This is a genomic window from Nocardiopsis potens DSM 45234 (genome assembly GCF_000341105.1).
GTDB classification, from domain to species: domain Bacteria; phylum Actinomycetota; class Actinomycetes; order Streptosporangiales; family Streptosporangiaceae; genus Nocardiopsis_A; species Nocardiopsis_A potens.
Map to the genome: position 1 here is coordinate 1 of NZ_ANBB01000049.1, position 57,178 is coordinate 57,178.

Sequence of the window (57,178 nt, forward strand, 5' to 3'; positions counted from 1 at the left end):
GGGCGCCCCCGCCTGCGCCCGGTCCCCGCCGCGAATCGGGCATACAGGGATAAGGCTCCCTGGTGGGTCCGGGCGAGCGGCCCGCCCCCTTCACCGGCGCCGCCCCGCCCGACTCCCACCCTCGCTGCCCGTCTTGACCTTCGCTTCGCGGGGCGCCGCACCCGACCGACCAGCCGGTCCCCCTCCCGCCTTCGCCGCACGCTTGAACCCCCGCTCCGCGAGGCGCCGCGCTCGGGCGACCACGTTCGCCCCGGCCCTTCCTTGGCCGTCGCTGCCTGCTTTGACCTTCGCTCTGCGGGGTGCCGCGCCGAACCGACCGGCCGGTCCCCCTCCCGCCTTCGCCGCCCGTCTTGACCTTTGCTCTGCGGGGCGCTGCGCCTGACCGGCCGGCATGCCCTTTCTCCGTCGTCGCTGCCGGTTTGAGCCTTCGCCCCGTGGGGTGCCGTGCTCAGGGGGCGGGTGGGGAGGAACGGGAGCCGATGGGGTGGGACACGGGTGGTTCGGGTGGTTTCGGGGGCGGGGTGCAGCGGATCACGTAGCGTGGCGGGTGCCTGACGGCCGTTCGGGGTGGCCGGGCTGCCCTAGATTGTTGGACATGATCGATGTCCGGCGATTGCAGCTGCTCCAGGCGCTCGCGCAGCACCACACCGTCGCGGGGACCGCGGAGGCCCTGAACGTCACCCCCTCTGCCGTCTCGCAGCAGCTGGCGGCGCTCTCCAAAGAGACCGGGGTGGCCCTGGTCGAGCGGCGCGGGCGGCGCTTCCTGCTGACCGGTGCGGGCCGGGTGCTGCTCAAGCACGCCGACGTCATCTTCGCCGAGATGGAGAGCGCCGAGGCGGACCTGGCCGCCTACACCGAGGGCAGCGTCGGGGTGGCCCGGGTCGGCTCGTTCGCCACCGGCATCTCCGACCTGCTCGGCCCGGCCGTGGCGGCGCTGAGCCGCAGCCACCCCGGGTGGAGCTTCGAGATCGTCCAGGCCGAACCGGAGGAGAGCACCGAGCTGCTGCGCACCGGCGCGCTGGACATGGCGGTCACCATGTCCTCGGTGCACCTGCCGCCCAGCGGCTCCACCGAGTTCCGGATGGACCCGATCATGGTCGAGCCGTTCGACGCGGTGCTGCCCTACCACCACCCGCTGGCCTCCTCCACCGACCTGGAGCTCGCCGCCGACCTGTCCGACGTGGACTGGATCATGTCCGCGCCCGGCACCGCCTGGTACGACTGCGTGGCGGCCGCCTGCAACCAGGTCGGCTTCCAGCCGCGCATCGCGCACACCGTGGACGACTTCAGCGCGGTCATCGCGCTGGTCCAGTCCGGGCTGGGGGTGGCGCTGATCCCGCGGATGGGCTGGACCGGGCTGTCCGCGCCGCACATCGTGGTGCGCACCGTGCGCAACACCGCCCGCCGGCACATCGTCTCCCTCACCCGGGCCGGTGCCACCCCGGAGCCGCTGCTCAGCGCGGTCCGGGAGGCGGCGAGCAAGGTCCCGGTGCCTTCGGTGGGGCCGATGCTCTCCTCCGGGGGCGAGCCGGTCCGCTGACGGTGTTCCGCTGACGAGGCCCCGCTGACGGCGCTTCGCCGGAGGGTGATCCGCCGGAGGGGGATCCGTCGGGGAGTGCTCGGCGGGCGGGGCAGGGCACCCGCGGTGCTTCCGGCTCCGGGATCGGCGGTCCGGCCGCGGCGCCGGGTCAGCGCGGAGGAGGGGCGGCGTCCGCTTCGGCCCCGGACGCTTCGGCGGGAAGCGGTGCGGCGTCGTCCAGGACCTCGGCCGCGGCCGCGTGCAGCGCGCGGGCGACCAGCCGGGTGGGCTGCCAGGCCCAGGCGCCGGCCCGCCCCACCAGGTAGATCCTGCGGTGCCCGCCCAGCTCGCCCAGCGGCGAGTGGACCACCCCGCGCCGGGTGGCGGCCGCCAGCTTCGGCATCACCCCCACCGCGAGCCCCGCGGCGACCATCCGCTCCACCACCTCCAGGTTGTCCACCCGGTGGCCGATCTCCGGGGCGAACCCCGCCGCCGCGCACATCCGCCCGACCAGCTCGTCGTCGTCCCCGCCGCGGGAGTTGGCGATCCAGCGCGTCCCGGACAGCCTGCGCAGCCGGCTCCGGGTGAGCGGGCGGCTGTCGGCGTGCGGGTCGGCGGAGGGCTGGGAGAGCAGCAGCGGCTCGGTGCCGATCAGGTGCAGCCGGAGCGAGTCCGGGAAGCGGCGCGGGACCAGGCTGTACTCGTAGACCAGGGCCAGGTCGGCCCCGCCGTCCTGGAGCAGCGCGAGCGCCTCGTCCGGCTCGTTCTCGATGATCCGGACGTCGACCCCGGGGTGCTCGGCGCCGAGCCGGGACAGCGCCGGGAGCACCACCGGGGAGAGCAGGCTGACGAAGGTGGCCAGGTCCACCCGGCCCACCGGCTCGCCGTGCCCGGAGAGCTCGGCGCGGGCGGCCTCGACCCGGCCCAGGATGTCCACCGCGTACTCGGCCAGCCGGTGCCCGGCGGGGGTGAGCCGGACCCGCCGGCCGTCGGGCACCAGCAGTGGCACCCCGACCTCCTTCTCCAGGACCGCGAAGTGCTTGGAGACCGCCGAGGTGCCCATGCCCGCCACCTCGGCGACGGCGGCCATGGTGCCCAGCCGCTCCAGTTCCACCAGGAGTCGCAGGCGCGTCAGATCCATGTAGTGAAAGTACACGGTCCGTCCGCCTATGGTCTGTGGACAGAAACAAACGGGATAGGTCCAATGGTCGGGTGTTCACCTCCTTCCTCTCCCGCGCGCGGGTCCAGGGCCCGCGTGTGCCGGCCCCCCTGCTGGTCCTGGTCGGCATGTTCTCCCTGCACACCGGCAGTGCCTTCACCGTGCACCTGTTCGACGAGGTCGGCGCGCAGGGCGCCACCTGGCTGCGGCTGACGTTCGCGGCGCTGATCCTGATGGTGATGTCGGGGCCGTCGCTGTGGACCGCGGTGCGCCGCGCGAGCCGCCGCGAGCTGGGGTCGGTGGTGATCCTGGGCACAGTGAGCGCGGGGATGATGGCCTTCTTCTCCGAGGCGACGGCCCGGATCCCGCTGGGCACCGCGACCGCGCTGGAGTTCCTCGGCCCGCTGGTCGTCGCGGTGGTGGCGATGCGCCGCCGGAGCGAGACGGTGTGGATCGCCGCGGCGGTGCTCGGGGTGCTGCTGCTGACCCGGCCGTGGAGCGGCGCGGCCGACCCGGTCGGCATCGGCTTCGGGCTGGCCGGCGCGGTCACCGTCGCGCTCTACATCATCCTCACCCAGAAGGTCGGCTCGGCCTTCCGCCCGGTGCACGGCCTGGCGCTGTCCATGCTGGTCGCCTCGGTGGCGGTGGCCCCGATGGGCGTACCGCAGGCGCTGGCCGACCCGCCGGACCCGTGGGTCCTGGCCTCCCTGGTCGGCATCGCGCTGATCTACCCGATCCTGCCGTTCCTGCTGGAGATGGTGGCGCTGCAGCGGATGAGCCGGTCCGCGTTCAGCGTCTTCGCCAGCCTGGAGCCGGCGGTCAGCCTGGTCATGGGCATGCTGCTGATCGCCCAGGTGCCGACCCTGGTGCAGGTGGCGGGGATGATGCTGGTGGTGGCCGCGGGAGCGGGCGCCGCGCGCAGCGACCACACCCCGGGGCCGCCGGAGCGGCGGGACCGGGACCGGCCGGGCCGCCCCCGGCGGCGCCTCCGCACGGCGGTGCGCCGACGCAGCCTGGAACCGGCCTGACCGGGGGCGCGGCGGGGCGCGGGCTCAGCGCTCCCGCCGGCTCCCGCCGTACTTCTTGTGCACCGCCTGCTTGCTGATCCCCAGCACCATCGCGATCTCCGACCAGGTGGCGCCCTGGGCGCGGGCCCGCCGCACGTGCAGCGAGAGCAGCCGCTCGACCTCCTCGCGCAGCGCGACGGTGGCCATCAGCGCATTGATCGGAGACTCGTCGTTGACCGATTCGGCCAGTCGGGCGACCCTGTCCTGCTCCATGCTCCTTACGCTACGCGCAGCCGGGCCCCGGCGGGAACCGCGGCCGCGCGGCGGCTCCCGTCCGCTCGGGTCCGTAAGATCCACTAGGGTCGGGATCGACCATGAGCGAGAATTCTGATCTAGAGCTCCTGCGCCGCTTCGAACCGGTGCTCAAGTACACCTCGGGGGAGCTCTTCTTCCCGACCGACGTACGGCGCTATGTCGAGTCCTGCAGCCTGTGGGTCGAAGAGGACGGCAAAGAGCGCGAGGTCGTCCCGGCCGGCGAGCTGACCCTCGAACGGCTGGCGCGGGCCGAGCGGGAATGGCCGGGCCGCTACTCCCACCTCAGGTTCGTGCAGGAGGCGTCGCTGCGCGCCGAGGCGCGTCGGTTCCGCCGCACCGCGCGGCCGGTGATCCCCAAGCACGGTCGGCTCGCCGCGGTCGGCCTCCTCGGCCGGCTGCTCGACGTCCTGGTCAAGTTCTCGCTGCTCATCCGGGGCGCGGTCCCGGGCGGCGTGGCCGCGGCGGCCGCCACCCGGTACCGGGACCGGGTCGACGACGGAGGCGCCAGCTACTACGGCAGGGTGGTCCGCGAAGGCGGCTACACCATCCTGCAGTACTGGTTCTTCTACGCGATGAACGACTGGCGCTCCATCTACGGCGGCGTCAACGACCACGAGGCCGACTGGGAGAAGGTCACGGTCTTCGTGGTGGAGGAGGACGACGGGTCGGTCCGGCCGGTCTGGCTGGGCGCCTCCTCGCACGAGTACCGCGGGGACGACCTGCGCCGCTCCTGGGACGACCCGTCGCTGCACCTGCAGGGCGAGCACCCGGTCGTCTTCCCCGGCGCCGGCTCCCACTCCCACCAGCTGCTCCCCGGCGACTACCTGATCCAGGTCGACCCGGCCATGCTGCGCGGGGTGATGCGGATCTGGCGCACGGTGACCCGGTGGCTCTTCCCCCGCGGCGATTCGACCCGGCACGGCATCGGGGTCCCGTTCGTCGACTACGCGCGCGGCGACGGCATCGCGGTGGGCCCCGGCGGCGACCGCGAGTGGACCCCGCAGATCATCGACGACACCACCCCGTGGGTGCATGGATTCCGCGGCCTGTGGGGGCGCGACACCCGGGACTTCTTCGACGGCGAGCGAGCCCCGAGCGGCCCCCGCTACGAGCGCGACGGCACCGTCCGCCGCTCCTGGGCCGACCCGCTGGAATGGGTCGGCCTGCAGAAGGTCTCCCCGGACGACGGCGCGGCCCGCGCCCGGCTCCAGGCGCACACCGCCGACCTGGAGGAGCGCATCCGCGCCGCCGACGCCGAGATCGCGGAGGGCCGGGAGCGGCTGCGCCGGCTCTCCGCCGCCCGGATGGTGCTGCAGCGCAGCACCTACTCGCGGCAGCGCGCCGACGAGCACGGCCGCGCCATCTCCTCCGCCGAGCGGGAGCTGGCCGAGACCTACCGCGAGCGCGCCCTGATGGCGGACGAGCTGGAGGCGCACCGCGAGGCCCTCGCCTCCGACCGCCCCCTCGTCCCGGGCCCCACCGACCACCTGCGCGCCCCGCACCTGCCGTTCACCACCGGCAAGCAGCGCACCTCGCGCTTCCTCAGCGTGTGGGCCACCCTCAGCACACCGCTGCTGATCATCGCGCTGGGCGCGACGCTGCTGCTGCTCAAGGGCACCTACACCTTCCCGGCGATGCTCGGCGTGGTGCTGGTCTTCGCCGCGTTCGACGCCCTCGCCCGGCGCAGGTTCATCTCCTTCATCACCGGCCTGGCGGTCGTCATCGTCGCGGCGGCCGTCATCGTCGGCATCTACCTGGCGTTCGCCGCCAACTGGCGGATCGCGATCCTGGTCCCCACCGGCCTGATCGTGGTCGTCCTCCTGGTGGTCAACATCCGCGACCTGATCCGCAAGTGACCCCGGTGCGCCGCCGGTCCGGCACCGGCGGCGCACACCTGGCCGGCCCACTGCCGCCGGGGCGGCCGGGCCCGCTCCGTCGGCCCCGGAGGCCGCGGCGCCGCTGAGCGGCCCGCCCCCGCGCTCCGCCGCCGGACCCCGGTGCCCTGCGGGCGCCCGCCCCGGCGGCGGGCCGGCCCCCCGGGCGCCGCCCGGAAGGGCTCCGGCCGCAGCCGGCCGGCTGCGGACCCCGGCCCGGGCCCGTAGGCTCCCCGCCCCGCACCCGCCCCGGGACGTTCCGGCGCCGCGCCCCTGCGGCCCCCGCACCGACCCGTACTCCGGCCCAGCACACACGGCCGAATCGGACAACTCCCCGCGGCGACCGGTTCCGGTCACTCCCCGTGTGTCGAGGGTGACGTGTCGTTGTCGAGTGGAAGGGGTTTCCGTCCCCGGAGGGGAGGTCGCCGCGGACGGAACCGGGGTATCACCACCAGTCGACGCCCCGAAGGGACGTGCCAGGCGGGTCCCGCGGCGCGTCCCGCCGGGAAGCGGCAGCACCGGCGCTCCGCGGCCGGACCGCCGACCGGCAGGGCGCGCCAAGGATCGAGGCCGCCCTCCGGCGCCCCGGCCGGAGCACTCCCAAGCGAGGAGCCGATGATCGAATCCGACCGCCCGCGCTCCGGGTCCCGTCCCGCAGCCGCGCACTCCGCAGCCGCGCACTCCCCGTCCCGGCAGCCGGGCACCCTCCACCGGCCCTTCCAGGAGGAGGCGCCCGACCGGGTCGCCCCTCCCGCACCGGCGCCGAGGCCGGCCCCGGCGCCCACCTTCGGGGTGGAGGAGGAGTTCTTCGTCGTCGACCCGGAGACCCGCCGGGCCGCCCCGCTCGCCCCGGCCGTCCTGGAGTCGGCCGCCCTGTCCCGGCACGACGGGGCGGAGACCGGGAGCGCGCTGTGCGCCGAGATGACCCGCTTCCAGGTCGAGGCGGCCAGCCCGGTCTGCAGGACCGGGGACGAACTGGACCGCTGCCTCGCCCGCGCCCGCACCGCGCTCGCCGAGGCCGCCGCCGAGCACGGGCTGGCGATCACCGCAACCGGGACCGCGGTCCTCGGCGACGTCGGCTGCGCCCCGCTCACCAGCGGCGCGCGGTACCGGAGGATCGCCGAGGAGTTCGGCGCGCTCCGCGACGCGCACGCGGTCTGCGGCTGCCACGTGCACATCGGGGTGCCCACCGTCGCCGCGGCCCTGGAGGCGGGGAACCTGCTCCGCCGCCGGCTGCCCGCGCTGCTCGCGCTCACCGCCAACTCGCCGTTCCTGCGCGGCAGGGACACCGGCCACGCCAGCTGGCGCGCGGTCACCTGGTCCCGGCTGCCCTCCGCCGGGCCGCCGCCCCGGTTCGCCCGGACCGGTGACTACGACCGGGCCGTCGCCGAGCTGGCGGAGGCCGGCGCGATCCTGGACCGGCGAATGGTCTACTGGGACGTCCGCCCCTCGCCGCACCTGCCCACGGTGGAGATCCGCCCGTGCGACGTCGCGGCCACCGCCGAGGAGGCGGTGCTCACCGCCCTGGTGATCCGCGGCCTGGTCGCGGCGGGCGCGGACGGCACCGGGGACGGCCCGGAACCGGACGACCGGCTGCTCCGCCTGGCCATGTGGCGCGCCGCCCGGGACGGGCTGGAGGGCGCCCTGCTGGACCCGGCCACCGGCGCCGCGCTCCCGGCCCGCGCCGAGGTCGAGGCCATGCTCGCCGCGGCCGAACCGGGGCTGGCGTCCGCCGGCGACCGGGCCCGGGTCGCCGCGCTGTACCGCAGGGTCGCCGCGGTCGGCTCGGGCGCCCACCGCCAGCGGGTCGCCTACACCCGCCGCGGCCGCATGTCCGACGTGGTCGACCTGCTCATCCGGCAGACCCGCCACGGCCTGGACGCGGCGGAGGGCTGACCCGGCCCGGGGCGCCGCCCCGGCCGTACGCGCAGCCGCCCGGGGCCGGGCCCCGGCGAGGGGCCCGCTCCGGCGGCCGGGGCCGGCGGACCGGGAGGAGAGGGGGAGTGAAGGGAATACGTCCATGCCTCCGACGGTAGGGAGCGGACCGGACGGCCGACAGGGCGATCTCCGGCCCTGTGGACGGCGCCCCTGTGGACAACGCGCCCTGTGGACGGCCGCCGTCTGTGGAGGGCGGCCGGGACCGCCCGGTCCTCTGCAGCGGCCGGCGGCGCACGGGGCCCACGGCCCGGTCGGTGTCCGGGCGGCCGCTCTGCGGCTCGTGGTCCGGCATTCCTGGGGCCCTCCGGCTCGGGTGCCGGAGAGCGGTTGCGCCAGGTCGGCATCGTTCCGTGCCCGGAGGCCTCCACGGGCGACCGGTTCACCGTCTTCTTCGAGGCCCCGTTCCGGGGCGCGCTGGAGCCGGACGGCGCGGAAGGCGCGCGGGCGGCGCGCCGCGCCTCCGGCTCCGTGCCCACCGGTCCGGGACCGCTCGACCCCGTCCGCATCCGTCCGCATCCGCCTGCGAAGATCTCCTCCACCGGAACGAGCGGGCCGCGGCCGGTCCGCCGGTGCCCGCGGAGGAGCCGCGGCCGGCGGACCGGTGCCGCGCCGCCCGCTTCCGCGCCGCGCGGCGGGTCAGGCCAGGCCGGAGGCGCGGATGGTGATGTTCAGCCGGCCGGCGGCCATGCCCAGGCCGGGCGGGGCGGTGCCGGGCAGGGTGCGCGGGACCCCGTGGTAGGCCCTCCGTGAGGGGCCGCCGAAGACGAACAGGTCACCGCTGCCCAGCACGACGTCGGTGTAGGGGCGGGTGCGGGTCTCTGTGTTGCCGAACCGGAAGACGCAGGAGTCCCCGAGGCTGAGCGAGACGACCGGAACGTCCGCCTCCTCCTCGCGGTCCTGGTGCATGCCCATCTTCGCCTCGGCGCCGTAGAAGTTGACCAGGGCGACGTCGAACGGCGCCGCGTCCGCGGGCGGCGGGGCGCCGTAGGCGGCGGCGACCCCCTTCCGGGCCAGCTCGCCGAGGATCCCGGGGAAGGGCGGGACCGGCCGGCCGTCCGGCAGCTCGGTGCCGTAGCGGTAAGGCTCCCAGAAGAGCCCCAGGGCGGTCATCCGGACGCTCATCAGCCCGCCGCGCGGCATCCGGTGCCGGACCATGCCGCCCGGGCCGCTCGCCCAGGCCCTGCACCGCTCGACCAGGTCGCGCTGGTCGTCGAGCGGGAGCCAGCCGGGCAGGTGCACCGCGCCCGGGGCGACCTCCACCGGGTCCGCGCCGAACAGCGGCTCCCCCATGGGCGGCCCGCTCATCGGCGCCCCGCAGGCCGGCGGCTGTTCCGGGGCACGGACGGCCGGGAGCGGCGGCCCGGCCCCCGGCGCCTGCGCGGGCGGCCGCCCGCCGGACCGGCGCCGGGGCGTTCCGCGGACCTGCGGCGCGGTGCCGGGGGTTCGGACCGGGCGGGCGGCGCCCCTGCACGGGGGTCACCGCCCCGGATGCGGGCCCCGAACGGTCGGGTGCTCATGCCCCGATTCGATCATGCGGGAGCCGCCGAAGGCGAGCGGGATCGACCCCCGCCGGGAGGGGGCCGCGGGACCGGACTCCGGCTCCGCTCGCCGGGAACGGCGCGGGGCCCGCGCGGAAGCCGCTCGGGCCTGGTGCGCGGTGTCCGCTTCGGCCGTGACGGCGTGCCGCCCTGGATGCGGCGGAGTGCGGGGCCGGGTGGGGAGCCGGTGCCGCCCCGAGGGCCCGGAAGGGGCCCGGTGCCGGACCCGCGGGTCCAGCGCGGCGGTGGAGGCGGGGCGCCGGCGTCCGGCTAGGGTCGGCGCGGGGGAAGGGGAGGTGCCCGATGCCGCGGAACAGCCGCCTCGACCTGCTGGCCGAGAGGCTGGCGGAGCAGCGGGAAGAGGGGACGGAGGCCGAGTCCGCCCCGGAGTTCCTGATGGCCCGCCGGCGGGAGCGGCGCCCGTCCGGGGCGGAGGGCGCGGTGGAGGCCTCGATCTACGTCCGCGGCGCGCCCGCGCCGCCGCCCGCGGACCCCGCCGACCCGGCCGAGGTCCGCCGCCGGTTGGAGGCGGAACCGGAGGCGGTGGCCTGGATCCGGATGGACCGGCCCTCCACCGGCCGGCTGATGGCCGCGGCCCGGGAGTTCGGCCTGCACGAGCTCGCCGTGGAGGACGCGATCGTCGCCCACCAGCGGCCCAAACTGGACCGGTACGGCGACACCCGGTTCGCCGTGCTGCGCGCGGCCGGCCCCGGCGGCGGCGCCGACGAGGTGCGCTTCAGCGAGGTGCACGTGTTCACCGGGCCCCGGTTCGCCATCACCGTGCGGCACGGCGACGCCCCCGACCTGGAGGCGGTCCGCCGCCGGCTGGAGGGCGACCCGCAGCTGCTCGCGCTGGGCCCGCAGGCGGTGCTGTACGCGGTCGCCGACCGGGTGATCGACGACTACGCCCCGGCCGTGGCCCGGCTGGGCGAGGCCGCCGACGAGGTCGAGTCCCGGGTCTTCGCCGGGGACCCCGAGGCCTCCCCGCGGGTGCACCGGCTGCTCCGCGAGGTCATCCTCTTCCAGCGGGCCGCCGACCCGCTGCTCGACGTGCTCCGCCGGGGCCTGGAGCAGGACGCCGGGGACGAGGAGCTCCGGCACCACCTGCGCGACGCCGCCGACCACGCCGAGGCCGTCGCCGAGCGCGTCGACGGCCACCGCCAGCTGCTGCAGAACGTGCTCCAGGTCAACGCGACCCTCCTCTCACTGGAGCAGAACGAGAAGATGCGCCGCCTCACCGAGTCCGACGCCCGCCAGGCCGACAACGCCAAGAAGATCTCCGCCTGGGCCGCGATCCTCTTCGCCCCCTCGCTGATCGGCTCGGTCTACGGGATGAACTTCCGGCACATGCCGGAGCTGGGCTGGGCGCTGGGCTACCCGATGTCGCTGCTGCTGATGCTCGGCATCGGAGTCGGCCTGTACGCGCTGTTCAAGGTCCGCCGGTGGATGTGAGGGCCGGGGGCGGGGGTGCGGCGGCGGGGCCGCCGGCCGCCCCGGGTCAGCCGATCGGCTGCGGCATGGCGGCCACCCGGTAGCCGAGCCGGATGGCGTCGCCGGTCGCGGGGTCGCCCAGCTCGACCCGCCAGCCCTCGGCGAACTGGTCGACGCCCTCGGCCATCGGGATGGTGCCGGAGATCAGCACGGTGCCGGGCAGCAGCTCGCCGCGCTCGCGCAGCACCTCGACCCAGTAGTCGGGGGTGAGCAGGTCGGCGAGGGTGCCGTCCTGGATCAGGGTCTCCTCGCCGCCGTGGGCGACCCAGGCGCGCAGGGTCAGCCCATCGATGCGCGGGCGCACGTCCTCCAGCCGCCAGGCGCGGCGGGCCAGCACGTCCGGGCCGGCGTTCTTGCTCCACGCCACCCCGTGCACCTCCAGCTCGCGGTCGGTGTGGTCGCAGGCGGCGGTCAGCAGCAGGTCGCCGCCGTCGTCGACGACCAGCGCCCACTCGGCCTCGCCGGAGGTCCGCCCGTGCTGGGCGTCCACCCGGTCGGTCTGCCGGGCGAGGTAGGGGGAGACGGGGTAGAGCGCGGGGACGGCCGAGGGGGCGGGCACGCCGAGCTCGGCCAGCTCGGCGACGTGCGCGGCGACGTCCTCCTGGCTGCGCCCGGCGTATCCGGCGTTGAGCAGCCGCTCGACGGTGGCGATGCGGGTCGAGCCGTCGGGGAGCTCGAAGGAGAGTGCGGTCACGGGGTGCCTCCACGGGGTGTCGAAAGTGGTCCCGGTCTCATGCGAGACTTGCGTACACGACCTGTATACAATAAGTATGCCGAAAGGTCGATGCGGCCCATTCGGACGTCGAGTAAGGACGGTTGGCATGCAAGAATCCGCTCCGGCGGGGAAGTCCCCCTCCGCAGACCGCGGCGGTGCGCGCCGCGCGTTCGTCGCCAGCCTCGCCGGGACCTCGCTGGAGTGGTACGACTTCGCGATCTACTCGGTCGCGGCGGCCCTGGTCTTCGGCCACCTCTTCTTCCCCGCCGAAGACCCCTTCACCGGGACCCTCCTGGCCTTCTCCACCTACGCCGTCGGCTACGTCTCCCGCCCCCTCGGCGGCTTCCTGTTCGGCCGGCTCGGCGACCTGATCGGGCGGAAGAAGGTCCTGATCGCCACGCTGATCATGATCGGCGCCGCCACCGTGCTGATCGGCCTGCTCCCCTCCTACGGGACGATCGGCGTCGCCGCGCCGATCGCGCTGGTGCTGCTCCGCTTCGCCCAGGGCGTCGCGGTCGGCGGCGAGTGGGGCGGCGCCGTCCTGCTGTCCAGCGAGTTCGGCGACCCCAAGCGGCGCGGCTTCTACGCCTCGGCCGCGCAGATCGGCCCGCCGGTGGGCAACCTGCTGGCCAACGGCGTGCTGGGCGGGCTGGGCGCGCTGCTCACCGACGACCAGTTCCTCGACTGGGGCTGGCGGGTGGCGTTCCTGCTCTCCGGCGTGCTGGTCCTGTTCGGCCTGTGGATCCGGGCCAAACTGGAGGAGACCCCGGTCTTCCAGGCGATCGAGGCCGAGCAGAAGCGGCCCGAGGCGCCGATCCGCGAGGTCTTCACCGAGCACCGCCGGGCCCTGGTCGCCGCGGTGCTCAGCCGCGTCGCCCCGGACGTGCTCTACGCGATGTTCACCGTGTTCGTGCTGACCTACGCCACCCTCGAACTCGGCATGGACCGCGGCTCGGTGCTGGCCGCCGTGCTCATCGGCTCCTCCTGCCAGGTCCTCCTGATCCCGCTGGCCGGTGCGATCTCCGACCGGGTGGACCGGCGCCTGCTCTACGGGCTGGCCGCGGCCGCCGCCGCGGTGTGGCCGTTCGTGTTCTTCCCGATGATCGGCGGCGGGAACTGGTGGGCGCTGGCCGCCGGGGTGGTGGTCGGCCTGGCCGTCCACTCCTTCATGTACGGGCCGCAGGGCGCCTTCGTCTCCGAGCAGTTCCCGCCCCGGGTGCGCTACATCGGCTCCTCGCTGGCCTACACCTTCGGCGGGCTGATCGGCGGCTCGATCGCGCCGCTGCTGTTCACCGCCCTGCTCGGCACCTACCACTCCTGGACGCCGCTGGCCTGCTACATCGCCGTCGCCGGCCTGCTCAGCATGCTGGGCCTGTGGCTGGGCCGCGGAGCCGGCCACGCCGAGGCCGAAGAGGAGGAGCTCGCCCCCGCCGAGGCGCGGGACGCCTCCTGACCACCCCGAACGCCCGACGACCCCGCGAGGAGAACATGCGCATCGCACTGGCCCAGATCAGCACCGGCCCCGACCCCGAGGCCAACCTGGAGCTCATCCGCGCCCGGACGGCGGAGGCGGCCCGGGCCGGGGCCCGCCTGGCGGTCTTCCCCGAGGCCGCGATGGCCTGCTTCGGCACGCCCCTGGCCGAAGCGGCCGAACCGCTGGACGGGCCGTGGGCGGCCGAGGTCCGGCGGATCGCCGAGGCGGAGGGGGTGGCCGTCGTCGCCGGCATGTTCACCCCGGGGGAGGGCGGCAGGGTGGCCAACACCCTGCTGGCCGCCGGGCCGGGCGTGCACGCCGGCTACGACAAGATCCACCTCTACGACGCGTTCGGCTACACCGAGTCCAGTGCGGTCGCCGCCGGGTCGCGCCCGGTGGCGATCGACCTGGACGGCGTCCGCATCGGCCTGGCCACCTGCTACGACGTGCGCTTCCCCGAACTGTTCCGGGCCTATGCCGACCTCGGCGCGCACGCGGTGCTGCTCGCCGCCTCCTGGGGCGCCGGGCCGGGCAAGCTCGAGCAGTGGCGGCTGCTCACCCGGGCGCGGGCGCTGGACGCCACCCTCTGGGTGGCCGCGGTGGACCAGGCCGACCCGGAGGCCGCGGGCGTGCGGGTCCCCGACCCGGCCGCCCCGACCGGCATCGGGCACAGCGCGCTGATCGGCCCGGACGGGACGGTGCGCGAGGAGCTCGGCGCCGGCCCCGGCCTGCTCGTCGCCGACATCGACCCCGACGAGGTGCGCCGGGTCCGCGACGCGCTGCCGGTACTGGCCAACCGCCGCCCCGACGCCCTGGCCCCGCCGACCGCCGGATAGCGCGCGGCCGGGGCCCGGCCCGTCCGGCGCTCGCCCGCGCCTCCTCCGCCCCGAGAGGGGAGCGGGGGAGGGCCGGGCCGTGCTCGGACCGGAGGGGCGGGGAGCCGGAGGAGGCGGTCCCGGCCGCCGCCCGCTCCGAGCGGACGGGAAAGGGGGCGGCGTTCTGCGATCCGCGCCTCCCGCCCGGCGGCCGGGTCGAACCGGGAGCGGGCCCGCCCTCCCGGGGCGGGCGCTCCTCCGTCTCCGCCCTTCCGCCAGGCGGTGCCCGAGCGGGGCGGGAGCCCGGCCGGCGGCGCCCCGGGCCCGGCCGGTCAGCCGGCGAGCAGGACGCCGCGGGTGCTGCCCAGGTGGGCGTCGATGGCGGCGTGCGCGGCCGCGACGTCCCCGGCGGCCAGGGCGTCCAGGATCGCCCGGTGCTCGGCGATCACCTCCTGGCGACGGCCCGGGGCGCTGTACAGCGCGACCATCCCGGCCCTGATCTGCCGGCTGCGCAGCCCGTCGTAGTGCCGTTCGAGCAGGGAGTTGCCCACCGCCCGCACCACCGCGGAGTGGAACCGGTGGTCCACGTCGATGAACTCGCGGGACCGGTCGGCGTCCATCAGGTCGCCCTGCTCCTCCAGTAGCCGCTCCAGCTCCCGCACCGGGACCGCGTCGTGCTCCACCACGTACTGCGCGGCGTAGCGCTCCACGATGCCGCGCAGCTCCATCAGCTCGCCGATCTCCCGGGCGGTCAGCCGGGCGATGTGCGCGCCGCGCTTGGGCACCAGGCTGATCAGGTCCTCGGCGGCCAGCAGGAGCAGCGCCTCCCGGATGGGCGTGCGGGACACCCCGATCGTGTCCGCGATCTCCTGCTCGGAGAGGAACCGCCCCTGCATCTCGGGGTCGGTGAGCACGGTCTCCTTGAGGTACTCGTAGGCTTTCTCGCGGCCGGAGGCCAAGGCCCGCTCCCCCTCGTCATCTTGTATACGGATCGTATACAGAGCGTACCATCGGCCGCACCGCCCCGCGGCCCTCCCCACGGCGAGGATCTCGACGCCGGGGCCTTATCGGAGCGCGGTGGTTTCCAGTGTCCGCTGCAACACCGCACACCAGAGGAGCAGGAGGGGGACCGGGTGGTCGGTCGGGTGCGGCGCATCGCGGAGTGCAGGTCAAGGCGGGCGGCGAAGGCGGAAGGGGGACCGGCCGGTCGGTCGGGTGCGGCGCATCGCGGAGCGAAGGTCCAAGCAGGCGGCGACGGCAGCGGTAGGGACGGGGCGCGAGTGTCACCCGGGTGCGGCGTCTCGCGGGGTCGGGGTTCAGGTGGGCAGCGACGGCGGCAGTGGGCACCGGCTGGTCGGTCGGGTGCGGGAGAGCGGGTCAGGGCGGTCGAGGTGGGCCGGGGTGGCGGGTTCGCCGTTCCCGCGTTGCCTCGGGCGCCGGGGCCGGCTGCCGGGAAACCACCGCACCTCCCTGACCTGGGTGAATACGCAGGGTGATGGAAGGGTAGGGCGCCCTGCGCACCGCGAGAGCACCCCGGTGATTCCCGGGCGCGCATCCCGGCCCGGATCGGCCCCCGGGAGGCCTGAATCGCCCTGATCGGGCTGGTGGTGGAGGGTTCGAGCCGCCCGGAAGACCGTAAAGCAGGGGGCCGGAACCCGGGAAGGGGCGGCGCGGGGGCGAGATGTCGCTTTTGCTCTGCCGGGAGGGCCCGCCCTGGCCACTCTGGGTGATCGGCGAGGGGGCGGCGGGGGCTTCGGGGCCTACTACTCGCTGGTAGATGTAATCGGGGTGCCGCCGTGGTGCGCAGGGCGCTCCCACTTCTGCTCGTTCCCCGCCGCGAATCGGGCATATGGGGATAAGGCCCCCTGGTGGGTCGGGGCAGGCGGGCCCGCTCCCTGCGCCGGGGCGCCGCCCCTCCCGCCGGGACCACGCGCCGCCCTTGGCCGGTGAACGCGGCGCTCACCCCCTCCCGCCCTCGCCGCCCGCTTGAACCCCCGCTTCGCGAGGCGCCGCGCTCGGGCGACCGCCTTGGCCCCGTCCCTGCCTGTGCCGTCGCCGCCCGCTTGAGCCGTCCCCCCGTGGGGTGCCGCGCTGGACCGACCGGCCGGTTGCCCCCTTCCCGCCTTCGCCGCCCGCTTGAACCCCTGCTCCGCGAGGCGCCGCGCTCGGGCGACCGCCTTGGCCCCGTCCCTGCCTGTGCCGTCGCCGCCCGCTTGAGCCGTCCCCCCGTGGGGTGCCGCGCTGGACCGACCGGCCGGTTGCCCCCTTCCCGCCTTCGCCGCCCGCTTGAACCCCTGCTCCGCGAGGCGCCGCGCTCGGGCGACCGCCTTGGCCCCGTCCCTGCCTGTGCCGTCGCCGCCCGCTTGGACCCCTGCTCTGCGGGGCGGCGCGCTCGACTGAGATGCCCGGCGTTCGGGGAAGGGGCGCTCTCACCCCCGGGCCGCCTGCTCCCGGTCGGCCCACTCCGGCAGCGGGCGCCCCTCGATCGCGGCGGCCATCAGGTCGGGGAAGCGGTCCGGGGAGCACGCGAAAGCGGGGATCCCCAGCGCGGCCAGGGCCGCGGCGTTGGCCCGGTCGTAGCGGGGCGCCCCCTCGTCGGAGAGCGCGAGCACCGCGACCACCTGCACCCCGGAGGACTTCAGCGCGCCCGCGCGCCGGACCATGTCCTCCGCGGACCCGCCCTCGCGCAGGTCGCTGACGAGCACCAGCACCGTCTCGGCGGGCCGCCGGACGAGGCCAGCGCAGTAGGCCAGCGCCCGGTTGACGTCGGTGCCCCCGTCCAGCGAGGTGCCGAAGAGCACGTCCACCGGGTCGGAGAGCAGGCCGGTCAGATCGGCCACCGAGGTGTCGAAGGCGACGAAGGAGGTGCGCAGCGCACGCACCGACGCGAGGACCGCGCCGAACACCCCGGCATAGACCAGCGAGGCGGCCATCGACGCACTCTGGTCGACGGCCAGCACCACGTCGCGCCGGACCCCGCCGGCCCGCCGGGCCCGCCCGACCAGGGTCTCCGGGACCACCGTGCCCCGGTCCGGAAGCCGGTGCCGCAGGTTGCGGCGGATGGTCGCGGGCCAGTCCACGTCGGCGGCACGGCGCGGGCGCTCCGCGCGCGCGGAGCGGTCCAGCGCGCCGTGCACCGCGGCGCGGGTCCGCTGCGCCAGCCGCTCCTCCAGCTCGGCGGCGACCCGGCGGACCACGGTGCGCGCCGACTCCCGGGCCCGGTCCGGCAGCGCCTCGCGCAGCGAGAGCAGCGCCGCGGCCAGGTGCACGTCGGCGCGGACCGCCTCGACCAGGTCCGGCTCCAGCAGCATCCGCCGAAGCCCCAGCCGGTCCAGCGCGTCGGCCTGTATCACCTGCACGACCCCGGGCGGGAAGAGCTCCCGGATGTCGCCGAGCCAGCGCGCCACCCCCGGCGCCGACTCGCCCAGCGACCCCGGCCCGTCGCGCTCCTCCCCGGCGCCGCCGGCACCGCCGTAGAGCAGGCCGAGGGCGGCGTCCATGCGCGCGCCGCCCCCGCCCGGCGCCCCGGGCGGCCCCAGCTCCCCTTCGGCGGCCCCGCCGAGCACCAGCCGCCACCGGCGCAGCCGCTCCCGCTCCCGGTCCGCGTGCACCCCGGATCCGGATCCCGTCTCCTGCTCCACGTCCGCTTCCACCACGTCCCCCCCTCTGCGGCGGAATCCGCTCCGCCACCTTGGATCCGCCACCTCGACCGTTCGAGGCCGCCGCGCGGCCCCGGCGCACCTCCGGGTCGGCGGCCCCGTGCACGCCTGGCCCCTGCGCAGCGGGGACCCCCGGGGGAAGGGCGGCCCGCTGCCGCCTCCGGCGCGCGCTCCGCACGGGTGCGCCGGGAAGCGCGAGCGCGGTACCGGCCCAGGCCCTGCGGGGCGTTCGCCGGGGATCCGCATGCGCCGGTGACGGCCGCCCCCGCGGCACGGCCCGGGGAGGGCGGCCCCGCTGTACCTCCGGTCTTCCAGGTGAGGGGCGGGGACGCGGCCGGCAGGCCTCCCCGGTGCTCCGGGCCGGAAGGGGCCTGCGGATGCGCGGCCGCCGTCCTCGGGCGAGGCCTGCGGTCCCGCAGTGCCGCCGTTCACTCCCGCTCCTTCGCGGTGCGGATGATCAGGGCGGCCGTGGCCGCCGCCGCGGCGGCGCGGGCCGGGTCGGCGGCGGGCTCCGGCTCCCGGCCGGCGCCTCCCGGAGCGCCGCGGGCGCGGGCGCGGCGGCCGATCTCCGCGCGCTCGCCGGCGGTGAACGCGCCGAAGGTGCGCCGCAGCAGCGGAAGCACCGAGGTGAACGCCGCACCGTCCAACCCGGCGAGCCACTCGTCGACCAGCGCGAGCAGCGCCGGGTCGTGCGCCAGCAGCAGCCCGCCGTCGGCCAGGAACCCCTCCAGCCACGCCGTCGCGCGCCGCGGCGGCGCCCCCGGGGAGACGGCCAGCGCCAGGCGGTCCGCCGCCTCGCCGCCGTCCAGGCGGCCGGCGTCGCGCAGCAGCCGGTGGATCCGCCCGGCGACCAGCCCGGGCAGCGCCGGGTCCGGCGCCAGCCGCTCCAGCGCGTCCAGCCAGGACCGCTCGGCGTCCCCGCCGAGCAGCACCGCGGCCCGGTGCACCGCGTCGACGTCGGCGGCCGCGCCCACCGCGGCCTCCTCGCCCAGCCCGGTCAGCGCCGGGCCCAGGCCGGCCCGGATCCGGTCCAGCAGCGCCCCGGCGGCGGCCCGCAGCGCCGCGGAACCGGTGCGGCGCACGTCGCCGTAGCGGGCCGCGCGGGCCAGCGGCGGCACCGCGGCCATCAGCGGCCCGACGCCGCCGCCCCGGGCGGCCCGCGCGGACAGCGCCGCCAGCACCTCCTCCAGCACCCCGTCCAACCCGGCCAGCAGGCACCGCTCGGTGAGCGAGGTCAGCGCCGGCAGGTCCGCGCCGGAGGCCAGCTCCCGGGCGCGCGCCTCGGCGGCCTCCGCGATCCCGTTTCCCCACACCCCCGCCTCGACCAGCGCCACCGACAGCTCCGGATCCCAGGCGAGCCGCCAGCGCTCGCGGAACGTGCCCAGGGCGCGCACCGGGTCGGCCGCCGGCACGCCCCAGTGCACGCCGAGGATCCGCAGCCGGTGCAGCAGCACGCTGCGCGCCCGGCCGCTCTCCTCCCGCAGGTCCAGCTCGATCTCGCGCGGCTCGGCCTCGGCCCTGAGCCGGAGCCGCCGGCGCTGCGCCTCCAGGTCGCGCTGGAGCGGCACCGCCGGTGCCGAGGTCGGCGCGGAGCCGAGCCGCTCGCCCACGGTCAGCGCCCGGTGCACCAGCGCGGCCCGCTCGGCCGAGCCCTCGCACAGCACCGAGGAGACCGCGTCGGCGGCCTCCTCCAGCCCGGGCAGCGGCCGGCCGCGCAGCGCGGCCAGCGCCTCGGCCAGCCGCACCCCCTCGATGACGTGCTCGGACGAGACCTCGGCCCCCTCGGCGCGCAGCCGCCGGGCGGCCTCGACCAGCCATCGCTCGACCGGCCGGTCGGGAGCGGTGAACAGGTGGTGGTACCAGCCGGGCGCACGCACCCCGGCCCGGTAGCCGGACCCGGCGGCCAGCCTCCCGTGGCTCCACGGGATCCAGGTCACCGAGGACTTCACCCGGGGCAGGCCGCGCAGCAGCTCGCGGTCGCCGGACGCCGGGGGAGGGTCGAGCAGGGCGGGCGCGTGCCAGGCCCCGCACACCACGGCGATCCTGCGGTGCCCGGCGCGCAGCGCCGACCGCAGCACCGTGCGCATCCGCGCCTCGCGCCGCGCCTCGTGCAGCGGCGGCGGGCCCGGGGCGAGCCGGGCCCGCGCCTCCGCCATCGCCTCGGCGACCGCGGGGAACGGCGAACCGGCGCCGCCGTCGCCTCCCCGGTGCTCCACCGCGTCCTCCCACCACCGCTCGGGGTCGCCGTGGCCGGCGGCCTCGGCGAGCGCCCCCAGCGGGTCCGCCGGGCGCCCGGACCCGGCGGGCGCGCCCCCGGCGCCCTCCTCCAGGGTGAGCAGGTGCGCGGCGGGCAGGTCGCAGAACCGGACCCGGCAGCCGTGCTCGTGCGCGTACAGCAGCGCCTGCCACTCCGGGGAGAAGACGGCGAACGGCCAGAACGCCGCCCGGCCCGCCCCGCCGCCGGCGCCCGGGGCGTGCGCCAGCAGGGCCACCGGCGGCTCGGCCTCCCCGACCATCCCGGCCAGCACGTCGGCCTCCGGCGGCCCCTCGACCAGCACGGCGTCCGGTCCGATCTCCCGCAGGGCCGCGCGCACGGCGCGGGCCGACCCGGGGCCGTGGTGGCGCACGCCCAGCACGTGCACCCGGTCGGTGTCGATCGCGGTCATCACACTCCTCGTCGAAGGGCCGGGGCCGCCGCGCGGGCCCGGGCGGGGAGGCTCCGGTGGTCCGTCCGGGCGCCGGAAGCACCGGAGGCGCCGGGGGCCCGCGCCGGACCCGGCCGGCGCCCCGCTCCGGGCCCGCGGCCACGGGGCCGGCCCCCGCGGCGGGTGAGGCCGCCCGGACGGGGGCGGCCGCCCCGTTCTCCGGGCCGGACCGGGGCCCGCGGCGCCGCGCGGGGGCCTCGGGGCGTCACCCGGCGGCCTCGCGGCAGGCGGTGTAGAAGTCCCGCCAGCCCGGCCGGGTCCTGGCCACGGTCTCCAGGTACTCGCGCCAGACCACCCCGTCGGCGACCGGGTCCTGCACGACCGCGCCGTGCACCCCGGACGCGACGTCGGACGGGCGCAGCACCCCGTCGCCGAAGTGCGCGGCCATCGCCAGCCCGTGGGTCAGCACCGAGACCGCCTCGGCGGTGCTCAGCGTGCCGCTCGGCGAGGCGACCGCCGCCCTGCCGTCCTCGGTGGCGCCCTGGCGCAGCTCGCGGAAGACGGTCACCACCCGCCGGATCTCCTCCAGCCCGGCCGGGACCTCCGGCAGCCCCAGGGAGCGCCCCAGGTCGGCGACGCGCCGGGTGACGATGTCCACCTCCTCCTCGGCGGTCGCCGGCACCGGCAGCACCACCGTGTTGAACCGGCGGCGCAGCGCGCTGGACGGCTCGTTGACCCCGCGGTCCCGGTCGTTGGCGGTGGCGATGACGGTGAAGCCCGGCCGCGCCTGCACCTCGGTGCCCAGCTCGGGGACGGGCATGGCCTTCTCCGAGAGCACGGTGATCAGCGCGTCCTGCACCTCGGAGGGGAGCCGGGTCAGCTCCTCCACCCGGGCCGGGCGGCCCTCGGCCATCGCGGTCATCACCGGGCTCGGCACCAGCGCCTCCCGGGACGGCCCGTCGGAGAGCAGGCGGGCGTAGTTCCAGCCGTACCGGACGGCCTCCTCGGTGGTGCCCGCGGTGCCCTGCACCAGCAGCGTCGAGTCGCCGGACACGGCGGCGGCCAGGTGCTCCGACAGCCAGGTCTTCGCGGTGCCCGGCACCCCGAGCAGCAGCAGCGCCCGGTCGGTGGCCAGGGTCGCCACCGCCACCTCGACGATCCGGCGCGCCCCGATGTACTTGGGGGTGACGACGGTGCCGTCGCCGAGCGTGCAGCCGAGCAGGTACCGGGAGACGGCCCAGGGGGACAGCCGCCAGCCCGGCGGGCGGGGCCGGCCGTCCTCCGCGGCCAGGGCGGCGAGCTCGCCGGCGAACCGCTGCTCGGCGTGCGGGCGGAGGACGTCGTCGGGGCCGGTCAATCGAACTCCTCGTGCATCTCGTGGCGGGACCGCAGGGTCGAGGTGAGGCCGCGCAGGGCCGCGGCGGCCTCCGGTGGGTCGCCGGGCCGGGGCGCGAACCCCGGCCGGCCGTGCATCTCCGGCGGCAGCCGCAGGCCGGCCGTCCGGCACAGCCCGTCCAGCCGGCCGCCGGGGCGGCTCCGGTCGGCCCGCTCGACGATCCGGGCCGCGCGGGCGGCGAGCGGGCCGGACCAGGGACCCGGCACCCGCTCCAGCACCACCAGGGCGGAACCGGGGTCGGCGGCGCCGCGCCCGCCCAGTCGGCGCAGCGCCCACCCGGCCCGGTCCTCCGGCGCGGCCAGCCGCATCAGCGCCGGCCCGCGGCTGCCGTGCATCGAATGGCCGAGCAGCAGCCGGTCCATGATCGGGCCGAGCAGGGCCGCGGCCCAGCCCGCGTCCCGCTGCACCACCGCCGCGTTGGCGAGCGCTTCCAGCAGGTCCCACTCGCGCAGCCGCCCGGCGGCGCGGACCACTTCGGCCCGGTCGGCGCCCAGGTGGTCGAGCCAGGCGTCCAGCGGGGCGTGCCCGACCAGCGTCCACAGCCACTCGCGGCCGACCTCCTCGGCGCGGACACCGGGCCGGGCCCCCGGGCGCAGGCCCAGCGCCGCGGCGAGACCGGCGTCCCGGGGGTCGGGCGGCCGCACCACCGGGGCCCGCGCGCCCGGGCGGACGTGCCGGCGGGCGAGCGCGGCCAGGGTGCGGCCGTGCCCGGAGCCGGGCAGCCGGGCGAGCAGGGAGAGCGCCAGCGCCCGCACCCCGGCGCCCGGGTCGGCCAGCGCCGCGGCGAGGAACGCCTCGTGCCCGGGGGACAGGTGCGGCTCCAGCGCCGTCAGCATCCGGCGCCGCTCCCCGGCGGAGGCCGCCTCCCACCGGTCCTCCCCGGGCAGCGCGGCCGCGGCGTCCCGCGGCGGGTCCGCGAACGACCAGCGCGGCTCCAGCCGCGCCAGCCAGCGCCCGCGCTCGCCGCAGACCCGCAGCACGTCCGGCGGGTGCAGGGCGTCCCGGTTCCGCGCCGCCGCGTCCAGCAGGGCGGGCAGCACCTGCGGCGGGACCAGCAGCCCCTTCCCGGCCGCGGTCCGCAGCCACTCCCCGGCCTGCTCGTACCGCTCCTCGGCGAGCAGCGCCTCCAACCGGGCCCCGGCCGCGGGCGGCGCCGCCGGCAGTGCCTCGGCGCGGGCCGGCGGCAGCGGCTCCGCCGCGCCCGGCCGCACCCCGGCCCGGTCCCGCACCACCGCCGCGGCGGCGCGGTCCAGCAGCTCCAGTGCGGCCCGCCCCTCGGGCACGGGCGGGCCGGGGACCGCGGCGCGCGCCGTCCCGACCAGCGCCGCGGAGAGCAGCTCCGGCCAGGGGGCGTCGAAGGGGGACGGGTCGGCCACACGGCTCCTCAGGGTCGGGGTCGGTCGGGCGCTCCGCGGCGGGGCGGCCACTCTTCGCCGGTCCGGGCTCACCGGCGGCACGGGGAACGGGCCGCTCGGACCACCGTCGGCGGGGCGGTTCGGGCGGTACGGGACGGCGGACCGGGGGAGGGCGGCCGGCACCCGGCCGACCGGGTGCGGCGCGCCGCTCCGGACCGGACTCCCGGGGACGGCGCTCCCGGACCCGCCCCCCGGAGGGGTTCCGGCACGGGTCGGGAGGGGGCCTTCGCGGTCCTCCGGGGCGGCGCTCCCGGACCCGACCCGGGGGTGTGCTCCGGCGCCGGCCGGGGACGGCCTCCGCACGGTCCTCCGGGGCGGCGGTCCCGAAGCCGTCTCGGGAGGTGCGTTCCGGCGCCGGACGGAGGGCGGCGCCGGTACGGGGCGGTGAGTGCCCGCGCGGGCGGCTCGGTCAAAGGGCTCCTCTCACCAGGGCTGTGCGTGCGGGGCGGGCGGGAGCGGAACGGCGGGTTCAGGGGCCGCCGGGGGCGCGTGCGGTGGCGACCCGGGCCGCCTCGGCCTCCCGGGGCGGTCGCCCGCGTTCCCGGCGGGCTCCGGGGCCGCCGCCCCTTCCCGCGGCGGCACCGGAGCCGGGGTCACCGGTGCGGGGCGGGCGGCGGGGGGTCTTCCGCGTCCACCGCCCTTCCGGCGCCGGCGCCGGAAGGGCGGCAGGGCCGGAGGGGCACCGGGGCGGCCGAGCCGTCCGGGGGCCAGGCGGTCAGCGGGTGCAGGCCCCAGGGGGTCCACTCGCCGGCGACGGTCACCGGGGCGCCGCCGCTGAGCGCGGCGAGCCGCCAGGGCGGAGCGGCGTCCGCCGGCAGCGGCAGGGAGCCGCCCTCGGCGTCGGTCAGCCACCACCGGCCCTGCTCGCGGGGGCGGGCGGGGCGCGCCTCCTCCAGCACGACCGGCCACGCCTCCAGCCACGGGTCCTCGGCCAGCGCCGCGGCCCAGGAGTCCAGCGCGCCGGCGGCGGTGCCCCCCGGCGGCGGCCCGGACGGGCGCTCCGCGCCCGCCGCGACCAGCGACGCCCTGTGCTCGGCCGGGTAGAAGGCCAGCTCGGCGTCGACCGCGGTGCCGGGCCGCACCGGGGCGTCCGGGGCGCCCCCCTCGGGCGCGAAGGAGACCAGGGCGGCGATCCTGCCGGAGCCGCGGCCGCGCAGCCAGAACCGGAGGCCGTCCAGGCGGCCGGTCCGGAAGGCCCGCCCGCCCAGCACCTCCCAGGTGTCGCGGACCGGGGCCGAGCGGTCCGCGGAGACCGGCAGGCCGACCCGGGAGCGGGCGGTGGCGCGCAGCCCCTCGGGGAGCGCGCCGCCCCGCAGCCGGGCCGAGGCCAGCAGCCGGAGCAGGGCCAGCTCGGCCAGGAGCCGGGCGGGCCACTCCGGGCCGCCGGCCGCGACCGCGCCGCCCAGGTCGCGCAGCCGCTCGGCCACCCTCCCGGCCTGGGCGTCGACCAGCCGGGCCGCCATGGCGTCCCAGGGCGCGTACCCGGCGCCGCGGGCCGAGGCCAGGCCGGCGTCGACCCGGTCGCGCAGCCACAGCTCCAGCTCGGCCAGGCCCTCGGCGGCGCGCTCCTCCCGCCGGGCGGCCCGCCGCGCCGCGGCGCCCGGATCGGCCGGGCCGCCCGGCCGGGAGGCCCACCCCGGCGGGGCGCCGGACTCCGGCACGGCGCCGGAGGACCAGAGCAGCAGCAGGGCGAGCACGTGCGGGCAGGGGGAGGGGGCGCGGCGCCGGCAGCCGCACCGGTGCTCGGGGGCGGCGCCCGGGGCGATCCGGGCGGACGCGCGGCGCCGCGGCGGCCCGGCGTGGACGCCCCACAGCAGGACGGCCCCGGAGCCGTCCTCCCGGGAGCCGAGGACCGGCCAGGAGCCGGCGCGCGCGGCCGCTTCGGCGGCCTTGCGGACGGGGGGTTCGGGAGCGAGGGCCCGGACCTCTTCGGTACTCCACCGCTTGCTCACGGCCCTGAATCTACGGGCGGGGTACGACATTCCCATCGGGCCGCCGCGGCCCCGGTGAGCGGCCGGGGTGCGACCCGAGGGACGGAAGTCACCACCGCGTTCCGTTGCATCGGGAGAGGAAGTGGATACGGTGAGTGATCGGATCGCCGATCCGCGGAGAGGAGCGCCGTGGCAGGAGGAGACGGCGAACATCGGGAGCTGCTGCGCCTGCTGGTCGGCCCCTGGGTGGGCAAGGCCATCGCCGCCGCGGCCGAACTCGGCGTGGCCGACGGGCTCGCCGACGGGCCGCGGAGCGCCGCCGAGCTGGCCGAGGAGCTGAACGTGCGGCGCGGCGGCCTGGTCCGGCTGCTCAGGATGCTGGCCTCGGTCGGCCTGGTCGAAGAGGACCAGGGGCGCTACTCGCTCACCCGGACCGGCGCGCTGCTCGCCTCGGACCACCCCGCGTCAATGCGCGACCTGGCGCTGCTCTACGACAGCCCGCTCTACCGGGTGGCCTGGGACGGCCTGGCGCAGCAGGTGCGCACCGGGCGCCAGTCCTTCGAGGCGGCCTGCGGCGAGGACGTGCACTCCTACCTCTCCCGGCGCCCGCAGGAGGCGCGGCGGTTCGTCGCGGGCACGGCGGCCGGCGCCGGGTTCGCCGAGAACCTGGCGGCGGCGCACGACTTCTCCGCGGTGTCCAGGGTGGTCGACGTGGGCGGGGGCGACGGCGCCGTGCTGGAGGCGGTGCTCGCCCGCCACCAGCACGTCATCGGGGTGCTGCTGGACCGGCGCGGCACGCTTGAACCGGCCCGGGAGCGGCTGCTCCACTTCGTCGCGGAGGGCCGCTGCTCGCTGGTGGAGGGCGACTTCCTGGACGGGGTGCCCGAGGGCGAGGTGCACATCCTCAGCCGGGTCCTGCACAACTGGGACGACGCCCGGGCCCGCAGGATCCTGGCGAACTGCCGCGCGGCCATGCCGGCCGGCGGCGGCCGGGTGCTGGTCGCCGAGCGGATCCTGCCCGACGGGAGCCATCCCTGGTTGTCCGTCGCGTTCGACCTGCACATGATGGTGATGACGGGAGGGGCCGAGCGGACGTCCGCGGAGTACGGCGCGCTGCTGCGCTCGGCCGGCCTGCGTCCGGACCGCGCGGCCGAGCTCCCGATGGAGGTCTCTCTGCTGGAGGCGGTGCCGCTGTGAACGAGCGGTGGTGGCGGACGGTGCGGAACGAGTGGCGGAGCGGTCCCCGGGGACCGGTTCCGAAGGGGCAAGGCGGCGGATTTCCGGAAAACGCCCCCGAGGCGGGGTCGAGACGATACGATCATGGACATGGGGGTGATCGAGGCGTTACACGGGGTTTCGAAGAGAGGCCGAGCGGCGTGCACGGAGGACCAATGGAACGCTTCCCATGCGGCGGTCCCACCCTGGTACCGGTCGAGGGCGAGATCGACATCGCCACGGCCGACGCGATGCGCGAGCTGATCCTGCTCGCCGCCGAGCGCGGCCCGCGGGGCTGCGTCGTGGTGGACCTCTCCCGAGTGGGCTTCTTCGACGCCAGCGGCGTCCGCGCGCTCCTCACCGCCTACCGGGTGCTCACCGCGCAGGGGCGGCACATGGTCCTGGCCGAACCCTCGGCCCCGGCCCGCCGCACCCTCGACGCGCTCCGCATCCACGACCTGATCGACGTCTACCCGATCGTGGAGATGGCCCTGGCCCACTTCCCGGGCGGGGTCGACGACCGCAGCCTCCCCGGCGGCGACTGAGCCCGGCGGCCACCGGCGGTCAGTCCAGGGCGAGCTCGTATTCGACCTGCTCGATCGGGTTGCCGTCGCCGTAGTCGTGGCTGCGCCCGGCGCCCGATTCGGCGAAGCCGCACTTGGTGTAGAAGCGGCGGGACCGTGGTGTGCCGCGCAGCGTCCACAGGTGGACCCGCCCGAACCCGTCCTGTCGGATCCGCTGCAGCGAGCCGGCCATCAGGGCGCTCGCCGCGCCGCCGCCCCAGCCGTCCGGGTGGGCGTAGAAGCCGAGGATCTCCGCCGCCCCGGGCCGGGTCGCCGAGGGGGCGAAGGCGGAGTAGGCCAGCGGCCGCCCCTCGGACGCCGCGAGCAGGACGGTCTGCTCGCCTTCGGCGAGCACGCGGTGCCACCTGCCGCGCCGCCGCTCCACCGCCTGGGCGAAGAACTCCGGGGAGAAGAATTCGGCGTAGGCGGCCCGCCACGACTCGGCGTGGATCTCGCCCACGACACCGCCGTCGCCCGGCCCGGCGGGGAACACTTCGAAGTCTCCGATCATCGGGGGAGGATACATCCGGGCGCCCCCGGACGGGAGACGGCCGTTCCCCCCCCCGTCCGGGCCCGCCCGGGAACGGGCGGCGGCCGGTGCTCTTCGCGCCCGGTCCGCCCCGCTGCGGGGTGCCGCTGCGGGGCGGTGGGGTCCGGGGGCGACGGATGCGCAGGTCGCCGGGGCCGGCGGCCGCCCGGGGCGGCGCGGACCGCCGCGCGCCTCGGGCGGGCCGGTGGGGCGGGGCCGCCCCGCCGGTGCCTCCGCAGGGCGGCCGGGCACAGGGCCGGGTCAGGGGGCGCCGACCTGGCCGATGCGGTCGTCTCCGAGGCGGTCCTGCACGTCGCGGAGCAGCCGGTCGAGCAGTCCGGCCAGCCGGTCGCGCTCCTCGGCGGTGAGGCCGCCGAGCAGTTCGTCCTCGCGGTGCAGCAGCCCGCCGACGGTCTCCTCGGTCAGCCGGTGCCCCTCCTCGGTCAGCGAGACCAGGACGGAGCGCGGCCGCCCCTCGCCCGGGCGGCGCTCGACCAGGCCGGCGCGCTCGGCGCGGGCGACCCGCTGGGAGACCGCGCCCGCGGTCACCATCGACCGGCGCCCCAGCTCGGCGGTGGTCAGCGTGTAGGGCGGGCCGCTCCGGCGCAGCACGCTGACCAGGTCGAGGGTGGCCACGTCCACCCCGTCGCGGGCCAGCGTCCGGCGCCGGTCGTCCCCGAACAGCTTGGCGAGCTGCCAGATCGGCGTGATGACGCCGATCGAGCCGACCGGGACTTCGGGGAGCTCCCGCCGCCAGGCCTCGGCGATCTCGCCGACCGGGTCCCCGCCCCCGGCGGCCTCCGGGGCCCGCCCGGCCGCCGGCTCTCCGGCAGCCGATTCCGCGGACGCCGGATCCCCGGCCTTCCGGCCCTGCTCCGCGCCGCCGGCCGCGCCCGGCCGGTCTCCGCCCGCATTTGCCATGGTCCGCTCCACCCCTTATGTTTAGATCTAAATTTACGTCTAAATCAAGCCTGGAGACATCCTATGCCGCGCTCAGTCCTGGTCACCGGCGGTGGCACCGGAATCGGCCGCGCCATCGCGCACCGGTTCGCCGAGCAGGGCGACGACGTCGTGATCACCGGCCGGCGCCCCGAACCCCTGGAGCGCGCCGCGGCCCTGACCGGCGCCCGCGCCCTGACCTGCGACCACACCGACCCCGAGGCGCTCGCCCGGCTGGCCGGCGCGCTGCCCGAGCGGATCGACGTGCTGGTCAACAACGCCGGAGGCAACACCGACCTGGACGGCGGGGCGGGGGAGGACCTGCCCTCCTACGCCGCCGCCTTCCGGGCGAACCTGGACGCCAACCTGCTCACCGCGGTGCTCACCACCCGGGCGCTGGACGGCCTGCTGGCCCCCGGCGGCGCCGTCGTGCACATCGGCTCCATCGCGGCCGCCCAGGCCGCCGGCTCCTACGGCGCCGCCAAGGCCGCGCTGGCCGCCTGGAACCTGGAGGCCGCGGACGCCCTGGGGCCCCGGGACATCACCGCCAACGTCGTCGCCCCCGGCTACACCACCGGGACCGAGTTCTTCCGCGACCGGCTCGCCGAGGACCGCCGCCGATGGCTGGTCGAGGCCACTTCGCTCGGCCGCCCCGGCTCGCCCGAGGACATCGCCGCCGCCGTGGAGTTCCTCGCCTCCCCGGGGGCGCGGCACATCACCGGCCAGGTGCTCAACGTCAACGGGGGCGCCTACAAGACCCGGTGAGCCGGGGCCTCCCCGGAGCCGCCGGGTCCCTCCTCCGCCCCGCCTCCGCCTCAGGCCGGGTCAAGGGGGGCTGCCGGTCCGGAAGCGGCCGGGGCGGCGTGCGGTTCGGGCCGTCAAGGGCTCTTCCCGGCGGGTGGGGGGCGTGTTTCGATCGTGGGCACTCGTACGCACCGGTAACCCGACGTGAGGACGGTGTTCCGATGTCATCGCATGCCAGAGAAGACGGGCCCGGGGGGATCGGCCGGCGGGCCGTGCTCCGCGGCGGCCTGGTCGCCGCCGGGGGAGTGCTGCTGGGCGGGGCCGCCCAGATCGCCGCCGCGCCCCGGGCCGCGGCAGCGGCCGAACCGCCGGTGCACACCCGCGCCGCCTGGGCCGCCCGCCCCCCGAAGAGCCCGGCCCAGGTGCTCGCCCAGGCCCCCGCCTACATCGTCGTCCACCACACCGCGACCGCGAACAGCACCGACCACTCCCTGGAGCACGCCTTCTCCCTCTCCCGCGCCATCCAGAACTTCCACATGGACACCAACGGGTGGGACGACACCGGGCAGCAGCTCACCATCAGCCGCGGCGGCCACATCATGGAGGGCCGCAACTCCTCGCTGCCGGCCGTCCGGGCCGGCGACCACGTGGTCGGCGCGCACGTGGCGAACTACAACGGCGTCGCCGTCGGCATCGAGAACGAGGGCACCTACACCTCGGCGCAGCCGACCGGGGCCCTCTACGACGCGCTGGTGGAGACCTGCGCCTGGCTCTGCTCCGCCTACGCCCGGCCCGTCTCGGCCATCATCGGCCACCGCGACCTCAACGCCACCGCCTGCCCCGGAGACGTGCTCTACGGGATGCTGCCGCAGCTGCGGCGGGACGTCGGCGCGCTGCTGGGCGCCGAGCACCGGCGCCCGCTGCCGGCCTCGGAGCGGCCGCCCTACCCGAGGGTCCCCGAACCCGGCCGGATCCTGGAGTTCCGGCACGGGCCCGCACTGGGGCGGCGCGACCCCAACGCCGGCTGACCCGGCGCCCGCGGAAGTCCTCCCCGTTCGGACTCCCGCACCGGCGGTGCCGGGGCGCGCCCCGGCACCGCCGGTGCGGGCCCTGCGGCCCGGCGGCGCGCTCAGTAGTCCCGCCCGGTCCCGCGGAAGATCATCTCCACGTTGTAGAACCGCGAGCTGCTGTGGTTGATGTAGGCGCGCAGCGCGTCGTAGACGATGTAGGCCAGCTCCGGCTCGGGCATGTACTCCTTGAGGTCGACCACCAGGCAGCCGAACCGGTCGCCGGGCCGGGAGTCGACGACCAGGGCGCCCATCCGCAGGAAGGCGGCGACGTCGTCGGTGTAGCCCGCCTCCTCGGTGATGCGCAGCCGCGCCTCGCTGACCGCGTTCTCCAGCTCCCCGGCGAACTCCTCCGGGTCGCCCTCGCTGAACTTGAGCAGCTCTTCGGCCATCTCCTCGGTGACCACCACCGAGTCGATCCCGTCCAGTATCCCCGGGATGCCGCCGAGCGTCGCGGAGACCTCGGCCAGGGCCTTCTCCACCTGCCCCTCGGTGACGGGCTCGCGGCGGCCGGGATCGGTGTCGAAGGGGGTCTGCCGCCAGGTCCCCCGAGGGGGCGAGCCGGTGCCGAAGGAGCTCAGGGCGCGGCGGTAGTCGGTGGCGGCTTCGATGATCGCGCGGCGGGCCCGGCCGCGCTCACGGCGGAGCATGCGCAGTCCTCTCTATCCGGCGTCGCCGCCCACCCTAGAACGGGCGGCCCCCGCGGGGCAGGGGAATCCGGGATGATCCCGGCGCCGGGGGAGGTGCGGGGTCAGTCCTCCCCGGACCGGACCAGGGCGGCCACCGCGCCGCGGGCGAGCCGGTCGAGGTGGTCCGGGCGGAGCTCGCCGCGGATCACCGCGAGCCGCCAGTACACCGGGCCGAGGATCACGTCCAGGGCGAACTCCGGGTCGGTCCCGGCCGGCAGCTCGCCGCGCTCGACCGCGCTGCGGATGACCACCCGCCCGATCTCGCGCTGGGTCCGGCGCAGCGTGCCCTCCAGGGTCGCCGCGATCTCCGGGCTGCGCGCCGCCTCGGCGAGCAGGTCGGGGACGATCTGCAGGGCGAGCGGGTGGCGCAGGGCGTGCACCGCCGCGCCGATCAGCTCGCGCACGTCGCCGTGGAGCGAACCGGTGTCGGGCACCGGGGTGACCTGCTCGGCCGCGGCCGAGACGACGTCGATCACCATCTCCAGCTTGGACTTCCAGCGCCGGTAGACCGCGGTCTTGCCGACGCCCGCGCGCTTGGCGACCGCCTCGATCGACAGCCGCCCGTAGCCGGCCGACGCGAGTTCGGCGAAGACGGCCGCGCGGATGGCGCGGGTGACGTCCTCCTGCAGCACGGCGGCGCCGGCGGGGGCGCGGCGCGGGGTCTTCTCGGCGTCGGACATGTCCGAGATCCTAGCGTGCGGCGGCGTAGCGACGAAACGGTTGCGTTCCGTCCTGGAGTCGCCTAGTCTCTCCTCGCGGCGATACGGTGCCGTTCCGACGCGGGTCCGCCACCGCTCCGCCCTGAATCCCGCGCACTCCCCGGAAAGCGAGCCGAGCGTGAGCACACCCGAGCCCTCCGCCGCGGCGGCCGCGCCGCCGCGCCCGGAGCCGTCGGCCGCGGAGCTGGCCGCCCGCTACGGGCTGAAGGCCAGCGGCGCGCGCCCGCGCCTGGGGCGCTATCTGGCGGACGTGTGGCGCCACCGCCACTTCATCGACGCCTTCGCCCGCGCCCGGGCCAGCGCCAAGTACAGCAGGGCCAACCTGGGCCGGCTGTGGGAGGTCGGCACCCCGCTGCTCAACGCGGCCGTCTACTACCTCATCTTCGGCCTGCTGCTGCAGACCGACCGCGGCGTCGAGGACTTCGTCCCGTTCCTGGTGACCGGCGTCTTCGTGTTCACCTTCACCCAGGCCACGGTGCTGGCCGGGGTGCGCGCGGTCTCCGGCAACCTCGGCCTGATCCGGGCGCTGCACTTCCCCCGGGCCTCGCTGCCGATCGCGCTGGCCGTGGTGCAGGTCCGCCAGATGGCGGTCACCATGGGCGTGCTGCTGGTGATCGTCATGGCCACCGGCCAGGTCCCGCAGTGGAACTGGCTGCTGGCGCTGCCCGCGCTGCTCCTGCAGTCGCTGTTCAACACCGGGCTGGCGCTGGCCTTCGCCCGCCTCGGCGCCAAGGTCTCCGACCTCGCCCAGCTCATGCCGTTCGTCATGCGCACGTGGATGTACGCCTCCGGGGTGATGTACAGCATCGCGGTGATGGCGGCGCACGCCCCCGCGGCGGTCCGGGTCCTGCTCGACCTCAACCCGGCCGCGCTCTACATCGACCTGATGCGGTTCGCGCTGATCGACAGCTTCACCGCCGCCGACCTCCCGCCGTACGCGTGGGGCACCGCGTCCGCCTGGGCGGCGGCGGTGCTGGTCGCCGGGTTCGTCTACTTCTGGAAGGCCGAGGAGAGCTATGGCCGCGACTGAGGGATCCACCGCCACCGCGTCCCCCGCCGCACCCCGCGAGGCCGGCCCCGGCGAACCGGGCGCCCCCACCGTCATCGTCGACGACCTGCACGTGGTCTACCGGGTGCGGGGCGCGGCCGGCCGGGCCGGGGGCGGCGGCCCCGCGGCGCTGCTGCGCGCGCTGACCCGGCGCAAGGGCGCCGGCGCCCGCGAGGTGCACGCGGTGCGCGGGGTGAGCTTCACCGCGCGCCGCGGCGAGGCGATCGGGCTGATCGGCTCGAACGGCTCGGGCAAGTCCACCCTGCTGCGCGCCATCGCCGGCCTGCTGCCGCCGGAGAGCGGCCGGGTCTACACCGACGGCCAGCCCTCCCTGCTCGGCGTCAACGCCGCGCTGATGAACGACCTGTCCGGGGAGCGCAACGTCGTGCTGGGCTGCCTGGCGATGGGCATGGCCCCGGCCGAGGTGCGCGAGCGCTACGACGGCATCGTCGACTTCTCCGGGATCAACGACAAGGGCGACTTCATCTCGCTGCCGATGCGCACCTACTCCTCCGGGATGGCCGCCCGGCTCCGGTTCGCCATCGCCGCCGCCCGCGACCACGACGTGCTCCTCATCGACGAGGCCCTGGCCACCGGCGACCGCGCGTTCCGCAGGCGCTCGGAGAAGCGGATCAAGGAGCTGCGCGAGAAGGCCGGCACCGTCTTCCTGGTCAGCCACAGCAACAAGTCCATCCGGGACACCTGCGACCGCGCCGTCTGGCTGGAGCGGGGCGAGCTGGTGATGGACGGCCCGGCAGGCGAGGTCGTCGACGCCTACGAGGCCTCCACCGCCGACTGACCGCCGGGGCGCGGCCGCACCGGCGGGGCCGGGGGAACGGCGGCACCCCCCAGGAGGGGAGTGCCGCCGGGAACGGGCCCGGTCAGCCCGAGGCCGGGGCGCCGCCGGCCTCCTCCAGCCAGCCGTGGTCCCGCTTGACCCGGTTCTTCAGCAGCTTGCCCGCGGCGTTGCGGGGCAGGTCGCCCTCGGCGATCCGGATGTGCGCCGGGATCTTGAAGGCGGCCAGCCGGCCGTCGAGGAACGCGCGCAGGTCCTCCTCGGCCAGCGCGGACCCGGGCAGCGCCCGGACCACCGCGCCCACCTCCTCGCCGTAGACCTCGTGCGGCACGCCCACCACCGCCACCTCGGCCACCGCGGGGTGCTCGTGCACCGCCGCCTCCACCTCGGCGCAGTACACGTTCTCCCCGCCGCGGATGATCATGTCCTTGGCCCGGTCCACGATGTAGAGGAAGCCGTCCTCGTCCAGCCGGCCCAGGTCGCCGGTGTGCAGCCAGCCGTCGGTGAACGCCGCCGCGGTCGCCTCCGGGCGGTTCCAGTAGCCGTGCACGATCCCCGGGCCGTTGATCCACACCTCGCCGACCTCGCCGGGCGGCAGCTCCTCGCCGCCGGCGCCGACGATCCTGACGTCCACCACCGCCACCGGCAGGCCCGCGCTGTCCGGGCGCAGCAGGTAGTCGCTGCCGCCGTTGACCGTCGCGGTCGCCGAGGACTCGGTGAGCCCGTAGCCCTGCCCCAGCATCAGGTCGTGCAGCCCGGCCCGGGCCCGCGACACCAGCGCCGGGGGCGCCGGAGCGCCGCCGCTGGCCAGCGTCATCAGGCTGGTCAGGTCGTGCTCGCCGAGCCTCGGCGAGGCGAGCATCTGCGCGATCATCGCCGGCACCGCGGTGATCGCGGCGACCCGCTCCCGCTCGATCAGCCGGAGCGCCTCCTCCGGGTCCCACTTGTACATCAGCACCAGCGCGCCGCCCTTGGCCAGGGTCGGGTGCATCACCGACTGCGCGCCCGTGGTGTGGAACAGCGGGACGGCGCAGAGCACGACGGGGGAGGAGACCGCCTCCAGGAACGCCTGCGCGTCGCCCATGTCCAGGCCCAGCCGCATCAGCGTGCGCATCCGCGCGTAGTCGGCGGAGAGGTGGTTGGAGACCATGTTCCGGTGCGAGCCGACCGCGCCCTTGGGGCGGCCGGTGGTGCCGGAGGTGTAGAAGATGTTGGCCGGGTCGTCGGGGGCCAAATCCGCGTCGGGCAGCCGGACGTCCTCCGCCACCTCGCCGAGCACGTCCCGCCAGGCGCGCGCCCCCTCCGGCAGCGGGTCCGGGGTGCGCACGGCGATCACCGGGATCCCCAGCCGCCGGGGGGCCTCGCCGAGCGCGGCGATCCGCTCCCCGTCGGCCACCAGCAGCGAGGAGCCGCTGTCGGACAGCCCGTACTCCAGCTCCGACGCGGTCCACCAGGCGTTCAGCGGCACCAGGATCGCGCCGAGCGCGGCGGCCGCGTAGTAGGCGATCACCCATTCGGGGTAGTTGCGCAGCGCCAGGGCCACCCGGTCGCCCTTGCCGATCCGGTACTCCGAGGCCATCCGGTGCGCCATGGTGGCGGCGTGCCGGTAGAAGTCGGCGTGGCCGAGGCGCTCGTCGCCGTAGACCAGGGCGGGGGCGTCGCCGTAGGAGGGGCTCCTCTCCAGCGCGGTGCGCAGCGTCGGGTCGGCGTTCCGCCACACCCGGGTGGGCACCCCGTTGATCTCGGCGATCTCCATCTCGTAGGGGCTGCCGCGGTGGAGCAGGCGGTTGGTGACGGCGGTGAGGGAGCGGACGGGGCGGGCGATCGGGGCTTCGTGCATCGGATTCCTTTCCGACTGTCCGCGGGCCCTCCCGTCCGGGGAGGCGCCGGCGGGGGCCGAAGGGGGTGCTGGACGCCGGATGACGGTTCGGGGGGCGGAGGGCCGCGGGGAGAGGTGCCGCCGGGGAGGGCCGCCGGGGTCAGTCGAAGCGGATCAGCGACCTGCCGCCCCGCCCGCCGCGCATCCGCGCGAAGGCGTCGGGCAGGCCGTCCAGGGCGATCTCGTCGGTGACCATCCCGGCGAGGTCGATGCCGCCGTCGCGGACGTGCCCGGCCAGCACCGGGACGTCGCGCTCGGGGTCGCAGGAGCCGTACACGCAGCCGCGCAGCGTGCGGGCGAAGTGGAAGAGCTCCAGGGCGCCGAAGGAGACGGAGTCGTCCTTGGCGCCGACGCCGACGACGGTGGTGGTGCCGCCGCGGCGGGTCATCGCCCACGCGCTGCGGATCGCGGCGGAGGAGCCCACCACCTCGAACGCGTGGTCGGCGCCGCGCCCGCCGGTCAGCGCCCGCACCTCCTTCGCGCTCTTCTCCCCGGCCGGGACGAAGTGCGAGGCGCCCAGTTTCAGGGCGAGCCGCTCTTTGGCGGGCGAGGCGTCCACCGCCACCACCGGGCCGGCCCCGGCCAGCCGGGCGGCCTGCAGCACCGCCAGGCCCACGCCGCCCAGCCCGACCACCGCGACCGACTCCCCGGCCCGCACCCGGGCGGAGTTGGCCACCGCGCCCCAGCCGGTGAGCACCGCGCAGCCGAGAAGCGCGGCGGCGCCCGGGTCCACCCCCTCCGGCAGCGGCACCACGGCGCGCGCCGGGACGACGGTGGCCTCGGCGAACGCGCCGGTGCCCAGGCCGGCGTAGACCGGGGTGCCGTCGGCGAGCTCGGCGTAGGGGGCCAGCGCGGCCTCGCCGGAGCGCTCGCACAGGTAGGGCTCGCCCTGCTCGCAGAACCAGCAGGAGCGGCAGGGCGGCGCCCAGTTGAGCACCACCCGGTCGCCGGGGGAGACGTGCTCGACGCCGGGGCCGACCGCGTCCACGGTGCCGGCGCCCTCGTGGCCGAGGACGGCGGGCAGCGGCTGGGGGAGCGTCCCGTCGGACAGCGACAGGTCGGAGTGGCACACCCCGGCCGCCGAGAGCCGGACCAGCACCTGCCCGGGACCGGGGTCGGGCAGCGAGACCCGCTCGATGCGGGGAGGCGCTCCGACGGCGGTGAAGAGTGCGGCCCGGACGGTTGTGCTCATGGACGGCTCCCGCGCAGTTCTTCGAGGAGGCCGGCGGTGCCCAGCGGCCGCCGCCGGCCCGGGGTGAGCGCGAGCCTAACAAGACCAACCGGTCGGTCACCAGAGGCGGCAGGGAAAACGCGGACGGGCGGCGGCCCGCGCAGGGCCGCCGCCCGCCTCGATCGGAGCGGTGAGCGGAGAGGAGCTCAGGAGGAGGTCAGCCGGTGGTCAGGGTGAGGCCCCACTGGCTGAGGATCGGGTTGATCGGCTGGTAGAAGGTGGTGCCGCCGGTGGAGCAGTTGCCGCTGCCGCCGGAGGTCACGCCCTGGGCCTGGCTGCCGCTGATCCAGGAGCCGCCGGAGTCGCCGGGCTCGGCGCAGACGTTGGTGCGGGTCAGGCCGTTCACCGTGCCCTGCGGGTAGCGCACCGTCTGGTTCTTCGCCTGGATGGTGCCGCAGTGCCAGCCGGTGGTGGAGCCGGAGCGGCAGATGGAGGCGCCCACGGAGGCCTCCTGGCTGCCGGTGACCAGCACCCGCCCGCCGCTGTAGTTGTTCACGTACGGGCTGGGGTTCCAGCCGGAGTTCACCCGCACCCAGCCCATGTCGCGGCCGGGGAAGATGGAGCCGGCCACGGTGCCGCTCTCGCCGGCGCCGCCGGTGACCCGGGTGCCCTGGGAGCCGCAGTGCCCGGCGGTCGCGAAGCCGCCCTGCACCGAGAACCCGATCGAGCAGCGGCTGCCGCCCGGGTAGTAGGCGTTGCCGCCGACGATGTCGCCGAAGGTCTCGGGCTGCTCGGCGCCCTCGTCGATGCGGACCGGCACGCCGTCGACGCCGGCCTCGTCCAGCAGCGTCTCGGCGGCCGCGGTCTCGCCGTCGAGCACCGTCACCACCACCTCGTTGGCGGCGGGGTCGACGTACCAGCCGGTGACCCCCTCGATCGCGGAGCCCAGCGAGGACTCCTCGGCGTTGAGGTCGGACACGGCCGAGTCCAGCTCGTCCTCGGAGGCCTCGACGACGCGGGTCTCGGCACCGGTGGCCTCGACGGCCTCGGCCGCCGCGGCGTCGGTGACCGAGACGGTCAGGACCTGGGACTCGGCGTCGAAGACGGCGCCGGCGAAGGAGCCGCCCGCGGCCTCGCGGGCCTCGGCCTCGGTGCCGCGCGCCTCGGCCTCGGCGTCGAGCAGGTCGGCCGCCTGCGAGGCGGACATGTCCAGGCCGGAGGCGAGCGCCTCGGCGGGGGAGGTGTCGGCGGCCTCGTCTGCGGAGGCCGCGGCGGGGGACGCGGCGATCATGCCCAGTGCCAGGGCCGATGCGCCGAGGAAGGAGATGTAGGGGGATTTCCGCACTGCCTTGCTCCTAGCGGGTGGAAGAAGCGAACGGTCGAGCGGTCGGGGCGCCGTCCGGTGCGACGGACGGCGGGCGCCGTCCGAAGGCCCGCTCTTGTGGGTCGGGCCTCCGGGTCACCGACGTTCGGTGAACGCTTGGCGACTATAGGGCGGCGCTGCGCGCCGCAACACGGCCCTTACGCAGCGTGCACACCCCGGGCGGGCGGCGCGGAAGCCGGGCCTGTACCGCGATTCCCCGGCAAGAGGTGCAAAGTGTCCGGATCCGGCCAACCGTCCGATACGGAGCGCATTCGCGCGCGCACCCGTCCGGGCCTGCCCGGACCGGCCGCGCCGGGGCGCCGCGGGACCCGCCGGCGGACGCCTCCCCGGACGGCGCGGCCCGGCCGGGTCGATAGGGTCGGGAGCCGTGAGCACGAAGCAGACGCGGCTGCCGCGGGAGGTTCGCGAGCAGCAGATGATCGACGCCGCGATCCGGGTCTTCTCCCGAAGCGGGTACCACTCTGCCGGCGTCGAGGAGATCGCCGAGGCGGCCGGGATCTCCAAGCCGATGGTCTACATCTACTTCGGCTCCAAGGAGGGCGTCTTCACCGCCTGCATCCACCGCGAGGCCGACCGGCTGCTGGAGGCGGTGCGCGCCGCCGTCGAACCGGACGCCGCCCCCGAGCAGCGGCTGTGGGCCGGGCTCCAGGCCTTCTTCCAGTTCGTCGCGGACAACAGGGAGAGCTGGATCGTCCTCTACCAGCAGGCCCGCACCGAGGGGCAGCCCTTCTCCACCGAGGTCTTCCAGGTCCGCTGCCGGGTGATGGAGGAGATCACCGCGCTGGTCGTCTCCTCGACCCGCTCCGCGGAGGGCGGCCTGGTCTCCGAGACCGACGCCGAGATCCTCGCGCACATCGCCGCGGGCGCCGCCGACTCCCTCACCGACTGGCTCCTCGCCCACCCCGAGGAGACCCCGGAGACCCTCACCCGCCGCGTCATCGGCCTGGCCGTCACCGCCGCCCGCCGCCACGCCGAGCCCGCCGGAACCTGACGGCGCCGGCGGGGCCGCCCGCCCCGGCAGGCCCGGCCCCCGCTCGGGGTCAGCGCCTGGTCAGGGCGAACCACATGCGCATCCGCTGCTCCGGGTCGGACAGGTCGATGCCCAGGTCGCGCTCGATCCGGCCGATCCGGTAGCGCACGCTGTTGCGGTGCGCGCCGAGGTCGGCGGCGGTCCGGTCCCAGTTGCCGTTCCGCGCCAGCCAGGCGTGCAGCGTCGCGCGGAGCACCGCCGCATCGGGGGTGTCGGCGGCCAGGGCGCCCAGCACCCGCTCGGCCGCGTCCCGCGCCGCGGCCTCGGGGAACAGTGCGTCGAACGGGTCGGCCCGCTCCCGGGCGAGCAGCGGGCGGTCCGCGGCGCGCGCCCGGACCAGCAGCGCCTCCGCCTCCCGGGCGGCCGCCGCCAGCTCCTCCGGCGGGGCGGCGCGGCTCAGCGCACCGAGCCAGCCGCGCTTGTGCAGCGCGTCCAGCAGGTCGGCGCGGTCCTCCTCGCCGCCGGCCCCGCCGACGACCGCGCGCAGCCGGTCCCGGCCCGCTTCGACCACCTCGCTGCCCAGCAGCGCGGCGGCCTCCGCGGCGGCGGCCGGCCGCCGGCCGGACCGGGCCGCGTAGAGCACCCGGAACCCGCCGTCCGCGCCCTCCCCGACCGCCCCCCGGTCGGCGTCGGCGGAGTCCGCCCCCGGCGGCGGGGCCAGCAGCGCGGCCAGCTCCGCGCCCGGCGCCGGGCCGCCGTCCAGCAGCAGCCGGCAGAGCAGCGGACCGGCCGCGGACCGGCCGTCGCCGTCCCGGGAGAGCAGCCCGAGCAGCGCCACGGCGGTGCCCAGCACCGCGCGGTCGGTGGCGGTCAGCGCGTCGGGCCGGCCGACGACCAGCACCTCGCGGCTCCGCCCGCCGACCGCGTGCAGGAACACCTCGTCCGAGCCCAGCCGGGACTTGGCGCTGCGCGGGCCGCGCGGCTCGCGCAGCCGGGCCGCCAGCTCGGAGACCTCGCCGCGGAGCGGCGGGTGCGCCCCGGAGCGCGCCGCCTCGCCGGAGCCGCCGAGCAGCACCGACCAGCAGTCCAGCGCCCCGGAGAGGGTGCCGAGCACCCGCTCGGCCGGGGCGGGCGCGGTCACCGAGCGGACCAGGGCGCGGTGCGCCTCGCTCAGCCGGCGCATCGCCTCCACGTGCCGGGCCTCCAGCAGCTCGCCGACGGCGCGGCCGACCGCGACGAACGGCGTCTCCCGGGCGACCTCCACCAGCGCCAGCCCGTGCTCGCCGCACCGCTGCACCAGGGCGGCCGGGACCTCGTCGAAGACCGGGGTCACCCCGAACCCGAGGGCGCCGGCCCCCGCGTCGACCAGCACCCGGACGAAGCGCTCCAGCTCCTCGGGGGAGGTGGACATGTTCACCCCGGCGGTCAGCACCAGCTCGCCGCCGTCCAGGTAGGGGGCGGGGTCGCGCAGCTCGCTCACCGCCGCCCAGCGGATCCGCGGATCGGGGCCGGGCGGCAGCACGATCGGCCGCAGCCCCAGGTCGCGCCGGTCGAGCAGGCTCTGCAGCTCTGCAGCGGAATGCTCCGGCGGTCGTCCTCGCGCACGGGCGGCCCTCCTCTCCCTCGGCTCGCGGCCCCCGCCCCGGCCGGGAACCCGCCCGGCCCCATGATCCTCCAGGCAGGGGGCGCGGTCGACCTGCTCCGCGCGGTACCGGCCCCGGGCCGCCGGGGCCCGGCGCTCTGCCGCCGCGCTGTTTCCGCCGGGTTTCGGCGGGGCGCGCCCGGGTGCCCCGGCGGTGCGAAAAGTACGGAGAACGCGCCCCGACTGTACTGAACATCCAGTTACAGGACGGCTTATGCCGTCTTAACGTGCAGAGATCGGGTGACCTGCGCCTCTGGGGCGGGTCATCCGGGCCACCCTCGGTCCCCCGCCCCCGCGAGCAAGGAGCACCCATGACGATCGACGTCGCGGTGGTCGCGCTGTACCTGTGCGGCATGGTCGGACTCGGCTGGTGGGGCATGCGCCGCACCCGGAACCGCTCCGACTACCTGGTCGCCGGGCGCCGGCTCGGCGTGGTGATGTACTCCGGCACGATGGCCGCCGTCGTCCTGGGCGGCGCCTCCACCATCGGGGGCATCGGCCTCGGCTACACCTACGGCCTCTCCGGCGCCTGGATGGTCGGCGCGATCGGCATCGGGATCATCCTGCTGCACGCCTTCTTCGCCCGCCGCATCTCCCGGCTGAAGGTCTACACCGTCGCCGAGATGCTGGACCTGCGCTACGGCGGCAACTCCCGCGCGGTGTCCGGGCTGGTCATGTGGGGCTACACCTTCATGCTCACGGTCCCCTCCACGCTGGCCTTCTCCACCGTGTTCAGCGGCCTGTTCGACATGCCGCGCACCGCGGCGATCATCCTCGGCGGCGCGATCGTGGTCGGCTACTCCGCCCTCGGCGGCATGTGGTCGGTGACCATGACCGACATGGCGCAGTTCGTGATCAAGACGATCGGCCTGCTGCTCATCCTCACCCCGGTCGCCGTCTGGCACGCCGGCGGGTTCTCCGGCATGCACGAGGCGCTCGGCGACGCCCACTTCGAGCCGTTCGCCATCGGCGGCGGCACCATCGCCACCTACTTCCTCATCTACGCCCTGGGCATCCTCATCGGGCAGGACATCTGGCAGCGCGTGTTCACCGGGCGCAACGACCGCACCGTCACCGGCGGCGGCCTCGGCGCCGGCGTCTACTGCCTGGTCTACGCGGTGGCCGGCGCGCTGATCGGCACCGCCGCCGCGGTGCTCTTCCCGGACCTGGCCAACCCCGACGACGCGTTCACCCTGATGGTCTCCGACACCCTGCCCGTCGGCCTGGCCGGCCTGGTGCTCGCCGCCGCGCTGTCCGCGGTGATGTCCACCGCCAGCGGCGCCCTGATCGCCTGCTCCGCGGTGACCTCCACCGACCTGTGGCCGCAGCTGCGCCGGCTGTGGGCCCGCGACGGCGCCGAGGCCGGCCACGAGGGCGGGCCCGCCGACGAGGTCGCCTCCAACCGGATCTTCACCCTCGTCCTGGGCGTCGCCTCGATCGGGGTGTCGCTGCTGGTCGACGACGTGGTCGCGGGCCTCACCGTGGCCTACAACATCCTGGTCGGCGGCCTGCTGGTGGCCATCCTCGGCGGGCTGGTGTGGAAGCGCGGCAACCGCACCGGCGCGCTCGCCTCGATGCTGGCCGGCTCGGTCACCGTCATCGCCACCATGGTCGCCAAGGGCATGACCGCCAACGAGCCCATCTACTACGGCCTGGGCGTGGCGCTGGTCGTCTACGTCGCGGTCAGCCTCGCCACCAGGCCCACCGACCCCGCGGTGCTCGCCGCCTGGCAGCGCCGGGTCCGCGGCGAGGAGACGGCGCCCGAGCCCGAGGACGGCGCCGCCCCCGTGCCCGCCGCCGACTGACCCCTTCCCCCCACCCCCGTCCGGGCCGCAGGCCCGGACCGCCCGCACGCCCCGCCCCGGCCCCCGGGGCCGGGCCCCGACAGAAAGGCGATGACAGCGATGTCCGCACCGATCGGCCCCACCGACTCCAGCCGCGTCCCCCGGTTCGCCGGCCCGGCCACCTTCGCCCGGCTGCCCAGGCTGGACCAGGTCGACCACGCCGGGATCGCGGTCGTCGGCGTGCCGTTCGACACCGGCGTCTCCTACCGGCCCGGCGCCCGCTTCGGCCCCTCCTCCATCCGCGAGGCCAGCCGCCTGCTCCGCCCCTACAACCCCGGCCTGGACGTGTCCCCCTTCGCCGAGGTGCAGGTGGCCGACGGCGGCGACATCGCGGTCAACCCCTTCTCCATCGGCGACGCGGTGGAGACCGTCCAGGAGGCCGCCACCGGGTTCGCCCGGGCCGGCACCCGGCTGGTCACCCTCGGCGGCGACCACACCATCGCGCTGCCGCTGCTGCGCGCGCTGCACGCCCAGCACGGCCCGATCGCGATGCTCCACTTCGACGCGCACCTGGACACCTGGGACACCTACTTCGGCGAGCCCTACACCCACGGCACCCCGTTCCGCCGCGCCGTGGAGGAGGGCATCCTGGACACCGAGGCGATCAGCCACGTCGGCACCCGCGGCCCGCTCTACGGAAAGAAGGACCTGGAGGACGACCGCCGCTTCGGCTTCGGCATCGTCACCTCCGCCGACGTGATGCGCAAGGGCGTCGACGAGATCACCGACGCGCTCCGCCAGCGGATCGGGAACCGGCCGCTGTACGTCTCGGTGGACATCGACGTCCTCGACCCGGCGCACGCCCCCGGCACCGGCACCCCGGAGGCCGGCGGCCTGACCAGCCGCGAACTGCTGGAGATCCTGCGCGGGCTGTCCGGCTGCAACCTGGTCGGCGCCGACGTGGTGGAGGTCGCCCCGGCCTACGACCACGCCCAGATCACCGCCACCGCCGCCTCGCACGTCGCCTACGACCTGGTCAGCGTCCTGGCGCTGAACAAGGGCGCCTGACCCGGGCGACGAGCACGCGACCGCGCGGCCCCGCGCCGCGCGGTCCCGGCCGCCCGGCACCGGCGCGGCCGCCCCGGCCACACCTCCACCCGAAAGGCGGACGACCACCGTGACCCGACCCCGCAACGGCGGCGACCTGGCCGTCGAGACGCTCATCGCGCTCGGCGCCCGGACCGCCTTCGGCATCCCCGGGCAGCACGCCCTCGGCCTGTTCGACGCCCTGCAGGCCCGGCCCGAGGTGCGGTTCGTCTCCAGCCGGGTGGAGAACAACGCCGCGTTCGCCGCCGACGGCCACGCCCGGCTGACCGGGCAGGTCACCCCGCTGCTGGTCTCCACCGGCCCGGGCGCCCTGCTCACCCTGGCCTCGCTGCAGGAGTCCGCCGCGGCCTCCGCCCCCGTGCTCTGCATCAGCAGCCAGATCCCCACCGAGGGGCTGGGCGGCGCCCGCAAGGGCTTCCTGCACGAGCTGCCCGACCAGCCCGGGGTCGCCCGCGGCGTGGTGAAATCGGTGCACACCGTGCGCCGCGCCGGGCAGATCCCCTCGGCGATCGAGGCGGCCTGGCGCAGCGCCGCGGCCGCCCCCGCAGGCCCGGTCTGGGTGGAGATCCCCCAGGACGTGCTGCTGGCCCCCACCGACGTGCCGGAGGTCGCCCCCGGCGGCGTCGACGGCACCCCGGCGCCGCTGGAGCCCCGCCCGGAACTGGTCGAGGAGGCCGTCCGGCTGCTCGACGCCGCCCGCCGCCCCGCGGTACTGGCCGGCGGCGGGGTGTCCCGCGCCGGCGCCCAGGGGGCGCTGCTCCGCCTGGCCGAGCGGCTCCAGGCCCCGGTCGCCTGCACCTTCGGCGGCAAGGACGCCTTCCCCTGGGAGCACCCGCTGTCGCTGCAGTCCTGGCTGGAGGACCGGCACACCACCGACTACCTGGAATCGGCCGACGTGCTGCTGGTGGTCGGCTCCGGACTCGGCGAGCTGTCCAGCAACTACCACACCATGGCGCCGCGCGGCCGGGTCGTGCAGATCGAGGCCGACCTGGGCAAGCTGGAGTCCAACATCCCCGCGCTGGCGGTGCACGCCGACGCGGCGGCCGCCCTGGAGGCGCTGGCCGACCGGGTCGCCGCCCGGGAGCGCTCGGCCCGGGCCGAGGCCGAGGCCGCCGAGGTCAAGGGAAAGGTCGCGGCCCGGCTGGCCGGCCAGGACCTGGACACCGAGCAGCGGGTGCTCGCGGCGGTGCGCGACGCCCTGCCGGACGGCGCCCCCTCCTACTGGGACATGACCATCCTCGCCTACTGGGCCTGGTCGGCCTGGGACCCGCGCGGCGGCGCCGTGCACAGCGCCCAGGGCACCGGCGGGCTGGGCTACGGCCTGCCCGCGGCGCTCGGCGCGGCCGCCGGCCACGACGGCCCGGTGCTAGCGGTCTCCGGCGACGGCGGCGCGATGTACGGCATCGCCGAACTGGCCACCGCCCGCCAGCACGACCTCGACGTCACCTGGCTCATCGTGGACGACGGCGGCTACGGCATCCTCCGCGAGTACATGAACGACGCCTTCGGCAGCGCCTCGCACACCGAGCTGGCCCGCCCCGACTTCACCGCGCTGGCCACCGCGTTCGGCGTCCCCGCGGTGCGCACCACGGTGGAGCGGCTCGCCGGCGACCTGAAGTCCGCGCTGGCCGCCCCCGGCCCGAGCGTGGTCGTGCTCCCGGCCCTGCTGCGCATGTTCGCCCCGACCCACCGGGACTGACCCCGCCCCCGGACGGCCGGGGCGGAGCGGCCCGGGCGCGGCCGCCCGGCACCCCGGCCCGCGGGCGCACCCCGACCCGTCCCCGCAACCGACGCCCCGACCCAGATGAGGACCGCGACCATGACCGACCCGAACACGCCGCTGCCCGCGTTCATCGCCGGAAAGCACGTCCTCCCCGAGGGCGGGCGCACCCTCGACCTGATCCACCCCTCCACCGGGGAGCGCACCGGCTCCGCGGCGGTCAGCGGCCCCGCCGAGGTCGACACCGCGATGGCGGCCGCCGCCGGCGCCTTCCGCACCTGGCGCAAGGCGACCCCGGCGCAGCGCCAGGACGCACTGCTGGCCATCGCCGACGCGCTGCGCGACCGCGCCGGGGAGTTCGCCGACGCCGAGTGCCGGGAGACCGGTAAGCCCCGCTCCTCCATGCTGGAGGAGGAGATCCCGATGTGCGTGGACACCCTGCGGTTCTTCGCCGGGGCCGCCCGCCACCTGGAGGGACGCTCCGCCGCCGAGTACCTGGACGGGCACACCTCCTGGGTCCGCCGCGAGCCGGTCGGGGTGTGCGCCCAGGTCACGCCGTGGAACTACCCGCTGATGATGGCGGTCTGGAAGATCGGCCCGGCCCTGGCCGCGGGCAACACCGCGGTGCTCAAGCCCGCCGAGTCCACCCCGACCACCACCGTGCTGCTGGCCGAGATCGCCGCCCCGCACCTGCCCGAGGGCGCTCTCAACGTCCTCCCCGGCGACCGCGACACCGGCCGCCTGGTGGTGGAGCACCCCGTCCCGCAGCTGGTCTCGCTGACCGGGTCGACCCGGGCCGGCGTGCAGGTCGCCAAGGCCGCCGCGATCGACCTGAAGCGCCCCCACCTGGAGCTGGGCGGCAACGCCCCGGCGGTGGTCTTCGACGACGCCGACGTCCCGGCCGCCGCCGCGGGCATCCTCGCCGGCGGCTTCCTCAACGCCGGCCAGGACTGCACCGCGGCCAGCCGGGTGCTGGTCCACGCCGACGCGCACGACGCGCTGGTCGCCGAGCTCACCGCGCGCGCCGCGGAGCTCCGCACCGGCCTGCTCCCCGACGCCGAGGCCGACTTCGGGCCGCTGAACAACTCCGCCCAGTTCGAGCGGGTGCTGGGGCTGCTGGAGCGGCTGCCCGGGCACGCCCGGGTGGAGACCGGCGGCCACCGGGTCGGTGAGCAGGGGTACTTCATCGCGCCCACCGTCGTCACCGGGCTGCGCCAGGACGACGAGCTGGTCAAGGACGAGACCTTCGCCCCGGTCCTCACCGTCCAGCCGTTCCGCACCGAGGAGGAGGCGGTCGCGCTCGCCAACGGCGTCGACCAGGGCCTGGCCTCCTCGGTGTGGACCCGCGACCACGCCCGCGCGCTGCGGCTCAGCACCGAGCTGGACTTCGGCGCGGTCTGGCTCAACACCCACGGCGCGCTGGCCTCGGAGATGCCGCACGGCGGCTTCAAGACCTCCGGCTACGGCAAGGACCTCTCCGGCTACAGCCTGGAGGACTACACCCGGATCAAGCACGTGATGAGCGCGCTGGGCTAGCCCCCCTCTCCCGATGACCTCGACGCTGCGGCCCCGGCAGAGCGCTCTGCCGGGGCCGCAGCGTCGAGGTCATCGCCCTGGGGCGGGCCGGGGTCACTTCCCGGCCGGCTCCGGGGTCCCGTCCGCCTCGACCGGGCGGCGGGCCCAGAAGGTGGCCAGGGCGGCGCCGGACAGGTTGTGCCAGACGGAGAAGAGCGCGGCCGGCAGCGCGGCGAGCGGAGCGAAGTGCGCGGTGGCCAGCGCCGCGGCCAGACCGGAGTTCTGCATGCCGACCTCGATGCTCGCCGCGCGCCGCGCCGACTCCGGCAGGCCGCCGACCCGGCCGATCAGGTAGCCCACGCCCAGGCCGAGCGAGTTGTGCAGGACGACGGCCAGCCCCAGCAGCAGGCCGGTGGAGGCGACCGCGTCGGCGTTGGCGCCGACCACCCCGGCGACCACCACGAGGATGCCGCCCACCGACACCAGCGGCAGCAGCGGCAGGACCCGGTCCACCAGCCGGCCCGCCACCGCCCGGACCACCAGCCCGGCCACCACCGGGACCAGCACCACCTGCAGGATCGACACCAGCAGGCCGCCGGCGTCCACCGGGAGCGTCGACCCGGCCAGCGCCAGCACCAGCAGCGGGGTGAGCACCGGCGCCAGCAGGGTGGAGATCGAGGTCATCGCCACCGACAGCGCCACGTCGCCGCGGGCCAGGTAAACGATGACATTGGAGGCGGTTCCGCCGGGCGCCGCGCCCACCAGGACCAGCCCGACCACCAGCAGCGGCTCCAGGCCCAGCAGCTGGGCGATGCCGAAGCCGAGCAGCGGCATGACGGTGTACTGCGCGGCCACCCCGAGCAGCACCGCCTTGGGGTGCCTGGCCACGATCGCGAAGTCGGACGGGCGCATGGTCAGCCCCATCCCGAACATGATGACCCCGAGCAGCAGGGAGACGTACGGCGCGATGGGCGCCGTCTGCGCCGGGGCGGCCATCCCGGCCACCGCGCCGAGCAGCACCAGTACCGCGAACCACCGCCCGGCGAAATCGGCGACCCGCTTCACGATCGACATCTCGTCACTACTTCCTGCTCGATCCCTCCGGCCGTGCCCCGAGGGCCGGCCGCCTCGCCCGCCTGAACAGCGCGGACTCGCGGAAGTCTACGGATCGGGGCGCGGCCGCCCGCGCGCGGGGCACGGCACCGGCCCGGCCGGCCCCGCGCAGGGGACCGGGCAGGGGGACCGGGCGGAGGGCCGGAGTCCGCCCCGGCGCAGGGGGTCGGAGCCTGCTCCCGCGCAGGGGGTCGACACGGTGCGGCGTCCGTTATAGGGCGGAGGGAGGGGGCGGGAACCCGGCGGCCGCCGCGCGGCCGAGGAGGGAAGGCCATGCCTGAGAACAGGGGAGTCGTCTACAAGGGCCCGGGCGAGGTCGATGTGGTCGACCTGGACATGCCGGAGTTCGAGCTCAAGGACGGCCCCGGCGTCAACCCGGCCAACGTCGGCCGGAAGGTGAACCACGGGGTGATCCTCAAGGTGGTCGCCAGCAACATCTGCGGCAGCGACCAGCACATGGTGCGCGGCCGCACCACCGCGCCGGCCGGCCTGGTGCTGGGCCACGAGATCACCGGGGAGGTGGTGGAGAAGGGGCCGGACGTGGAGTTCCTGGACGTCGGGGACCTGGTGTCGGTGCCGTTCAACATCGCCTGCGGGCGGTGCCGCAACTGCAAGGAGCGGGCCACCGGGATCTGCCTGAACGTGAACCCGGACCGGCCCGGCTCGGCCTACGGCTACGTCGACATGGGCGGCTGGGTGGGCGGCCAGGCCCGGTACGTGCTGGTGCCTTACGCCGACTTCAACGCGCTGAGGTTCCCCGACCGGGACCGGGCGATGGCCAAGATCCTCGACCTGACCATGCTCTCCGACATCTTCCCGACCGGGTTCCACGGCTGCGTGAGCGCGGGCGTCGGCGTCGGCTCCACCGTCTACATCGCCGGGGCCGGGCCGGTGGGGCTGGCCGCGGCCGCCTCCGCGCAGCTGCTCGGCGCGGCCGTGGTGGTCGTCGGCGACCTCAACCCGGAGCGGCTCGCGCAGGCCCGCGCGTTCGGCTGCGAGACGGTCGACGTCTCCAAGGGCGACCCGGGCGAGCAGATCGCGGAGATCCTCGGCACGCCCGAGGTGGACGCGGCGGTCGACGCGGTCGGCTTCGAGGCGCACGGCCACGGCGGCGAATCCGGGAGGGAGGCGCCCGCCACCGTGCTCAACTCGGTGATGGAGCTGACCCGGGCCGGCGGCGCCATCGGCATCCCGGGGCTGTACGTGACCGGCGACCCGGGGGCGGTGGACGAGGCCGCCAAGGTCGGCGCGCTGTCCATCCGGATCGGCCTGGGCTGGGCCAAGTCGCACGCCTTCACCACCGGCCAGTGCCCGGTGATGAAGTACCACCGCGGCCTGATGATGGCGATCCTGCACGACAAGGTGGCCATCGCCGAGGCGGTGAACGCCACGCCGATCCCGCTGGAGGACGCCCCGCAGGGCTACCGCGACTTCGACCGGGGCGCGGCCGCCAAGTACGTCCTCGACCCGCACGGCCTGGTGGCGGCGGCGACCGGATGACCCGCCGGCGGAGGACGCCGGGGCGGGTCCCCGGTGCCCCGCGCCGGGAGATGGGCCTGTACGGCGTCCGCGGGCGCGTCTAGTGTCCGGGGCGTGAACCCCGGCCGCCCGGGAGGCGGCGCTCCGGCGCCGGCTCTCCGGGCCGCGCCCCGCGCGGTCCCGGCGGCCGTACCGGCCGGAGCGGCGCGCCGTCCCCGCGCCGCTCCTCCGTCCCCCGTCCCCCCGTCCCGGATGAGGAACGCCATGCCGCACATCCCCCGTCCTTCCTGGGCCGCCCTCCGCCCCTCCGCCGCCCGCCCCGCACCCCGCGGCGGTGCGCTCCGCCGCCTCGCGCTCCTCGGCGCCGCCTTCGCGGCGGCCCTGGCCTTCGCCCAGCCCGCGGCGGCGGACGGCACCGCCGACGCCGCCGCGCAGATCATCGCGGGCGACCCGTTCGTCAACGACGACCGCCCCGGAACCCGGTGCGTCATCGGCGTCGCGGTCACCGCCGGCTTCCTCGCCGACGACGCCTGCGGCGAGGCCGGCGACCGGATCCGCGGGGCCGACGGCGGTACCGGGCGGGTCGCCTGGTCATCGCGGACCGAAGGGGTGCTGCTGGTGGAGGCCGACCCCGGCTGGACCCCCACCCCGCTGCTCCGCAGGGGCGGCGAGACCACGGTCGTCCAGGGCACCGACGAGGCCCCGGTCGGGGCGGCGGTCTGCCGCACCGGGGCGGGCACCGGCTGGCACTGCGGGACCATCGAGGCCAAGAACCAGACCGTCACCACCCCCGACGGCACCGTGATCGGGCTGACCAGGACGAACATCTGCGCCGAGCCCGGCGACCAGGGTGGGGTCTACTACACGGCCGGGCACGTCCAGGGCCTCCTCTACGGCGGCAGCGGCGACTGCTCGTCCGGGGGAACGACCTTCTTCCAGCCGATCCTCCCCATCCTGAACAGGCACGGGCTCACCCCGGTGACCGGCTGAGCGGCGGCCCGGCGCTCCGCCCCGAGGCGCCGGTCCCGGCGGCGCCGCCGCCCCATGCCGGTCGAGGCGGCGGCGCCGGGACCGGCGGGGGCGGCTCAGCGGCGCCCGGTGACCAGGGCCAGCAGCGCCGCGGTGCGGTCGCGCCGCCCCCAGGCGATGAAGACGAACAGCACGAGCAGGATCAGCGGGGTGTACCAGAACCCGGCCTGGATCACCGTCGTCTCGTAGATGAACGCGCCGATCATCAGCCCGATGAACGCGATCGCGGTCACCCCGCACAGCAGCGGGATCAGCAGCCCGATCGCACCGGCCAGCTCCAGCGCCCCGATGAGGTACATGAACCAGTCGCCGTAGCCGATCAGGTCGAAGCCGGCCCGCGCCGACTCGTGCCCGGTCAGCTTGGGGAAGGCGCTCGCCCCCGCGAAGAAGAGCGCCAGCAGCACCTGCAGCACCCACAGCGTGATGTTCAGCCCGCGCCCGGGGCTCTTCGCGGTGGTGGCGGGTTCGTCGTGCCGGGCCATGGTCGGCTCCCAGAGGTGAGGTCTTCGATGCCGTCACCTGGATAGACCCCGCCGGGGCCCGGAAGTCATCGGCGGGCGGGGTCAGGCGTTGTGCAGTACCCGGAACAGGGTGACCCACTGGTCGGGGTGGACGAACGCGACGACGGTGTCCGGGTCCAGCCGGGCCTCGCGGAAGGCGGCGTTGACCCGCGCCGTCCGGTGGCCCCGGCGCAGCGAGGCGTGCAGCGACCCGCCCTTGCCGGTGAACCCGGCGTCGACCATCGCGAGGTAGTCGCCCCGCGCCGACCGCGGCAGCAGCGGCTCCTCGCGCCGCTCGATCCGCATGACCCCGGCGTCGACCTTGGGCACCGGGCGGAACTTGTGCCGGGGGATGCGGTCGGCGATCCGCCAGTGGAAGTCGGGCCAGGTGGCGACGGTCAGCCTGCTCCACCGGCCGTAGTCGCCGGTGCGCTTGCGGGCGTACTCCAGCTGGGTGATGAAGGTGGCCGAACGGAGCGACCGCGCGTCCAGGCACCAGTCGATGATCTTCGAAGTGGACGAGAAAGGGATGTTGCCGACCACGGAGAACGGCTCGCGGGGAGGCTCGGATTTCAGGAAATCCCTGTTCACGACGTTGATTCCGGAGCCGGCGCCGAGGGATTCGCGCAGCCGCCCGGCGATTCGCCCGTCGATTTCGTAGGCGACGACCCGGCGGCATTTCCGGGACACCGCCCGGGTGATCCGACCCTCGCCCGGGCCCACCTCCAGCACCAGGTCGTCCGCCCGCGGGGCGGCGACCTCGACGAACCTCTGCACGGACCGGGAATCGACGAGGAAATTCTGGCCGAACACCCGCCGGTTGTGGTCGGCGCGGCTGCGCGGACGGGACCCTCGGCGGTCCCGCCCGCCCGGCGCGCCAGGGCCTGCCGCGTCCGCGGGGCGCCCCCGGCCGCCGCGGCGGCCGGAGCGTCGGTCTTCGGGCACGTCCCCCTCTTTCACCTGCGTTCCGGTCGGAGGAACGCCCACCGGAAGCGCACTGGAGATCCGGACATCGAGGCCAGAACCTACCACCGGAATCCGAGCCGGAAATGCACTCCGGGGAAACGGTGAATTCCGCTCCCCGGAGAAATCGGCAGGTCGGACGAGGGCCGCCGCCCGGCAGGGAACCCCGTTTCCGGAGAATGGCCGGATCCGGCCACCCGGGGCGGCCCCGGGGGCCTCACCCCGGCGGCCGGAACGAACGGACCGCCGCCACCACCGCGTCGGCCTCCCCGTCCGCCAGGTGCGGGCCGATCGGCAGGCTCAGCAGCTCCGCGGCCAGCCGCTCGGCGCGCGGCAGCGAGCCCTCCGGGAGGCCGGCCGAGGCGTAGGCGGGGGAGAGGTGCACCGGCACCGGGTAGTGGGACAGCGTCTGCACGCCGGCCGCGGCCAGGTGCTCGGCCAGGGCGTCCCGGTACCGCGTGCGCACGGGGTAGACGTGCCACACGTGCTCGGCCCACGGCGCGGCCTCCGGGAGCCGCAGCCAGTCCAGGCCGCCCAGCCCGTCCCGGTAGCGCTCCGCCGCCCGGGCGCGGCGCCCGTTCCACTCGTCCAGGCGGGCCAGCTTGACCCGCAGCACCGCGGCCTGCACCTCGTCCAGCCGGGAGTTGCCGGACCGCAGCTCGTGCCGGTACTTCACCCGCGAACCGTAGTTGCGCAGCATCCGCAGCCGGTCGGCCAGGCCGGCGTCGCCGGTCACCACCGCCCCGCCGTCCCCCATCGCCCCCAGGTTCTTCCCGGGGTAGAAGCTGAACGCCGCCAGCGACGGGGCGGCGCCGACCCTGCGCCCCCGGTAGCGGGCGCCGTGCGCCTGCGCGGCGTCCTCCAGCACGTGCAGGCCGTGCCGGCGCGCCGCCTCGCGGAGCGGGTCGAGGTCGACCGGGTGGCCGTAGAGGTGGACCGGGACCACCGCCTTGGCGCGGGGCGTGACCGCCGCCTCGACCCCGGCGGCGTCGATCAGCGTCCCGCCGTCCGCCGGCTCCACGGGCACCGGGCGCGCCCCCGCCGCCGACACCGCGATCCAGGTCGCGATGAAGGTGTGCGAGGGGACGAGCACGTCGTCGCCGGGCCCCACCCCCAGGGCGCGCAGCGCCAGCTCCAGGGCGTCGCACCCGCTGTTCACCGCGACGCAGTGCGCGGTGCCGCAGTACTCGGCGAACTCCGACTCGAACGCCTCGATCTCCGGTCCCAGCAGGTAGCGGCCCGAGGACAGCACCCGCGACACCGCCCGGTCGACGTCGTCGCGCAGCTCGGCGTAGGGCGCCCGCAGGTCCAGGAAGGGCACCCCGGGCCCGGCCTCCCGCAGGCCGCCGGGCGCACCGGCGGCGGTCCCGCCGCGTTCCGCGGTCATACCCGTCCTCCCCCCGGCGGCGGGGCGGCCGCCCGGGCCTCCAGCAGGAAGCCCTCGTAGTCGTGGAAGTAGTCGTCGGCGTCGTAGTGGTCGGAGGCCAGCACCATGGCGACGGCGCCGCCGGTGAAGCCGATGATCTCCCGCCAGGTCATCGGGGCGATGTAGAGCCCCTGGTCGGGGCGGTCCAGGGTGACCGCGCAGCGGCGGAACCCGTCGTCCAGGTGGACGGTGAAGCCGCCGTGCACGGCCACGACGAGCTGCTGCAGCCGCCGGTGCCCGTGCGCGCCGCGCAGCGCGTCGTCGGGGACGCCGTAGAGGTGGTAGACCCTGCGGATCTCGAACGGCACGTGCCGCCCGCCCTCGACCACCGACAGCCGGCCGCGCGGGTCCGCGAAGGTCTGCAGGTCGATGGTGCGGGCCGCGCCCACCCCGGTCTCGGCCACGTTCACGCGGCGCCTCCGGGCGCCGCCGCGGCCCGCGCGCCCGGGCCGCCGGCCCGCGCCTTCTTCAGCGGCTCCCACCAGCCGCGGTTCTCCCGGTACCAGTCCACGACCCCGGCCAGCCCGGCGCCGAACTCCACTTGGGGCCGGTAGCCCAGCTCCCGCCGGATCAGCCCGTCGTCCAGGGAGTAGCGCAGGTCGTGGCCCTTGCGGTCGGGGACGGAGCGCACCGCCGACCAGTCCGCGCCGCAGGCGTCGAGCAGCCGGGCGGTCAGCTCCCGGTTGCTCAGCTCGGTGCCGCCCCCGATGTTGTAGACGGCGCCCGGCCGGCCGCCGGCGAGCACCAGCGCGATCCCGCGGCAGTGGTCCTCCACGTGCACCCACTCCCGGACGTTGCCGCCGTCGCCGTAGAGCGGCACCGTCCCGCCGTCCAGCAGGTTGGTGGTGAACAGCGGGATCACCTTCTCCGGGAACTGGCCCGGACCGTAGTTGTTGCAGCAGCGGGTGGTGCGCACGTCCAGCCCGTGGGTGCGGTGGAAGGCCCGCGCCATCAGGTCGGAGGCGGCCTTGGACGCCGCGTAGGGGGAGTTGGGCTCCAGCGGCCGGTCCTCGGTCCACGAACCCGACGCGATGGAGCCGTACACCTCGTCGGTGGACACGTGCACGAACCGGTCGACCCCGCCGCGCAGCGCCGCCTCCAGCAGGGTCTGGGTGCCCAGCACGTTGGTGCGGACGAACTCGGCCCCGCCGTCGATCGACCGGTCGACGTGGCTCTCGGCGGCGAAGTGCACCACCGCGTCGGCCTCGGCGGCCAGGGACGCGACCAGGCCGGCGTCGCAGACGTCGCCGCGGACGAACCGGAACCGCGGGTCGCCCTCCAGTGCGGCCGGGACGCCGGGGTCGCCGGCGTAGGTGAGCAGGTCCAGCACGGTCACCGAGGAGGCGGCCGGACCGGGCAGCGCGTCGGCGAGCAGCATGCGGGTGAAGTGCGATCCGATGAAGCCGGCGCCCCCGGTCACCAGTACACGCACGGTTTCCTCCCTTCCCGGCCCCTGCCGGGTCGTCGTTTCGTCGCGGCGGTCGGCCCGCGGGCCCTCACCCGCCCTGGGCGAGCTCCACCAGGTAGGCGCCGTAGGCGCTGTCGCCGTACCGGCGGCCCAGCTCCAGGCAGGCCCCGGCGTCGATGAACCCCATGCGGTAGGCGATCTCCTCCAGGCAGGCGATCCGGATCCCCTGCCGCTCCTCCAGGACCTGCACGTACTGGGAGGCGTGCAGCAGCGAGTCGTGGGTCCCGGCGTCCAGCCAGGCGAACCCGCGCCCCAGGTCGACCATGCGCGCCCGGCCCTGCTTCATGTAGGCGATGTTGACGTCGGTGATCTCCAGCTCGCCGCGGTCGGAGGGGGCCAGCCCGCGGGCGATGTCCACCGCGTCGGGCCCGTACATGTACAGGCCGGTGACGGCGAGGTTGCTCGCCGGCGCGGCGGGCTTCTCCTCCAGGGACACCAGCCGCCCCTCGGCGTCGGTCTCGCCCACCCCGTACCGCTCGGGGTCGCGGACCGGGTAGCCGAACAGCACGCAGCCGTCGAGCTCGGCGGCGCTGGTGTGCAGCAGCGAGTACAGCCCGGGGCCGTGGAAGATGTTGTCCCCCAGGACCAGGGTGAACGGGTCGCCGCCGATGTGGTCGGCGCCGATCGTCAGCGCCTCGGCGATGCCCCGCGGCTCCTCCTGGGCGGCGTAGCCGATGGACAGGCCCAAATGCCCCCCGTCCCCGAGGAGCGCGCGGAACTGCCCGACGTGGTCGGGGCGGGTGATGACGAGGATGTCCCGGATGCCGGCCAGCATCAGCACCGACAGCGGGTAGTAGATCATCGGCTTGTTGTAGACGGGGAGCAGCTGTTTCGATACGGCCGAGGTGACCGGGTGGAGCCTGGTCCCCCGCCCTCCTGCGAGCACGATTCCCTTCAGCACAGGCCGGAAGCTAGCAACGCGCTCCCCCGCCCGGCGACGGCCTCCGCCGACAATAGGGGGCCGCTAGGGGCCGGTAGGGGCGGGGCAGGGGGCCGCGCCCCCGGCGGCGCGGGACCGTGCACAATGGGGCGCGGTGCTCCGTCCCCGTCCCCTCCCGGAAGCAGGTGCGACACATGCAACGGCGGCCCCGACTGCTCGCGGTCAGCGACCTGCACGTCTCGCATCAGGAGAACCGCGCCATCGCGGAGGGGCTGCACCCCGGCCACCCCGGCGACTGGCTGCTGGTGGCCGGGGACGTCGCCGAGACCCCCGCCGACATCGAGCGGGTCCTCGCGCTGCTGGCGTCCCGCTTCGACACCGTGGTGTGGACGCCCGGCAACCACGACCTGTGGACCGTCAAGGGCGACCCGGTGCGGCTGAACGGCGCCGCGCGCTACGACCACCTGGTGGCGATCTGCCGCCGGCTGGGCGTGCTCACCCCGGAGGACCCCTACCCGGTGTGGGAGGGCGACGGCGGGCCGGTCGTGGTCGCCCCGGTGTTCACGCTCTACGACTACTCGTTCCACCCGCCCGGGACCTCCACCAAGGAGGAGGGCCTCGCCTACGCCCACCGGACCGGCGTGGTCTGCACCGACGAGTTCATGCTCCACCCCGACCCCTACCCGACCAGGGAGGACTGGTGCGCGGCCCGGGTCGCCGCCACCGAGCCCCGGCTGGAGGAGGCCGCCGCCCGGCACCCCACCGTGCTGGTCGGCCACTGGCCGCTGGTGCGCCGCCCCACCGACGTCCTGCACTACCCCGAGTTCGCCCAGTGGTGCGGCACGGTCCGCACCGCCGACTGGCACCTGCGGTTCAACGCCGCGGCGGTCGTCTACGGGCACCTGCACATCCCCCGGACCACCCGCTACGACGGGGTGCGGTTCGAGGAGGTGTCGGTCGGCTACCCGCGGGAGTGGCGCCGCCGCGGCCGCCCCGACGACTGGCTGCGCACCGTGCTGCCCGAGGGCGGCGCGGAATGAGCCGCGGCCCCGGGCCCGCCGGACGTACGGCGGGCCCGGGGCCGCAGGGGGCGCCGGACGGTGAGGTCAGCGCACCGACTTCACCGGCAGCACCGCCACCGCGCCCACCAGCGAGATCACCATGCCCGTGATGAACAGGGCGGGGTAGCCGCCGAACGCCCCGATCACCGAGGCCGCGATGAACGGGGCGATGATCTGCGGCCCGGCGTTGGCGATGTTCAGCACGCCCATGTCCCGGCCGGCGTCCTCCGACCGCGGCAGGATCAGCGTCATCAGCGCGATGTCCACCGCGCTGTACCAGCCGAACGCCGCGCCGTGCAGGCCCGCGTAGACCAGGAACGCGGTCCAGGTCGGCTGCAGCAGCGGGATGAGCAGGGCGCACGCCGTCACCACGCCGGAGATGACCACGAACAGCTTGCGCCGCCCGGTCCAGTCCGACAGCGGCCCGCCGATGATCGTCGCCAGCATGCCCGCGACGGTGGAGACGGTGACCGCGGTGGCCATCGCGTCGGTGGGCTTGAGCCCGTCCGGCAGGGCGATGTAGTCGGTGAGGATGAACAGCATGAACATCAGCACCATGAAGTAGCCCAGCACCATCAGGGCCCGGCCCAGCCACACCCACATGAAGTCGCGGTGCTTCAGGGCCGCCAGGAACGTCACGAAGGACTCGGCGAGCGTGACGTTCTGCGACTCCTCGTACTCGCCCGGGCGCGGGTCGCGCGTGCAGGTGGCGAAGAGCAGCGCGGCGACCAGCACCGTGCCGCCGAAGATGATGTAGGCCAGCGCGCCGTCGTCGACGTAGCGGGCGGCGATCTGCGTGCCGACGATCGCGCCCAGCGACGTGCCCACGCCCATCACCGCTGACGCGGTGCCGCGCCGGGCGGGGAGCACCCGGTCGGGGATGATCG

General features: G+C 76.3%; 47 protein-coding genes (1 of these 47 cut by a window edge). 21 read left to right on the plus strand and 26 right to left on the minus strand.

The window, feature by feature from the left end:
- Window positions 1–595: 595 nt before the first annotated feature.
- A complete protein-coding gene (locus tag D459_RS0120320; protein WP_026120589.1) occupies window positions 596–1,540 on the plus strand; it encodes a LysR family transcriptional regulator in 945 nt (314 codons plus the stop codon).
- 148 nt (window positions 1,541–1,688) lie between these two features.
- On the opposite strand, the gene D459_RS0120325 is transcribed toward D459_RS0120320, so the two are convergent.
- A complete protein-coding gene (locus D459_RS0120325; RefSeq protein ID WP_017594843.1) occupies window positions 1,689–2,660 on the minus strand; it encodes a LysR family transcriptional regulator in 972 nt (323 codons plus the stop codon).
- Window positions 2,661–2,731: 71 nt separating this feature from the next.
- Between D459_RS0120325 and D459_RS0120330 the strand changes: the two genes are divergently transcribed.
- Window positions 2,732–3,706, plus strand: coding sequence for an EamA family transporter (locus tag D459_RS0120330; RefSeq protein ID WP_017594844.1), 975 nt, complete (start codon window positions 2,732–2,734; stop codon window positions 3,704–3,706).
- A gap of 24 nt (window positions 3,707–3,730) precedes the next feature.
- Here the strand turns inward: D459_RS0120330 and D459_RS0120335 are convergent, their stop codons facing one another.
- Window positions 3,731–3,958 carry a hypothetical protein gene (locus D459_RS0120335; RefSeq protein WP_017594845.1) on the minus strand — a complete coding sequence of 76 codons (228 nt, stop codon included), beginning with the start codon at window positions 3,956–3,958 and terminating at the stop codon, window positions 3,731–3,733.
- A 101-nt stretch (window positions 3,959–4,059) separates the two neighbouring features.
- Between D459_RS0120335 and D459_RS0120340 the strand changes: the two genes are divergently transcribed.
- Both D459_RS0120340 and D459_RS0120345 read left to right on the plus strand, forming a co-directional pair.
- The gene (locus D459_RS0120340; protein WP_026120590.1) at window positions 4,060–5,856 is read left to right on the plus strand and encodes a hypothetical protein; all 1,797 of its coding nucleotides are present in this window, start codon (window positions 4,060–4,062) and stop codon (window positions 5,854–5,856) included.
- A 633-nt stretch (window positions 5,857–6,489) separates the two neighbouring features.
- Window positions 6,490–7,770, plus strand: coding sequence for a carboxylate-amine ligase (locus D459_RS0120345; protein WP_017594847.1), 1,281 nt, complete (start codon window positions 6,490–6,492; stop codon window positions 7,768–7,770).
- 678 nt (window positions 7,771–8,448) lie between these two features.
- Here D459_RS0120345 and D459_RS0120350 read toward each other — a convergent pair.
- Complete coding sequence (locus D459_RS0120350) at window positions 8,449–9,102, minus strand: alpha-ketoglutarate-dependent dioxygenase AlkB family protein (protein WP_017594848.1); 654 nt, start codon at window positions 9,100–9,102, stop codon at window positions 8,449–8,451.
- A 551-nt stretch (window positions 9,103–9,653) separates the two neighbouring features.
- Between D459_RS0120350 and D459_RS0120355 the strand changes: the two genes are divergently transcribed.
- Window positions 9,654–10,802 (plus strand): magnesium and cobalt transport protein CorA, encoded by a 1,149-nt coding sequence (locus D459_RS0120355; RefSeq protein ID WP_017594849.1) that lies wholly within the window; start codon window positions 9,654–9,656, stop codon window positions 10,800–10,802.
- Window positions 10,803–10,848: 46 nt separating this feature from the next.
- On the opposite strand, the gene D459_RS0120360 is transcribed toward D459_RS0120355, so the two are convergent.
- Window positions 10,849–11,535, minus strand: a complete 687-nt coding sequence (locus D459_RS0120360) for a DUF2848 domain-containing protein (RefSeq protein ID WP_017594850.1) — start codon at window positions 11,533–11,535, stop codon at window positions 10,849–10,851.
- A gap of 127 nt (window positions 11,536–11,662) precedes the next feature.
- Between D459_RS0120360 and D459_RS0120365 the strand changes: the two genes are divergently transcribed.
- Window positions 11,663–13,009 (plus strand): MFS transporter, encoded by a 1,347-nt coding sequence (locus tag D459_RS0120365; protein WP_017594851.1) that lies wholly within the window; start codon window positions 11,663–11,665, stop codon window positions 13,007–13,009.
- A 35-nt stretch (window positions 13,010–13,044) separates the two neighbouring features.
- Entirely contained in the window at window positions 13,045–13,866 is an 822-nt protein-coding gene (locus D459_RS0120370; protein WP_017594852.1) for a carbon-nitrogen hydrolase family protein, read from the plus strand.
- Window positions 13,867–14,177: 311 nt separating this feature from the next.
- Here the strand turns inward: D459_RS0120370 and D459_RS0120375 are convergent, their stop codons facing one another.
- The 6 genes from D459_RS0120375 to D459_RS32270 form a co-directional block, all read right to left on the minus strand.
- Window positions 14,178–14,804: a GntR family transcriptional regulator gene (locus D459_RS0120375; RefSeq protein ID WP_017594853.1), complete on the minus strand. Its 627-nt coding sequence runs from the start codon at window positions 14,802–14,804 to the stop codon at window positions 14,178–14,180.
- 1,470 nt (window positions 14,805–16,274) lie between these two features.
- On the minus strand, window positions 16,275–17,456 hold the full coding sequence (locus D459_RS0120380; RefSeq protein ID WP_026120591.1) for a VWA domain-containing protein: 1,182 nt from the start codon (window positions 17,454–17,456) through the stop codon (window positions 16,275–16,277).
- Between the two features lie 476 nt (window positions 17,457–17,932).
- Window positions 17,933–20,170, minus strand: coding sequence for a DUF5682 family protein (locus tag D459_RS0120385; RefSeq protein ID WP_017594855.1), 2,238 nt, complete (start codon window positions 20,168–20,170; stop codon window positions 17,933–17,935).
- A 244-nt stretch (window positions 20,171–20,414) separates the two neighbouring features.
- The gene (locus D459_RS0120390; RefSeq protein WP_017594856.1) at window positions 20,415–21,506 is read right to left on the minus strand and encodes an ATP-binding protein; all 1,092 of its coding nucleotides are present in this window, start codon (window positions 21,504–21,506) and stop codon (window positions 20,415–20,417) included.
- Window positions 21,503–22,921: a DUF5691 domain-containing protein gene (locus D459_RS0120395; protein ID WP_017594857.1), complete on the minus strand. Its 1,419-nt coding sequence runs from the start codon at window positions 22,919–22,921 to the stop codon at window positions 21,503–21,505. The genes D459_RS0120390 and D459_RS0120395 overlap by 4 nt, the downstream gene beginning before the upstream one ends.
- A 632-nt stretch (window positions 22,922–23,553) precedes the next feature.
- Window positions 23,554–24,912: a hypothetical protein gene (locus D459_RS32270; RefSeq protein WP_017594858.1), complete on the minus strand. Its 1,359-nt coding sequence runs from the start codon at window positions 24,910–24,912 to the stop codon at window positions 23,554–23,556.
- A 168-nt stretch (window positions 24,913–25,080) separates the two neighbouring features.
- Here D459_RS32270 and D459_RS0120405 point away from each other — a divergent pair, with 168 nt between their 5' ends.
- Window positions 25,081–26,088 (plus strand): methyltransferase, encoded by a 1,008-nt coding sequence (locus D459_RS0120405; protein ID WP_017594859.1) that lies wholly within the window; start codon window positions 25,081–25,083, stop codon window positions 26,086–26,088.
- 194 nt (window positions 26,089–26,282) lie between these two features.
- The gene (locus tag D459_RS0120410) at window positions 26,283–26,651 is read left to right on the plus strand and encodes an STAS domain-containing protein (RefSeq protein ID WP_017594860.1); all 369 of its coding nucleotides are present in this window, start codon (window positions 26,283–26,285) and stop codon (window positions 26,649–26,651) included.
- A 19-nt stretch (window positions 26,652–26,670) separates the two neighbouring features.
- Here the strand turns inward: D459_RS0120410 and D459_RS0120415 are convergent, their stop codons facing one another.
- Together D459_RS0120415 and D459_RS32275 are read right to left on the minus strand one after the other, a co-directional pair.
- Window positions 26,671–27,180, minus strand: a complete 510-nt coding sequence (locus D459_RS0120415; protein WP_017594861.1) for a GNAT family N-acetyltransferase — start codon at window positions 27,178–27,180, stop codon at window positions 26,671–26,673.
- A 279-nt stretch (window positions 27,181–27,459) separates the two neighbouring features.
- A complete protein-coding gene (locus tag D459_RS32275) occupies window positions 27,460–28,119 on the minus strand; it encodes a MarR family winged helix-turn-helix transcriptional regulator (protein WP_017594862.1) in 660 nt (219 codons plus the stop codon).
- A gap of 63 nt (window positions 28,120–28,182) precedes the next feature.
- Between D459_RS32275 and D459_RS0120425 the strand changes: the two genes are divergently transcribed.
- Window positions 28,183–28,902: an SDR family NAD(P)-dependent oxidoreductase gene (locus D459_RS0120425; RefSeq protein ID WP_017594863.1), complete on the plus strand. Its 720-nt coding sequence runs from the start codon at window positions 28,183–28,185 to the stop codon at window positions 28,900–28,902.
- 200 nt (window positions 28,903–29,102) lie between these two features.
- Window positions 29,103–29,909 (plus strand): peptidoglycan recognition protein family protein, encoded by an 807-nt coding sequence (locus D459_RS0120430; protein ID WP_051065494.1) that lies wholly within the window; start codon window positions 29,103–29,105, stop codon window positions 29,907–29,909.
- A 101-nt stretch (window positions 29,910–30,010) separates the two neighbouring features.
- On the opposite strand, the gene D459_RS0120435 is transcribed toward D459_RS0120430, so the two are convergent.
- Both D459_RS0120435 and D459_RS0120440 read right to left on the minus strand, forming a co-directional pair.
- A complete protein-coding gene (locus tag D459_RS0120435; RefSeq protein ID WP_017594865.1) occupies window positions 30,011–30,598 on the minus strand; it encodes a hypothetical protein in 588 nt (195 codons plus the stop codon).
- Between the two features lie 101 nt (window positions 30,599–30,699).
- Window positions 30,700–31,317 (minus strand): TetR/AcrR family transcriptional regulator, encoded by a 618-nt coding sequence (locus tag D459_RS0120440; protein WP_017594866.1) that lies wholly within the window; start codon window positions 31,315–31,317, stop codon window positions 30,700–30,702.
- Window positions 31,318–31,474: 157 nt separating this feature from the next.
- Between D459_RS0120440 and D459_RS0120445 the strand changes: the two genes are divergently transcribed.
- Window positions 31,475–32,386 (plus strand): ABC transporter permease, encoded by a 912-nt coding sequence (locus tag D459_RS0120445; protein WP_017594867.1) that lies wholly within the window; start codon window positions 31,475–31,477, stop codon window positions 32,384–32,386.
- The gene (locus D459_RS0120450; RefSeq protein WP_017594868.1) at window positions 32,373–33,203 is read left to right on the plus strand and encodes an ABC transporter ATP-binding protein; all 831 of its coding nucleotides are present in this window, start codon (window positions 32,373–32,375) and stop codon (window positions 33,201–33,203) included. The genes D459_RS0120445 and D459_RS0120450 overlap by 14 nt, the downstream gene beginning before the upstream one ends.
- 82 nt (window positions 33,204–33,285) lie before the next feature.
- Here the strand turns inward: D459_RS0120450 and D459_RS0120455 are convergent, their stop codons facing one another.
- The 3 genes from D459_RS0120455 to D459_RS0120465 form a co-directional block, all read right to left on the minus strand.
- Entirely contained in the window at window positions 33,286–35,040 is a 1,755-nt protein-coding gene (locus tag D459_RS0120455) for an AMP-binding protein (protein ID WP_017594869.1), read from the minus strand.
- Between the two features lie 139 nt (window positions 35,041–35,179).
- Window positions 35,180–36,271 (minus strand): alcohol dehydrogenase catalytic domain-containing protein, encoded by a 1,092-nt coding sequence (locus D459_RS0120460; RefSeq protein WP_017594870.1) that lies wholly within the window; start codon window positions 36,269–36,271, stop codon window positions 35,180–35,182.
- Between the two features lie 196 nt (window positions 36,272–36,467).
- A complete protein-coding gene (locus D459_RS0120465; protein WP_017594871.1) occupies window positions 36,468–37,595 on the minus strand; it encodes a S1 family peptidase in 1,128 nt (375 codons plus the stop codon).
- 406 nt (window positions 37,596–38,001) lie between these two features.
- On the opposite strand from D459_RS0120465, the gene D459_RS0120470 reads away from it, so the two are divergent.
- A complete protein-coding gene (locus D459_RS0120470; RefSeq protein ID WP_020380270.1) occupies window positions 38,002–38,625 on the plus strand; it encodes a TetR/AcrR family transcriptional regulator in 624 nt (207 codons plus the stop codon).
- A 49-nt stretch (window positions 38,626–38,674) separates the two neighbouring features.
- Here D459_RS0120470 and D459_RS0120475 read toward each other — a convergent pair whose 3' ends face one another.
- The gene (locus D459_RS0120475) at window positions 38,675–40,126 is read right to left on the minus strand and encodes a PucR family transcriptional regulator ligand-binding domain-containing protein (protein ID WP_017594873.1); all 1,452 of its coding nucleotides are present in this window, start codon (window positions 40,124–40,126) and stop codon (window positions 38,675–38,677) included.
- Between the two features lie 431 nt (window positions 40,127–40,557).
- On the opposite strand from D459_RS0120475, the gene D459_RS0120480 reads away from it, so the two are divergent.
- The 4 genes from D459_RS0120480 (at window position 40,558) to D459_RS0120495 (ending at window position 46,393) form a co-directional block, all read left to right on the plus strand.
- Complete coding sequence (locus tag D459_RS0120480; protein ID WP_017594874.1) at window positions 40,558–42,051, plus strand: sodium:solute symporter; 1,494 nt, start codon at window positions 40,558–40,560, stop codon at window positions 42,049–42,051.
- Window positions 42,052–42,150: 99 nt separating this feature from the next.
- Window positions 42,151–43,098, plus strand: a complete 948-nt coding sequence (gene speB / locus D459_RS0120485) for an agmatinase (RefSeq protein WP_017594875.1) — start codon at window positions 42,151–42,153, stop codon at window positions 43,096–43,098.
- A 109-nt stretch (window positions 43,099–43,207) separates the two neighbouring features.
- Entirely contained in the window at window positions 43,208–44,836 is a 1,629-nt protein-coding gene (locus tag D459_RS0120490) for a thiamine pyrophosphate-binding protein (RefSeq protein ID WP_017594876.1), read from the plus strand.
- Window positions 44,837–44,956: 120 nt separating this feature from the next.
- On the plus strand, window positions 44,957–46,393 hold the full coding sequence (locus tag D459_RS0120495; protein ID WP_017594877.1) for an aminobutyraldehyde dehydrogenase: 1,437 nt from the start codon (window positions 44,957–44,959) through the stop codon (window positions 46,391–46,393).
- Window positions 46,394–46,486: 93 nt separating this feature from the next.
- Here the strand turns inward: D459_RS0120495 and D459_RS0120500 are convergent, their stop codons facing one another.
- Window positions 46,487–47,446 (minus strand): bile acid:sodium symporter family protein, encoded by a 960-nt coding sequence (locus D459_RS0120500; protein WP_017594878.1) that lies wholly within the window; start codon window positions 47,444–47,446, stop codon window positions 46,487–46,489.
- A 312-nt stretch (window positions 47,447–47,758) separates the two neighbouring features.
- Here D459_RS0120500 and fdhA point away from each other — a divergent pair, with 312 nt between their 5' ends.
- Together fdhA and D459_RS0120510 are read left to right on the plus strand one after the other, a co-directional pair.
- On the plus strand, window positions 47,759–48,985 hold the full coding sequence (gene fdhA / locus D459_RS0120505) for a formaldehyde dehydrogenase, glutathione-independent (protein ID WP_017594879.1): 1,227 nt from the start codon (window positions 47,759–47,761) through the stop codon (window positions 48,983–48,985).
- Between the two features lie 243 nt (window positions 48,986–49,228).
- Window positions 49,229–49,954, plus strand: coding sequence for a S1 family peptidase (locus D459_RS0120510; RefSeq protein WP_017594880.1), 726 nt, complete (start codon window positions 49,229–49,231; stop codon window positions 49,952–49,954).
- A gap of 95 nt (window positions 49,955–50,049) precedes the next feature.
- On the opposite strand, the gene D459_RS0120515 is transcribed toward D459_RS0120510, so the two are convergent.
- The 6 genes from D459_RS0120515 to rfbA all read right to left on the minus strand — a co-directional run bounded on the left by D459_RS0120515 (window position 50,050) and on the right by rfbA (window position 55,248).
- A complete protein-coding gene (locus tag D459_RS0120515) occupies window positions 50,050–50,475 on the minus strand; it encodes a DoxX family protein (protein WP_017594881.1) in 426 nt (141 codons plus the stop codon).
- A gap of 81 nt (window positions 50,476–50,556) precedes the next feature.
- On the minus strand, window positions 50,557–51,306 hold the full coding sequence (gene erm, locus D459_RS0120520) for an ErmE/ErmH/ErmO/ErmR family 23S rRNA (adenine(2058)-N(6))-methyltransferase (protein ID WP_017594882.1): 750 nt from the start codon (window positions 51,304–51,306) through the stop codon (window positions 50,557–50,559).
- A 367-nt stretch (window positions 51,307–51,673) separates the two neighbouring features.
- Window positions 51,674–52,843, minus strand: a complete 1,170-nt coding sequence (locus D459_RS0120525) for a DegT/DnrJ/EryC1/StrS family aminotransferase (RefSeq protein WP_017594883.1) — start codon at window positions 52,841–52,843, stop codon at window positions 51,674–51,676.
- Window positions 52,840–53,292 carry a sugar 3,4-ketoisomerase gene (locus D459_RS0120530; RefSeq protein WP_040710663.1) on the minus strand — a complete coding sequence of 151 codons (453 nt, stop codon included), beginning with the start codon at window positions 53,290–53,292 and terminating at the stop codon, window positions 52,840–52,842. Before D459_RS0120530 ends, D459_RS0120525 begins: the two co-directional genes overlap by 4 nt.
- Window positions 53,289–54,314 carry a dTDP-glucose 4,6-dehydratase gene (rfbB, locus tag D459_RS0120535; RefSeq protein WP_040710646.1) on the minus strand — a complete coding sequence of 342 codons (1,026 nt, stop codon included), beginning with the start codon at window positions 54,312–54,314 and terminating at the stop codon, window positions 53,289–53,291. The genes D459_RS0120530 and rfbB overlap by 4 nt, the downstream gene beginning before the upstream one ends.
- Window positions 54,315–54,378: 64 nt before the next feature.
- On the minus strand, window positions 54,379–55,248 hold the full coding sequence (rfbA, locus tag D459_RS0120540) for a glucose-1-phosphate thymidylyltransferase RfbA (RefSeq protein WP_026120597.1): 870 nt from the start codon (window positions 55,246–55,248) through the stop codon (window positions 54,379–54,381).
- 176 nt (window positions 55,249–55,424) lie between these two features.
- Here rfbA and D459_RS0120545 point away from each other — a divergent pair, with 176 nt between their 5' ends.
- Window positions 55,425–56,270, plus strand: coding sequence for a metallophosphoesterase family protein (locus D459_RS0120545; protein WP_017594887.1), 846 nt, complete (start codon window positions 55,425–55,427; stop codon window positions 56,268–56,270).
- A gap of 66 nt (window positions 56,271–56,336) precedes the next feature.
- On the opposite strand, the gene D459_RS0120550 is transcribed toward D459_RS0120545, so the two are convergent.
- Window positions 56,337–57,178, minus strand: the 3' portion of a protein-coding gene (locus D459_RS0120550) for an MFS transporter (protein WP_017594888.1). 415 nt of this gene lie beyond the right edge of the window; the window shows 842 of its 1,257 coding nt (coding positions 416–1,257); the start codon falls outside the window, past its right edge; the stop codon is at window positions 56,337–56,339.

Coding starts and splice junctions, on each gene's coding strand:
- D459_RS0120320 (WP_026120589.1), top strand. CDS start 596: ATGATCGATGTCCGGCGATTGCAGCTGCTCCAGGCGCTCGCGCAGCAC.
- D459_RS0120325 (WP_017594843.1), bottom strand. CDS start 2,660: ATGGATCTGACGCGCCTGCGACTCCTGGTGGAACTGGAGCGGCTGGGC.
- D459_RS0120335 (WP_017594845.1), bottom strand. CDS start 3,958: ATGGAGCAGGACAGGGTCGCCCGACTGGCCGAATCGGTCAACGACGAG.
- D459_RS0120340 (WP_026120590.1), top strand. CDS start 4,060: ATGAGCGAGAATTCTGATCTAGAGCTCCTGCGCCGCTTCGAACCGGTG.
- D459_RS0120345 (WP_017594847.1), top strand. CDS start 6,490: ATGATCGAATCCGACCGCCCGCGCTCCGGGTCCCGTCCCGCAGCCGCG.
- D459_RS0120350 (WP_017594848.1), bottom strand. CDS start 9,102: ATGGGGGAGCCGCTGTTCGGCGCGGACCCGGTGGAGGTCGCCCCGGGC.
- D459_RS0120355 (WP_017594849.1), top strand. CDS start 9,654: ATGCCGCGGAACAGCCGCCTCGACCTGCTGGCCGAGAGGCTGGCGGAG.
- D459_RS0120365 (WP_017594851.1), top strand. CDS start 11,663: ATGCAAGAATCCGCTCCGGCGGGGAAGTCCCCCTCCGCAGACCGCGGC.
- D459_RS0120370 (WP_017594852.1), top strand. CDS start 13,045: ATGCGCATCGCACTGGCCCAGATCAGCACCGGCCCCGACCCCGAGGCC.
- D459_RS0120385 (WP_017594855.1), bottom strand. CDS start 20,170: ATGACCGCGATCGACACCGACCGGGTGCACGTGCTGGGCGTGCGCCAC.
- D459_RS0120410 (WP_017594860.1), top strand. CDS start 26,283: ATGGAACGCTTCCCATGCGGCGGTCCCACCCTGGTACCGGTCGAGGGC.
- D459_RS0120415 (WP_017594861.1), bottom strand. CDS start 27,180: ATGATCGGAGACTTCGAAGTGTTCCCCGCCGGGCCGGGCGACGGCGGT.
- D459_RS32275 (WP_017594862.1), bottom strand. CDS start 28,119: ATGGCAAATGCGGGCGGAGACCGGCCGGGCGCGGCCGGCGGCGCGGAG.
- D459_RS0120425 (WP_017594863.1), top strand. CDS start 28,183: ATGCCGCGCTCAGTCCTGGTCACCGGCGGTGGCACCGGAATCGGCCGC.
- D459_RS0120430 (WP_051065494.1), top strand. CDS start 29,103: ATGTCATCGCATGCCAGAGAAGACGGGCCCGGGGGGATCGGCCGGCGG.
- D459_RS0120435 (WP_017594865.1), bottom strand. CDS start 30,598: ATGCTCCGCCGTGAGCGCGGCCGGGCCCGCCGCGCGATCATCGAAGCC.
- D459_RS0120440 (WP_017594866.1), bottom strand. CDS start 31,317: ATGTCCGACGCCGAGAAGACCCCGCGCCGCGCCCCCGCCGGCGCCGCC.
- D459_RS0120450 (WP_017594868.1), top strand. CDS start 32,373: ATGGCCGCGACTGAGGGATCCACCGCCACCGCGTCCCCCGCCGCACCC.
- D459_RS0120455 (WP_017594869.1), bottom strand. CDS start 35,040: ATGCACGAAGCCCCGATCGCCCGCCCCGTCCGCTCCCTCACCGCCGTC.
- D459_RS0120460 (WP_017594870.1), bottom strand. CDS start 36,271: ATGAGCACAACCGTCCGGGCCGCACTCTTCACCGCCGTCGGAGCGCCT.
- D459_RS0120480 (WP_017594874.1), top strand. CDS start 40,558: ATGACGATCGACGTCGCGGTGGTCGCGCTGTACCTGTGCGGCATGGTC.
- speB (WP_017594875.1), top strand. CDS start 42,151: ATGTCCGCACCGATCGGCCCCACCGACTCCAGCCGCGTCCCCCGGTTC.
- D459_RS0120495 (WP_017594877.1), top strand. CDS start 44,957: ATGACCGACCCGAACACGCCGCTGCCCGCGTTCATCGCCGGAAAGCAC.
- D459_RS0120500 (WP_017594878.1), bottom strand. CDS start 47,446: ATGTCGATCGTGAAGCGGGTCGCCGATTTCGCCGGGCGGTGGTTCGCG.
- fdhA (WP_017594879.1), top strand. CDS start 47,759: ATGCCTGAGAACAGGGGAGTCGTCTACAAGGGCCCGGGCGAGGTCGAT.
- D459_RS0120510 (WP_017594880.1), top strand. CDS start 49,229: ATGCCGCACATCCCCCGTCCTTCCTGGGCCGCCCTCCGCCCCTCCGCC.
- D459_RS0120515 (WP_017594881.1), bottom strand. CDS start 50,475: ATGGCCCGGCACGACGAACCCGCCACCACCGCGAAGAGCCCCGGGCGC.
- D459_RS0120525 (WP_017594883.1), bottom strand. CDS start 52,843: ATGACCGCGGAACGCGGCGGGACCGCCGCCGGTGCGCCCGGCGGCCTG.
- D459_RS0120545 (WP_017594887.1), top strand. CDS start 55,425: ATGCAACGGCGGCCCCGACTGCTCGCGGTCAGCGACCTGCACGTCTCG.